Source organism: Brevundimonas sp., from assembly GCF_035999125.1.
Taxonomy (GTDB): domain Bacteria; phylum Pseudomonadota; class Alphaproteobacteria; order Caulobacterales; family Caulobacteraceae; genus Brevundimonas.
Window position 1 is genome coordinate 274,891 of the sequence record NZ_DASYGX010000006.1, and the last position, 46,916, is coordinate 321,806.

Genomic DNA, 46,916 nt, shown 5'->3' on the forward strand with positions numbered 1-46,916 from the left:
ACGCTCAGCTCGGCGCCCAGCACGAACCGGCCGGGATCGGTCTGGCTCTCCATCACGCCCCAGCACGCGGCGATTCGCTCTTGAGTCCGCAGCTTGATCTGCGTCTGGGCGGCTGCGTCGTCGCCGACCAGTCTCGAAGGCACGTCCCGGACCCAGTAGAGGGCGTAGATCTCCGCGGAAATGAACGCCATCCACCGCAGGAACCGTCCCCGCCGCGGATCGCCCGGCGGCGGGGCCAGCCCCGCTTCCGGATGGCGCTCCGTCAGCCACAGCAGGATGGCCGCGCTCTCGGTGATCGTCTCGCCCTCGGGCGTCACCAGCGCCGGCACCTGACGCATGGGATTGTGCGGGGCGATGCGCGCCCGCTCGGCTTCGGAGGCATAGGTGACGAACTCCTCCACGCGATACGGCGCGCCGATCAGGGTCAGCGCCGCCTCGACCGGGATGGAGCCCGAGCCGAGCGCGCCGTAGACGATGTAGGTCATGACGATCCTCCGGCGGTCAGACTAGTGCGGGCCGGAACCCCGTGTTCCCGAGTTCGTCGCCCGCCGCCATCAGCCGCCCTGATCCATCCCCGACGACGCCCACAGGAAGCTTGGAGCCGACACCACATCTAGCGGTCTGCGAAAATGTGATCGCAATATAGCCGCAATTCGGCTTGGCGCCGGAGCCTTTCACCCGCATGGTGAACGCACGCACTTCAACCCGGAATCGCCGAGTCCCCGCATGAACGCGCACGTCCCGTCCTCGTCGCTCAAGGTCCCCGGCCTGCTGACGCCTTCGGCCGCCTACAAGCCGTTCCGCTATCCGTGGGCCTTCGACATGTGGAAGAAGCAGCAGCAGGTCCACTGGATGCCCGAAGAGGTGCCGCTGGGCGAGGACTGCAAGGACTGGGCGGCCAATCTGAACGACGGCGAGCGCAACCTGCTGACGCAGATCTTCCGCTTCTTCACCCAGGCCGACATCGAGGTGCAGGACAACTACATGGAGCGCTACGGCCGGGTGTTCAAACCGACCGAGGTCAAGATGATGCTGGCGTCCTTCGCCAACATGGAGACCATCCACATCGCGGCCTACGCCCTGCTGCTGGAAACGATCGGCATGCCCGAGGCCGAGTTCGGCGCCTTCATGGAATACGAGGCCATGCGGGACAAGCACGACTACATGGGCCAGTTCGGGGTGGACTCAGAGGCCGACATCGCCCGCACGCTGGCCATGTTCGGCGGCTTCGCCGAGGGGCTTCAACTGTTCGCCAGCTTCGCCATGCTGATGAACTTCCCCCGACAGAACAAGATGAAGGGCATGGGCCAGATCGTCAGCTGGTCCGTCCGCGACGAAAGCCTGCACTGCGAGGGCATCATCAAGCTGTACCATGCCTTCAACAAGGAGACGGGCGCGGTGACGAAGGCCGTGGCCGAGGACATCGTGGAATGTTGCCGCACGGTCGTGAACATGGAGGACAAGTTCATCGACCTGGCCTTCGAACAGGGCCCGGTGAACGGCATGGTGCCCCAGGACATCAAGGACTACATCCGCTTCATCGCCGACTGGCGCCTCCGGCAGCTGCAACTGCCGGAGTTGTACGGCGGCTCGCGCGAGAACCCGCTGCCGTGGCTTCAGGCCCTGCTGAGCGGCGTCGAGCACGCCAACTTCTTCGAGGCCCGCGCGACGGAGTACTCCAAGGCGGCGACGCAAGGATCCTGGCACGGCGCCGAGGGCGTCTGGGACAGCTTCGACGCCCTGATGAAGAAGCGCGCGACGGAGGCGTCCGAACACGCCTGAGGCCGGTCCGCCGCGGGATCTGACCCGCGACGGACCGGCCTCTGACCGGCGCCTGCGCCTCAGCGGAAGGTGCGGCTCGTGGCGCGCGATCCGAGGAAGCCGGCGACCTGGGAGTGACTGATCCGCAGGACGTTGTTTCGGGCGGCGCCGTCGTCGTTGCAGCCGTTGCCGTCGATGGCGATGTCGGGGTCGTAGGCGATCTCGACCTCCACCTCGCCGCCGAACTCGAACGTGTCGAAGGCGTCGGCGATCATGGGTGTGGAGAACCGGCCCATACTGGCCCGCGGGGCTGCGGCCGTGGCCAGGGCTTCCGATTCGGCGAAGATGCGACCGGTGTTGCCGTTCGTGACCCGCACGGTGACCATCTGCTGACCCTCGCCCGACGCCCAGGCATGCCGGCCGCGGTTGGCGACCTCATAGGCGACTCTGACCGCGCCGCCGTCACCTTTGGTCAGGGTGACGCCGGTTATCGCCGGATCGACGGCGCAGACGGCGTCGCGGATCAGACCTCCCCGCGGCTGGAAACGATCGCCCAGGGCGGCGTGACCGACAGGGTCGATGCGGGCGGCGCCGGCGGGCAGGCGATGCATCTCCTGCGCCAGGGCCGGTGTGGACAGCGCCAGGGTGAACCCGGCGACCAAAAGATACGCTTTCATGACTGCACCCTCCTCCAAGGTTGCCGCCCCGTGGGCGGACCGGTCGTCGACCGGTGAGGTCAGCGATGCGCCCGCCGCCCTGAAGAACGCCGATATCCGCCGTTCATCTTCACGTCAGAAATGGGGCGACGGGGTGACCCGATGTGGGCGTCAGATGCCTGCGTACCACTCGTAGCCGCGGTCTTCCCAATAACCGCCCTTGCCCTTGCCGATGTGGGCGAAGCTTTCGACCGCCTCGATCCGCTTGATGTATTTGGCCATCTTGTAGCCCAGCTGGCGCTCGGCCCGCAGGCGCAGCGGGGCGCCGTGCTTGATGGGCAGAGGCCGGTCGTTCATCTCATAGGCCAGAAGCGTCTGGGCGTGGAAGGCGTCCACCAGGTCGATCGAGGTGTAATAGCGCTCGCCATCCTCGGTCTGATCGAGGGCGTCGAAGCAGTGGAACATGATGTACTTGGCGTTCGGTTTCAGCCCCGCCTCATTCAGGATGGCCGACAGGCGCGCGCCCTTCCATTTGCCGATCGAGGTCCAGCCCTCGACGCAGTCGTGCTTGGTGATCTGCGTGCGCGAGGGGCGGCGCTTGATGTCCTCCATCGACAGGCTCAGCGGCCGATTCACCAGGCCGTCGACGACCAGCCGATAGTCGCGGAAGCCGTTGGCCCGCAGGGTCCGGTACTCGCGATCCGCCGGATCTATGGAGCCGTTGGCGCGGAAATCCTTGGAGATGTCCTTTTCGGAATACTCCGGGGCCAGGGCCGTGCGCGGGATGACCGCACGCTGGGCGCCCAGCGTCAGCTTCTCGGCCTTCTTCACCGTGCACTGGACGGCCGGCACGCGGGTGAAGGCGTCGCACCCCGACAGGGTCGCGGCGCCTCCCAGGATCAGCAGGCGACGATCAGGACGCATCGGGCTTCTCCTCAGGCGTGGCGGGGGGCGTGGCGTCGGGCTTGATGACGAACCAGCCCGTGGTCATGGCGCGCAGGTTGTTCCAGGGCCCGGACAGGAAGACCAGCAGCACGTGGACGACGGCGAACAGGCCGATCCCGGCTGCGGCGATGAAATGCAGCGTCCGCGCCGACTGACGCCCGCCGAACAGATGCAGCAGGTCCGGCAGGACGGCGTTCATCCCCGGCGACATGGCCAGCCCGGTGCCCAGCATCAGTGGCAGCAGAACCAGCAGCACGACCAGATAGGTCAGCTTCTGGATGACGTTGTAGGTCCGCGCCTCTTCCCCTTCCGGAAAATGCAGTTTGGCGTGCTCCACAACGCTCTGCGGGATGTGCTTCAGCTCCTCGCGCGACGGCTCCATCAGGCGGCGGAAGCGTCCGGCGATCAGGGCATAGGCCAGGTAGATCAGGCCGTTGATCACGAACAACCAGGCAAAGAAGAAGTGCCAGTTGCGCGCGACGGCCAGGTTGCGCGTCGTCGGAATCGTCGCCCAGTCCGGGATGTTCGGAAAACTCAGCCACGGATCGGCGAAGGTCGAGGCCAGGCCCCAGTAGAGGTGCGGATGCGCCTTCAGGATGTTCAGCCCGGTCATCGCAAGGATCAGCACGCAGATCGCATTGACCCAATGGGTGACGCGAACGGGCAGGGGATGCCGCCAGATGGCGACGCGGCCGTCGGGCAACGGGCGGTCAGGTCGGCTCATGGTCCCCCCAAGGACGGCTCGGCGACGCGGCCAGCATGACATGAAGATACGTCGCCGCGAAGCTTGAGGTTACATGCCTTCGCGCGCATCGTCCGCGGCGTCGCAAACGAGGCCCGCCATGTCCGAAGAGATCATCTTCTACACCAACCCGATGTCGCGCGGCCGCATCGTCCGCTGGATGCTGGAGGAGGTGGGCGCCCCCTATCGGACGGAGGTCCTGGACTACGGCACGACCATGAAGGCGCCCGCCTATCTGGCGATCAATCCGATGGGCAAGGTTCCGGCGATCCTCCATCGCGGGCAGGCCGTCACCGAATGCGCCGCGATCTGCGCTTATCTGGCCGACGCCTTTCCCGATGCGGGCCTTGCGCCCGCGACCGACGCTCCGGAACGCGGGGCCTATCTGCGCGCCTTGTTCTTCGCCGCAGGGCCTCTGGAGGCGGCGGTCACAGCGCGCTCTGTCGGCGCCCTTCCGCCCGCCGACAAGGCGGGTCAGGTCGGCTACGGCAGCTATGAGGCCATGGTCGACGGTCTGGAGCACCTTGTGTCGCGCCACGACTTCGCGGCCGGCGACCGCTTCACCGCAGCGGACGTCTATCTGGGCAGCCAGGTCGGATGGGGACTGATGTTCAAGACCCTGCCGGACCGCGACGCCTTCAAGGCCTACTGGGCCCGCATCGCCGATCGTCCGGCCGCCGCGCGGGCGCGCGAACTGGACGACGCTCTGATCTCAAAAGGCTGATCAGAGCAGGCCGGCGATTGCGGAGCGCGCGGCCGCGCCAAGGTCGGGCCGTTTCAACGCGAGCGCCACGTTGGCGCGCAGCAGGCCGATCTTGTCGCCGCAGTCGTGCGTGACGCCGTCGTACTTGACGGCCGTGAACGTCTGGTCACGCATCAGCCTGGCCATTCCGTCCGTAAGCTGAATCTCGCCGCCGGCGCCGCGCTCCTGCGTGGCCAGGATGCGGAAGATTTCGGGCTGCAGGATGTAGCGGCCGGAGATCGACAGGGTCGACGGCGCTTCGCCCCGGGGCGGCTTCTCGACCATGCCCTTCATGCGGATCCGCGCGCCCGAGGCGTCGCCGTCCGGGTCGATGATGCCGTATTTGTGGGTCTCGGTCTCCGGCACCTGCTCCACGCCGATCACATTGCCGCCCACCTCGGCATAGACGTCGGCCAGCTGCTTCAGGGCGCCGGGCTGCGAGTCGACGATCACGTCGGGCAGGATGACGGCGAACGGCTCGTCGCCGACGATGTCGCGGGCGCACCAGACGGCATGACCCAGCCCCTTGGGCTGCATCTGGCGGGTGAAGCTCATCTCGCCGGCCTCGGCCAGTTCGGCGTTCATCATGGCCAGGACGTCGGTCTTGCCCTTGGCCTCCAGCTGGGCCTCCAGCTCGATCTGGTGGTCGAAATAATCCTCGATCGCCTGCTTGGCGCGGCCGGTCACGAAGACGATGTGCTCGATGCCTGCCTCGCGGGCCTCTTCGACGATGTAGGACAGGATCGGCCGATCGACGACGTTCAGCAGCTCCTTGGGCGTCGTCTTGGTGCCGGGCAGCACCCGCGTGCCCAGACCGGCGACGGGAAGCACGGCCTTGCGCAGGCGGCGGGGGGCGGTCGTCATGGCGAATCCCGAACGGTGAAGGTCGGCCACCCTAACGCCTCAGACCCGAAAGGCGATCACTCCACCGTGACGGACTTCGCCAGATTGCGCGGCTGGTCCACGTCGGTGCCCTTCTGGACCGCCGTGTAATAGGCCAGAAGCTGGATCGCCACGGCGTGGACGAGCGGCGCCACGAGTGGATGACACGCCGGAGCGTCCACGCGGCGGATTCCCGCCCCGTGGGGGTCCGGCGCCTCGGCCGGGGCGATCATGATCACCGGTCCGCCGCGCGCCGCGACCTCCTGCAGGTTCGAGGCCGTCTTCTCGAAGACGTCGTCCAGCGGAGCGAGGGCCACCGTCGGCGTGAATTCGTCGATCAGAGCGATCGGGCCATGCTTCAGCTCGCCGGCGGCATAGCCCTCGGCATGGATATAACTGATTTCCTTAAGCTTCAGCGCGCCCTCCATGGCCAGCGGGAACATGGCCCCACGGCCGAGGAACAGGACGTCCGTCGCCTTGGACAGCTCGTTCGCGACGTCGCGCAGGGCGTCGTCCATCCCCATGGCCTCAGCGATCAGACGCGGGGTCTCGAACAGGGCCTGGATCAGCTCGGCCTCTTCGGCGGCCTCGATCCGGCCGCGTTGCACGCCCGCCGCCACCGCCAGCGCCAGCAGGGCCGCGACCTGGGCGGTGAAGGCCTTGGTCGACGCCACGCCGATCTCCGGCCCTGCATGGGTCGGCCATAGAACGGCCGCTTCCCGCGCCATCGAAGAGGAATGCACGTTGACCAGGGCGGCGGTGTTCAGGCCCTGCGCCTTGCACCAGGTCAGCGACGCAAGGGTGTCGGCCGTCTCGCCCGACTGGCTGACGGCGACCGCCAGCGTTCCCTTCGTCACCGCCGGCCGTCGATAGCGGAACTCCGACGCGATCTCGACGTCGCACGGCAGGCCGGCCAGGCGCTCAAAGGCGTAGCGGCCGATCTGGGCGGCATAGAAGGCGGTGCCGCAGGCCACGACCTGAATGCGCTCCACGGCGCCGAAATCGACGGAGGTCGGCTTGGCCCTGCCGTTCACGAAGTCGAGGTATTCGGACAGGGTGCGCTGGACGCTGTCGGGCTGCTCGTGGATCTCCTTCAGCATGAAGTGGCGGTACTCGCCCTTTTCGACCATGGCCGACGATCCGGAGACCTGTACCACCGGCCGATCCACGGGGGCTCCCGACATGTCGAACATCCGCGCGCCGGACCGATCCAGCGCGACGTAGTCGCCCTCTTCAAGATAGCTGATCGATGTCGTGAATGGCCCGACCGCCAGCGCGTCGGAGCCCAGATACATCTCGCCGTCGCCCCAACCCACGACCAAGGGGCTGCCGCGACGGGCTCCGAGGATCAGTCCGTCCTCGCCGTCGATCAGCACCGCCAGCGCATAGGCGCCGGTCAGCCGGTCCAGAACGCGCTTGAAGGCGACCAGCGGGTCATTCGTGGTCGCCAGTTCGGCGTCCAGCAGATGGGCCACCACCTCCGTGTCGGTCTGGCTTTCGAAAGTCCGTCCGTGGGCGGCGAGTTCGGCCTTAAGGTCTGCGAAATTCTCGATGATCCCGTTGTGCACCAGCGTCACGCGACCGGCCTTGTGCGGATGGGCGTTCGCCTCCGTGGGCGCGCCGTGGGTGGCCCAGCGCGTATGGCCGATGCCGACGGTGGCGTTCAGCGGATCGGCCGCCAGCACGGCTTCCAGTTCGCGGATCTTGCCCTTGGCGCGGCGGCGTTCGATCCGGCCGTCGACCACGGCGGCGATCCCGGCGGAATCGTAGCCGCGGTACTCGAGCCGCTTCAGGCTGTCGATCAGTCGCGGAGCCACCGCTCCCGTCCCCGTCACGCCGATGATGCCGCACATTCCTGGTCGCCCTCGTTCGCGGCCCTTTGAAGGCCGCCCTTTGCACGCGGAATATGAAGGTTTATCAGCCCTTCACATGTCCGACGCGTCCCGCCGATACGGGATGGCGCGGCGCGTGACGACTGAAAAGTCATTACGCAAGGTTTCTTCGCCCTGGCGGCGATCGGGAGGGGCCCTTGGGCGACAGGCGATATTTCGGGACTGACGGCATCCGCGGCCGGGCCAACAGCCATCCGATGACCCCGGAAGTCGCCCTGCGGGTCGGCCTGGCCGCCGGGCGCCTGTTCATGTCGTCCGACGACCGCCGCCATCTGGTGGTGATCGGCAAGGACACCCGTCTGTCCGGCTACATGATTGAGCCGGCTCTGGTGGCGGGCTTCACCTCCGCCGGCATGGACGTCCGCCTGTTCGGCCCGCTGCCGACGCCGGGCGTCGCGATGATGACGCGGTCGATGCGCGCCGACATCGGGGTGATGATCTCCGCCAGCCACAACAGCTATGCCGACAATGGGATCAAGCTGTTCGGCCCGGACGGCTACAAGCTGTCGGATGCGGTGGAACTCAAGATCGAATCGATGATGGACCAGGCCCTGGGTGAGGGTCTGGCCCCGCCGGACAAGCTGGGCCGGGTCAAGCGCATCGACGACGCCCAGGCCCGCTACGTCGAGATCGCCAAGGCCAGCTTCCCCAAGAGCTTGAACCTCAGTGGACTGAGGATCGTCGTCGACTGCGCCAACGGGGCCGCCTACAACGTGGCGCCGACGGCGCTCTACGAGCTCGGCGCCGAGGTTTTTCCGATCGGAGTGGAACCCAACGGTCTGAACATCAACGCCGAATGCGGATCGACCCATCCTGAGCAGCTGGCCGAGACGGTGCGCCTACACCGCGCCGACATCGGCATCGCGCTTGATGGCGACGCCGACCGCGTCATCATCTGCGACGAGAAGGGCCAGGTCGTCGACGGCGACCAGCTCATGGCGCTTGTGGCGCTGGATTGGGCCAACCGGGGCCTTCTGGTCGGCGGCGGCGTGGTCGCCACCGTCATGTCCAACCTGGGTCTGGAGCGCGCCTTGGCCGCGGCCGGCCTGACGCTGGAGCGCACCAGGGTCGGCGACCGCTACGTCATGGAGCGGATGCGCGAGGGCGGCTTCAACGTCGGCGGAGAACAGTCCGGCCACATCATCCTGCACGACCACGCCACGACCGGCGACGGCCTGATGAGCGCGCTGCAGGTGCTGGCCGTTCTGGTCGCCTCGGGCCGCAAGATGAGCGACCTCGCGCGCCAGTTCGACCCGGTGCCGCAGAAGCTGGTCAACGTCCGCTACGCCGCCGGCAAGCCGCTGGAGGACGCGACCGTCAAGGCCGCCATGGCCGAAGCGGAGGCCACGCTGAAGGCCGCCGGCGGCCGGCTCCTGGTCCGTCCGTCGGGCACGGAAAAGCTGATCCGCGTCATGGCCGAGGGCGACGACGAAGGCTTGGTGACGAAGATGGTCGACGCCGTCGCGGTGGCTGTGAAGGCGGCGGGTTAGGTCAAAGCCGTCACGATCTCTTCGATCCGCTTGCGGATGTCGGGAACCGCGATGGTCTCCCAGAAGGCGCCGCGCGCCGGCGGACCCAGGACGAATAGCGCCTGATCCGGCACGCCGTCGCCCGAGAGGGCCCGTCCGGCGTCGTCCAGATCGAGACCCAATCCCAACGGATCAAGCCGCGCCCGGCCGGACGCCAGCAGCGGCGCCGTGAGCGGATCGCGCCGCGGGTCATGACCCGGGCCGGAGCAGTCGATGACGCGATCCACGATCAGGCCGCGCGGGACTTGCGCACGCGGCGGCAGGTGTTCCACGACGACCTTTTCGCGGGCAACGGGTCGGTTCGTTTCCGCATCGATCGTGCCGGGCCCGACGGTGCTCACGCCGGTCACGCGGGCGGCTGAGATGCTCAGCCGGCCCACGGCGATCATTGTGTCCAATGTCTTGGCCACCGCCGGCGCGATCCGGTGGCGGTGAACGTCCCACCATGGACGAAGGTGACGGACCCAGCGCGACCGCGTCTTCGCGTCGGCCTCGTGCCAAAGGTCGGCGGTGATGGGGCGCAACCCCTCCATGACGCCGCGCCAATCGTGCTGACGGGCTAGCCGCCGGGCGGCGTTCAGACGGCGCGAGGCGGGGCCGTTCAGCATGTCCGACGTCGGCGCGACGGGCGCGTCGGGCGTCGCAGCATGCGCGCGAGGCAAGAGGCCGCGCAGCGAGGAGGCGCGCATCTCTCCGGTCCATCCCAGCGCCTCCAGCGACAGGGCGACGTCCACCATGGTCAGGCCCGTGCCGATGACCGCGACCACGTCGGTCGGCTCGACGACGTCGAGGGCACCGGGGGCCCAAGGATCTCGGATCAGCCGGTCGGTGTGTTCGCCGGCCGTGTTGGGGGCGGGGTTGCCGGTAGCCAGGACGACGGCGTGACCCGTCAGGCGCCGGCCGTCTTCCAGCACCACACCCGATCCATCGACGGCCGAAGCGCGGGCGTGCAGCGCCGTGATCCGTCCCGGATGGGCCGCTTGAACCGAAGTCAGCCGGTCCTCGACATATTCCCCGTAAAGGCGGCGCGGCGCGAAGCCGTTCGGGTCCGCATGAGCGGGGGCGTTCGTCCGAAGCCACTCCACGAAATCGTCCGGCCGCCCTTCGGCCGCGCCCATCCGCGCCGAGCGCACGTTGAGCAGATGACCGTCGAAGTCGGTGGAATAGGCCACGCCGCGTCCGAACCGGCCCGTCGCGTCGATCAGAACGGAGGCCTGCCCGCACTCGGCCAGCCGCGCCGCCAGCATGGCGCCGGAGAATCCTCCGCCGACGATCAGGATGGGGGCTGCGGTCACCCGCACTCCATGAACGGCCAACGCTTGGCGGTCAAAGGGCTCAGACTTCCTGGTTGAAGGCGCCGACTTCCGGATGGCTCGCCAACCGGAGCTTCATGACCTCATGGAATAGGGCTCGCATGTCGTGTTCGGAGCGCAGGCTTTCGACCACGACGACCAGTTCCGGCTTGTTCGACGACGCGCGCACAAGCAGCCACGATCCGTCCTCCAGCTTTACCCGTGCGCCGTTGATGGTCACGACGTCGACGATGCGTCGGCCGAGGATCGTCCGGCCCGTCGTCCGATCGGCCTCGAACTCCGCCGTCAGGCGCGCCACCACGTCGTATTTGGTTTCGTCGGCGCAGTGCGGGCTCATGGTCAGGCTGGTCCACGCCGGGGCCAGGTCTTCGCGCAGAGCCGACAGCGTCCGCCCCGCGCGCGTCACCAGATCCATCACCAGTCCGGCCGTCGCCACGCCGTCGTCGTAGCCCCGCCCCAAGGGCGCGGCCGGGAAGAAATGGCCGGACTTCTCGAACCCCATCAGGGCGCCCTTTGTCGCCACGCGCCGCTTCATGTGGCTGTGCCCGGTCATCCACCAGTCGACGACGCAGCCGTTGGCCGCCAGCACCGGGTCGGCGTCGAACAGGCCCGTGGACTTCACGTCGACGACGAAGCGTGCGCCGGGGTGATCCGGCGCCAGACCGCGGGCGAGCAACAGGCCCATCTTGTCGGCGAAGATCGGGTCGCCCCGATCGTCCACCACCCCGCAGCGATCGCCGTCGCCGTCGAATCCCAGCCCGAGATCGGCCCCGGCGTCGATCACGCGGCGGCTGATCTCGGACAGCATCCCGCGATCCTCCGGGTTCGGATCATGGCGCGGGAAGGTCCAGTCCAGATCGCAATCCATCTCGACCACCTCCGCCCCCATGGCGCGCAGGGCGGTGGGCGCGAAGGCGCCGGCCGTGCCGTTGCCGCAGGCGCAGACGACCTTCAGCGGCCGGTCCAGCCGCACCCGCGACGCCAGGTCTGCGATCCAGGCTTGGGCCAGACCTTCGACGCGTTCGACCGATCCGCCCGGCGCCGACTCGGCGCCGCCGCCCAAGGCCAGGGTCTTCAACGCCGCCATGTCGTCCGGTCCGAAGGTGAGGGGCGGCTCCAGCCCCATCTTGACCCCGGTCCAGCCGTTCGGGTTGTGGCTGGCCGTGACCATCGCCACGCCCGGCGCCTCCAGCCAGGTTTGCGCGAAATAGGCCATGGGCGTCAGGCACAGGCCGACGTCCAGCACGGTCAGCCCGCCCTCGACCAGCCCCTCGATCAGGGCCGCCTTCACCGCTTCCGAATACGACCTCCAGTCGTGCCCCACCACGACGCGGGCGACGCCCCGCTCGCGGGCCAGGGCGGCGAAGGCGCGCCCGACGGCGCGCAAGCCGTCGGCGTCGACCTGATCCCCCCACAGCCAGCGGGCGTCGTATTCGCGGAAACCGGAGGGATGGAGCATGCGTCAGGCCTTATCAGGCGCGGCCGGCGAGACAAGCGGCCCGGTTGCGGCTAGCGTCGGCGATCATCGGGAGGTCCTCATGCGTCGCCTGTCCGCCGTGTTTGCGGCCCTGATCGCGCTTTGCGCGACGCCGGCCTGGGCCGTGCCGCCGTCCATTCCCGCGATCGTCCAGCGACTGGACGCGGTGCCCGGCGGCTTCTCCGGCATCGTCGGGGCGCGCCGGGGCGGGAATGCCGCCCACTATTCCTGGAGCAGCCGAGGCGGCGAGAACCCTTGGCTGCCCGTCCGCTGGGCGTCGGTGACCAAGGCGGTGACGGCGGTGCTGGTGCTGCAGGAGGTCGATGCCGGTCGGCTGTCGCTGGACGCGCCGGTGTCGAGCTATCTGCCCGACTGGACGGTGAATGGGGACGCCACCCTGCGCCAGCTGCTGATGCACACCTCCGGACTGGCCGACCTCAACGCCTCCCCCGACCTGGACGGCGACGGCATGCCGGACTTCTATCAGACGGGCGGCGACTGGCGCGCGGTCTGCGCCGCCTCGCCTCGGGCCGCCGTCGGCGCCGGCTTCACCTACAACAACTGCGACTACCTGCTGCTCGGCGCGGTGCTGGAAGCGGTCACCGGCCGAAGCTGGGCCGATCTGGTGCGCACGCGGATCAAGGAGCCGCTCGGCCTCGCCTCGCTGGAGCCGGCGGCGCCGGGCGCGCGGTCGGAGGCGTTCGACGGCGACATGGCCGAGCCGCCCGTCGACGTCTCGACCTATGGTCCCGCAGGTGACCTGTACGGCGGCGTCGGGGCCATGCTGGCCTTCGACCAGGCCCTCATGGACGGAGGCCTGATCTCCGACGCCGCGCGTGTGGAGATGTGGAAGGCCGGGCCGGAGACGGGCTACGGCGGACTGGCGGTCTGGGTCTATGAGGTCCAGCTGCCGGGCTGCGGGATCAAGACGCGCGTGGTGGAGCGTCAGGGCGCGATCGGCGGGGTGCAGGTGCGGAACTTCCTGATGCCCGACCTGAACGCCGCCCTGGTGATCTGGACCGACGACGGCGCCTTGGACCTCGGTCAGACGTGGTCGGGGCAGGGATTGAGCGTCGATCTGCTGGCGGCGGTGGCGTGCGATGAGGGGCGGGGCTCCAGCCCGGCCGCTTGACCCGGCCGGACCCGGGTCCTACCCCGGCGCGACTGAACGGAGACGCCCATGCCCCGCCTCGTCCTGTTGCGCCACGGCCAGAGCCGGTGGAACCTCGAGAACCGCTTCACCGGCTGGGTCGACGTCGACCTGACCGACAAGGGCGAGGCTGAAGGACGGCGCGCGGGCGAACTGCTGGCCGAGGCGGGCTTCACTCCGGCCGTGATGTTCACATCGGTGCTGACGCGGGCGAAGCGGACGGGCGCGCTGGCGCTGCAGGCCGCGGGACTGAAGGACGTGCCGGTCGTCGCCGACTGGCGGCTGAACGAGCGCCACTACGGCGGGCTGACGGGACTGAACAAGGCCGAGACGGCCGAGACGCACGGCGAGGATCAGGTCAAGGTCTGGCGCCGCAGCTATGACGTGCCGCCTCCGCCGCTGGAGCCGGGCGGCGAGTTCGATTTCGCCGCCGACGCCCGCTATGCCGGCCATGACATTCCGGCCACCGAAAGCCTGAAGACCACGCTGGAAAGGGTCGTGCCGTACTGGGACGCGGAGATCGCCCCCCGGCTCAAGGCCGGCGAGGACGTGCTGATCGCCGCCCACGGCAACAGCCTGCGCGCCATCGTCAAGCATCTGTTCGACGTGCCGAACGACCGGATCGTGGATGTCGAGATCCCCACCGGCAATCCGCTGGAGATGGATCTGGACGCCGACCTGAAGCCAGTCGCCGCCCGCTATCTGGACGCCGACCGCGCCACGCCGCTGCCGGAGGGCGCCGCGTGAGCGCCGCCGACGAACGCTGGATGGCCCGTGCCGTCGAGCTGGCCACGGCCCAGATGGGCCGCACGTGGCCGAACCCTGCGGTCGCCTGCGTCATCGTGAGGGACGACGTCGTGATCGCCGAGGCCGCGACGGCCGACGGCGGTCGGCCTCATGCGGAGGAGCAGGCCGTGCCGACGGCCGGAGATCTGGCGCGCGGCGCCACGGCCTACGTCACCATGGAGCCCTGCGGCGCCCGGTCCTCGGGCCGCACCTCCTGTTCGCAGTTCCTGCTCAACGCGGGCGTGGCGCGGGTCGTGGTGGCGGCCGTCGATCCGTCGCCGTTCGCGGCCGGCCGAGGCGTCGAGAAGCTGCGCAAGGCGGGGCTGGAGGTCGAGACCGGCGTCCTGGCCGACCGCGCGGCGGTGCTCTACGAGGGTTACCTTCACCGGGTGGAGACGGGGCGGCCCATGGTGCGGCTGTCGAACGGCGGCGAGGGCTTCGACGCCCGCCTCGCCGCCTCGCCCAAGGCGGACTTGGCCACCGAGCTGAAAAGGCTGGGAGAAGCCGGGTACACACGCGTTTGGGTTGAGCCCGGCGAGCTCGCGGACGCGTTGGCCGAGCAAGGCTTGTTGACCGCCTGAAGGCGCGGACTTCCAACGCTTTTTTAAGCCTGTTTCGCCACTGTGGCGACATGGGAGAAGTCGCCCCGGAGGTCATCAGGCGTCGTCTGACGCAGGAGGAGCTGGACGCCATCTGCGCCCGGCACGACCGCCTGTGGCAGGCCCGGCCCGGCGGCGCCCGGGCCGTCTTCGCCTGGATGGATTTGTCGGGGCTCAGTCTGAAGGGCCGAAACCTCGCCGACGCCGATTTCGCTGCGGCGGCCATGATCGGCTGCGATCTGACCGGGACACGGCTGGACAACGCGACCTTCTTCGGCACGGACCTGCAGGACGCGGTGCTCGTCGACGCCAGCCTGAGGCGCGCCGACCTGCGCGGCGCCTGCCTGCGCGGCGCCGACCTGTCCGGCGCCGACCTGTTCGAGGCCGACTTGCGGGAAGGCGCCATCGCCGCCGCCGACGCTCAGAAGGGCTATCGCATCGTCGAGGCGCGTCGGCGCGACGGCGACGAGGTTACCCAGGCGCACGGCGCCTGTCTGGTGGGGGCGAATCTGCAGCGGTCAAAGATGGGCGGCGTCATCGCCATTCAGGCCGACTTCACCGACGCGGTGATGAAGGACTGCAAGCTTGTCCGCGCAAACCTGAAACAGGCCAGCTTCCGCGGCGCCGATCTGGCCGGGGCCGATCTGTCCGGAGCCGATCTTTCCGGGGCCGACCTGCGCGACGCCGTGCTGATCGGCGTCACCGCCGCGATGTGGCGGACGGACGGCGCCAACATGGACGGGGCCCTGACCGACGACCGTTCATGTGCGGCTCCGGTCAGCAAGATGCCCGCCGCCGAAATGCTGCGTGAGCATGCGCAGTGGTGCGAGACCGGAGGCCGTGACGGTCGTCCGTCCGTGTTCGACGGCGTCGATCTTCGCGCGCTGAAATCCATCGGCGGGTTGAACCTGACCGCCCTGTCGGCCAAAGGCGCCGTCTTCTACGGCCTGGACATGGAGGGGGTGCAGCTGCAGGGCGCGCACCTCGAGAACGCCGACCTCAGGGCTTGCAACCTGCGCCGGGCAGACTTGCGCGGCGCCCGGCTGAAGGGCGCCCGGCTGAACGGAGCGGATCTGCGCGAGGCCCAGCTGGGCCCGCTCATGATCGCCGCCGACCGCCTGCTGGCCGCCGACCTCACCGACGCCTGCCTGCGCGGGGCCGATCTGTCGCGGGCCGACCTGCGCCGCGCGGTCCTGACCGGCGCCGACCTGAAGCGGGCGCGACTGGACGGCGCCCAGGGCCTCGTCTCACCTCTGGCTGGAGCTGCCGCATGACGTTTTCCCGTCGCGCCCTTGCCCAGGGCGACCTGGACATGCTGATGACCGCGCACGAGCGTCTGGTCGAGGGGCGGGCCGGCGGGCGGCGCATGGCGCTGAAGTTCATGGACCTGCGGGGGCTGGATCTGTCGGGACGGCGTCTGGACGACGCGGAGTTCAGCGGCTGCTCGTTCGAAGGCGCGCGACTCAAGGGCGCCCGACTGGCCCGTGCGGTCTTCTTCTGCTGCGACATGAAGGGCGCGGATTTCACCGGAGCCGACCTGACCCGAGCGGATCTGAGGGGGGCTTGCCTGCGTGGCGCGACCCTGAACCGCGCGGACCTGACCAAGGCGGATTTCCGCGAAGGCGTCATCGCCGTTCCCCATGCGACCAAGGGCCTGGCGCAGGCGACGCGAGAGACGCGGCGCGGCGTGGCGGACGGAGCCAGCTTTTCGGGCGCGCGCCTGGCCGGTGCGGAGATGAGCGGCCTGTCGGCCTTCAAGGTCGACTTCACCGACTGCGCCATGGCGGGGGCGCAGTTGACGGGCGCCAACCTCAAGGAAGCCGATCTTTCCGGCGCCTTGCTGGAAGGCGCGGCGGTGTCCGGCGCCAACCTGTCCGGAGCCAAGCTGGTCGGCGCGGTGCTGACCGACGTGGCCATCGAGGGCGCCACGACCGAGCGAGCGGACATGACCGGCGTCGTGCGGGCGCCCACAGCGGAGGCCGTCGCCAAGGCGAAGTCGCATCGTGAGGCCGCGCTGGACGGAAACGCGTGGACGGAAAGCGGGGGCGTCTTCGGATCGCCGCCCGACTTCGACGATGAGGATCTGCGCCCGGTCGGCGCGGGCTTCAAGGGGCTCAAGCTTGCGGCCTTGACGGCTCGCGGAGCCTGCATGGTGGGAATGGATCTGACGGGCGTCGGCTTGCAGGGGGCGAATCTCGAGGGCGCCGATCTGCGGGGCGTCGATCTTCGCGGGGCCGATCTGAGGGGCGCGCGACTGGGCGGCGCCCTGCTCAGTCAAGCCGATCTGCGCGGCGCGATCCTGGCGCCTCTGCCGCTGGGCGGTGGGCGGACCATGCCGGTCGATCTGAGCGGCGCCTCCCTGCGTTGGGCCAGGCTTCACGGTGCGGACTTCACGGGCGCGCGTCTGGACGACGCCGATTTCCGGGGCGCCGACGAACTGCCGCCCGAAGCGCTGCTCTCCGCCGCGGTGGCCTGACGGCAAGAAAAAGGGGCGACGTCGCCGCCGCCCCTCGATCGTCTTCTTCAGCCCTGTCAGGCCGCCTTGCCGGCCTTGCCTTCGATCAGCTTGCCGGCGCCGGCGCCGATCTCGATGCGGCGCGCCTTCAGCGCCTCGGGCAGCTCGCGCGCCAGGTCGACGGTCAGCAGGCCGTTGGCCAGATCGGCGGTCTTGACCACGACATAGTCGGCCAGCTGGAAGCGGCGCTCGAAGTCGCGCTCGGCCAGGCCGCGGTGCAGATAGGTCCGCTCGCCGTCGTCGTTGGCCGTCTTGCGGCCGGTGACGGTCAGCAGGTTCTCCTTGACCTCGACGGTCAGCTCGTCGGGGCCGAAGCCCGCCACGGCGACCTCGATGCGGTACTGGTTTTCGCCGGTCGACTGGATGTTGTAGGGCGGCCAGCCCTGCTCGCTGGTCCGCGCGGCGTTTTCCAGCATGGCGGCCAGGCGGTCGAAACCGACGGCGGAACGATAGAGAGGGGTGAAGTCGAAGGTACGCATGGTCAGCCTCCTGAAAGGTCAGCAAGGGTGAACCGCCCGGCGATTTGCCCGGACGGCGGGGGGTGCGTCCCGGTCGGTCCCGCAGGCCCCGTCCGGTCCGGAGGACCCGACGTCGGCGTCCTCATCACGGGATTTGGGAAGCGCCGTCGCTGCGTCAAGAGGCGCCTGTCCCTGGGCGCGCGGGCGCCCTAGAAGACGTGACGCCCTTTCACCGGAGACGACCTCGATGCGCCTGACCCCGCTCGCCCCGATCGCCGCCGCCCTCGCCCTGGCCGTTCCCGTCGCCGCCTCCGCCCAGGCTCAGGAAGACGCCGCCCTGCGCGCCGCCGTCGCCTCAGAGACGCGCCCGGCCGCCGACCGCGCCCGCGACGCCTTCCGCCGCCCTTACGAGAGCCTGACCTTCTGGGGCCTGGAGCCGGGGATGAATGTGGTCGAGATCGCTCCGGGCGCGGGCGGATGGTGGCGCCACATCCTGGAGCCTTATTCGGCGGCCACGGGCGGCGCTTACTTCCCAGTCGATCGGATACAGGGGGGGCTGGGCGTCCCGGACGGCAGTGCCGATTTCGTCCTGGTCGCGCGCTCCTTCCACAACTGGCACCGGGCGGGCCGGACCGATGATCTGATGGCCCTGTTCTTCACGGCGCTGAAACCCGGCGGCGTCCTGGCGGTGGAGCAACACAGGGCGCCTGAAGGGGCGGACCCGGACGCCACGGCCGCCACCGGGTACGTCTCCGAGGCCTATGTCATTGCGGCCGCGGAAAAGGCCGGCTTCGTTCTGGACGCGCGCAGCGAGCTGAACGCCAACGCCAAGGACGACCGTGATCATCCCTGCGGCGTCTGGACCCTGCCCCCTGTCAGGCGCGGGCCTGAGGACGGCTGCCAGATCACGCCGGAGCAGAGGACGGAGTTCGACGCGATCGGCGAAAGCGACCGCATGACCCTGCGTTTCCGAAAGCCGGAATGAGCGTCGCGATCCCACTTTGACCCACGCGGCGAAGCCCTCTAAGCCGGTCGCTTCGGCGCGCGGAGGCCTTGCGCGTCGAGGCTGGTGGGGATTGGGCCATGGCTGACCGGACCAGAGGCGAGCGAGCGGGGTCGGAGCGGAAAGCGCCCGCCGTCGATCGTCGTGCCCTGTTGTCCGGCGCGGCGGCGGTCGTCATGGCCGGACTCGCCGGCTGCGGCCGCCGCGAGGAAAAGGCCGAGCCTGAGGCCCCGAACGGACCGCCGCGCGGATCGCTGGAATGGGCGGTGACCGGCGCCTGGCGGGCCCAGGACCGCGCACGGGACGAATGGCGTCATCCGATGGAGACGCTGCGCTTCTTCGGGCTCCAGCCGCGGATGACGGTCGCCGACTTCTGGCCGGGCAGCGGCTGGTACAGCGAGATCCTGGCACCGTACCTGAAGGAAGGCGGCGGGCGCTACGTCGCCGTCGGGTTCCAGAGCGGCGCGGGCGCCGATCCGGCCCAGGCGGCGTTGAACGCGGCCTATCAGACGCGGTTCGGCTCGGATCGTCGCCTGTACGGCGAGGTGGTCTTCTCCGAGTTCGGCGCGACCAGCGGGCCCATCGCCGATCCCGGGTCCGTCGACATGGTGCTGTTCATGCGCACACTGCACGCCTGGATGGCCGCGGGCATCGCCGAAAAGGCCTTCGCCGACGCCTTCGCCGCGATGCGGCCGGGCGCGATTCTGGGCGTCGAGCAGCATCGTCTGGGCCCGGAGCAGGATCAGGACCCCGTGGCCGCCAGCGGCTATGTGCAGGAGGCCTTCGTCCGCCAGCTGGCCGCCGAGGCCGGCTTCGTCTTCGTCTCGGCGTCGGAGATCAACGCCAATCCGGAAGACGACAAGGACCATCCCTTCGGCGTCGACACCCTGGCCCCCATGCGTCTGACGGCGCCGGTGGGAGAGCCGCCGGACCCCGACTTCGATCGTGCCCCCTTCGACGCGATCGGCGAAAGCGACCGCATGACCTTGAAGTTCAGGAAGCCTGAGTGAACCGAGCCGCCGCCTATGCCGCCAATGCCCCCTTGATGGGCGTTCCCGGCGCCGCCGCCCCTGCGGGCGGTGAGGGCAGCTGGTACCGCGGCGCCGGCGGTCTGCGCCTGCGCGCGGCCTTTTGGCGGCCCTCGGCCCTGATGGGCGCCCGCCCCCGCGGCACCGTCGTGCTCAGCCCGGGCCGGACCGAGCCGATCGAGAAGTATTTCGAACTGATCGGCAACTTCCTGGCGCGCGGCTGGTGCGTTCTGGCGCACGACTGGCGCGGACAAGGCCTTTCGGCCCGCCTGCTGCCGGACCGCCTGAAGGGCCACGCCCGCGCGGTCGAGGAGTATCTGGACGACTTCGCCCGCCTTCTTGACGCTCACGAGGCGACGGCGCCGCGCCCCTGGGTGATGGTCGGGCATTCTATGGGCGCGGCGCTGAACCTGGCGACGCTTCAGGCGGGCGAGAGCCGTTTCGGCGGCGCCCTGCTCAGCGCGCCCATGCTGCGGATCAAGACCGGCAAGCGATCGATGTGGTCGGTCAAGCTGGCCGTCCGCTGGAACCTGCGGCACGGCAAGGCCGGCGACTATGTGCTGGACGATCCGGACGATCCGTTCGAGCACACCTTCGAAAAGGACGCCCTGACGTCAGACGAGGCTCGCTACGAGCTGTGGCGGCAACAGCTTTACGCCTGCCCGCACCTGGCGGTCGGCGGTCCGACCTGGGGCTGGCTGGCCTTCGCCATCGATCTGGGCGAGCGGACGCTGAAGCCCAAGGCGCTGAAGGCGGTGAAGATGCCCGTCTGCGTCGTCCAGCCGGCCGACGACGACCGCATCTGGAAACAGACCAACAAATGGGCCGCCAAGCGCATGGGTCGGGGCCGTTACGTCGAAGTGCCGGGATCGAAGCATGAGGTCATCATGGAGACCGATGACCTGCGTGCGGTCTTCCTGCAGGAGTTCGACGCTCTGGCGGCCTACGTCTCGCCGGTTGAGGATCTGTCGCCGATCCCCGAGCCCGTCGCGTCTGAGGTCTCTTCCGAAGTCGCCTGACGTCGCTCAGGCGTCGGGCCGGCAGCGGGCGCACAGGCCGTGCGCTTCCACCGTCGCGCGCTGGATCGAAAAGCCCAGGTCCGCGGCGCTGGCCGAAATCTGCGCGCCGGCCCCGACGCCGATCTCCGCCGTCGCCCCGCAGCAGTCGCAGATCAGAAACGCCGCCGCGTGCCCCGCGTCCCCGTGCGAACAGGCGACGTAGGCGCTGAGCGAGGCGATGCGGTGCGCCAGACCGCGCCGCTCCAGAAACTCCAGCGCGCGATAGACTGTGGGCGGCTTGGCGGCCTCGCCGTCACGGCCATAGGCGGCGATCAGGTCATAGGCCTTCACCGGCTCTCCGGCGGCCAGAAGAAGCTCCAGAACCCGCCGCCGCGGGGCCGTCATGCGCTCGCCGTCGGCCAGGCAGCCCGCCTCCGCGACCGCCAGGGCCGCGCGCACGGCCGCAGGCTTCAACCGCAGTTCGGCATGGTCGTGACCGCATCCGTCCATCGTCACTCAGCTAAGGCGTGTTCGCGCGCGGGGCAACTACGCTTGACGGAGCGTGATGTTATCTCATAACGTTTTTCGCATGATCCAGTCCCGCCTTCCCCTCGCCCTGACCGTCTCCGCGATCGCGCTGATCCCCGCCGCCGCTCTCGCCCAGGATCCGACAGGCCCCGTCACCCGCGTGGACGACGTCGTCGTCACCGCCGCCCCCTACGGCGTCGCGCGCCAGGCCACGAACATCGCCGTCGATGTGCTGGACGACGAGGACCTGACCACCGCACCCTCCACTTCTCTGGGCGACGTGCTGAACGGTCTTCCGGGCGTGCGGTCCACGGCTTTCGCGGCCGGGGCCGGCCGTCCCGTGATCCGCGGTCTGGCCGGCCCGCGCGTCCAGGTGCTGACCAACGGCCTGGGCCTGATCGACGCCAGCGCCCTGTCGCCCGATCATCAGGTCGCCGCCGACCCGGGTGAGGCGAACCGGATCGAGGTGCTGCGCGGACCCCAGACCCTGGCCTACGGCGGCTCGGCGATAGGCGGCGTGGTCAACGTCATCGACGGCCGCATCGCCGAGCAGCGTCCGGTCGGCGGCGCCGACGGCCGCGCCTGGGCTCAGACGTCCACCGTCGACGACGGCTTGAGCTTCGGCGCGCGCGGCGCCTTCGCCGCGGGGCCGCTGGTCTTCACTTTGGACGGCTTCCGGCGCGAAGCCGGCGACTACGACATTCCCGTGCCCGCCGAATCCCGTCGACAGCTGGAAGCCGAAGGTGAGACGTTCGAGGATACCGGCGGCACCACTCTGGAGAACAGCTTCGTCGATCTGTCGGCCTATGGAGCCGGCCTGTCCTGGATCGGCGACTGGGGCTTCGTCGGTGGGTCTGTGAAGCGCACCGAAACCGACTACGGCGTTCCCGGCCACGAGCACGAAGACGATCCTCTGGCCCCGCCGGCCGTCGAAGAGGAACTGGTCACCATCGGCCTGGAGCAGACGCGATACGACCTGCGCGGCGAGCTGCGAATGCCGTCCGGGCCCTTCGCCCGTCTGCGCGGTTCGGCGGCCTATGCCGACTATACCCACACCGAGTTCGAGGGCGATGAGGTCGGCACGGTCTTCACGTCCGAAGGCGTCGAGGGCCGGCTGGAGCTGGTTCAGGTCCGCCGCGGCGGCTGGGACGGGGCGTTCGGCGTCCAGGGCCTGAAGCGCGACTTCGACGCCCAGGGCGACGAGGCCTACGTGCCTCAGACGGACATTTCGGAGATCGGCGTCTACACGCTTCAGCGCCTCGACTACGGCGGCTGGGGTCTGGAGGGCGGCCTGCGGTTCGACTCGAAGGAGCTGGACAGTGCGGTCGGCGCCCGAGACTTTTCGACCGTCTCGGCGTCGCTGGGCGCCTACTTCAAGCCGACGGACGACCTGTTCCTGGGCCTGTCCCTGGCACGCAACGGCCGCGCGCCGACCGAGGCCGAGCTGTTCGCCGAGGGGCCGCACGTCGCCACCCGAGCCTTCGAGGTCGGCGACGCCGATCTGGAGGAAGAAGAGGTCACCTCGCTGGAGGGCACGCTGCACTGGGACCGCGGCCCGCTGACGGTCGATCTGCACGTGTTCAACGCCGACTACGACGGCTTCATCGATCTCGCGCCCACCGGGGTCGAGGACGTCGACAGCGAGCTGGGAATCTTCGAGTACGTCCAGACCGACGCGACCTTCCGCGGGCTGGAGGCCGAGCTGGGGTACCGGGCGTGGGAACGCGGGGCGGATGCTCTGACGCTGGAGCTGGGCTACGACGTCGTGCGCGGCGAGACCGATCTGGGCCCGCCCGCCCGCATCCCGTCGTGGTCTTTGCGAGCGGGCGCCGAGCTGGAGATGGGCCCATGGACCGTGCGCGGTCAGGTACGTCGCGTCGGAGAGCAAGACCGCGTCGCGGCCTTCGAACTGCCGACCGACGGCCACACCACCGCCGACCTCTATCTGGGCTGGGCGCCGCGTGAGGACGGACTGATCCTGTTCGCCGAGGCCAAGAACCTGACGGACGAGGAAGTCCGCGAGCACACCAGCTTCCTGAAGGATCTGGCGCCCTCGCCCGGACGAAACCTGCGGATCGGCGCGGCCTACCGCTTCTGAGGCCTTTTCCCGTGGCGGGCGGCGGCGTTTGCCGCCCGCGCGGCCTTGGGCTAGAAGGCCCGCCTTCCGTCCCTTTCCAGAGCGTTCCCCGCCTCCATGACCGACACCAACATGCAGACCGGCCAGATGTCCGGCCAACTCGCCGGCACCGTCCTGTTCTACGGCAAGCCCGAACCCCTTTCGGTGGAGAACCACGGCGGGTTGGGCATCGAACAGGCTGAAAAACCCTATGCCTTCGTGGCCAAGTCGCACATCGTGCCGGTGACCGTGACCGAGTTCGCGCCGGCGGCGCTGTCTTATCCCGTGATCTTCGTCGGGGACCAGCGCCAGCCGGTGGCGGTCATGGGCCTGCGTCCGGATCAGAACCTGTTCGTCGGCGACGACGGACTGTTCAAGGCCGAGGCCTACATTCCTGCGTACGTTCGCCGCTATCCGTTCGTCTTCGCCAACGACGAGACCCAGCAGCGGCTGATCCTCTGCATCGATCGCGACGCGCCGTTCGTGAAGGAGGGCGGCGCTCAGCCCCTGTTCACCGACGGTCAGCCCAGCGCCTTCACCCAACAGGCCATGGAGTTCTGCAACAGCTTCGAGCAGGAGCGTCTGCGCACCGAGTCCTTCGTCGGTCTGTTGAAGGAGCTGGATCTGTTGGAAATCCGCGAGGCGACCTTCACCCCCCGCGACGTCGCAGGTCAGCCCGCCGGCGAGGCTCAGAAGATCGCCGAATACTATGCGGTTTCCGAAGACAAGCTGCGCGCCCTGCCGGCCGAGAAGCTGGCGGAGCTGCGCGACAACGGCGCCCTCGGCCAGATTTATGCCCACCTGACTTCGCTGCTGGGCTGGGACCGACTGATCGCCATGACCTTCGCCCGCGCCGCGGCCATGCCTACGTCGGCGAACGCCTGATCCCGTCAGGAGCCTTTTTGGCTTCTTGAGTTGAAGAAACGGCGGCCGATCGGCCGCCGTTTCGCGTTTCGGCTCACCTTCGAGCAAACACCGCCCGCGTTAGGCACGAGAAGACCAGCCTCCCGCCCTCGTCCAGCAGATCGTGCTGGGCGATGACGATGCCCTTGTCGTCGCCGACGGGATCCTTGCCCATCACGGTCATTCGCCCGCGCAGCAGTTCACCCGTAGGCGGATTGCGCATAAAGCGCAGGCCATCGATCGCCAGCACCTTGGTCTGGGCCCACCCGCGCGCCTTCTCGCCGAAAAGCCGGCTCCACAGCGCATAGATCAGCGCGTCGGGCGCGCCGCCCTCCACGTCCCAGCCGGGCACGAACTTCTCGGCGAAGGCGGCGACCATGTCGCCGTCGGCGGCGCAGGCCCCAAGGGGGATGACCTCGCCGGTCGACAGATCCTCGTAGTGGACGTGCAGCGGTTCGGTCATCGGGCCCCGGGGTCTGTGGTCAGGGCTCTTCCGAGACCCGCACCAGCAGCTTGCCGTCGTGCGATCCGGTGAACAAGCGGTTCAGACTGTCGACCGCGCCTTCGAGGCCGTCGTCGACGTGCACCTTCCACTTGATGCGGCCGTCGGCCAGCATGGGCCCCATGCCCGCGACCATCTCCTTGGCGCGCGGCGCATAGTCCATGACCAGGAAGCCCTGCACGCGCAGGCGGTGGGTGATCAGGCGGCTGAAGTCCGGCGACGGCGGGCGCCGCGTGGCGTTGTAGGCCGAGATCAGACCGCACACCGCCATGCGCCCGTGGATCTTCAGGCGATTGAACACCGCCAGCATGATGTCGCCGCCGACGTTCTCGAAATTCATCTCCACGCCGTCCGGGGCCAGCCGGTCCAGAGTCTCCCCCACGTCCTCGCTCTTGTAGTCGATGGCGGCGTCGAACCCGAGCTCGTCGGTCAGCCAGCGGCACTTGTCCGGCCCGCCGGCGATGCCGATGACCCGCGCGCCGTGCGCCTTGGCCACCTGGCCGGCGATCGAGCCCACCGCCCCGGCGGCGGCGGAGATGACGACCGTCTCGCCGGCCTTTGGCTGGAGCACGTCCGTGACCCCGAACCAGGCGGTCATGCCGGTCATGCCCATGACCGACATGTTGGCCGTCAGCGGCAGTCCGGGGACACGATGGACACGTGAGGCGGCGCCGGCGTCGATCACTGCGTGATCGGCCCATCCGCCCGCCGCCGTGGTCACCAGGTCGCCGACGGCGAAGCGATCCGACCGGCTGTCCTCGACGACGCCCAGCGTCAGGCCCCGCATCACGTCGCCGAGACCGACCGGCGGCAGGTAGCCGGCCGTGTCGTTCATCCAGGTGCGGTTGGTGGGGTCCAGGGACAGATAGATGGTACGCACGCGGATCTGGCCGTCGCCGACCTCGGCGAGCGGAGCCTCGACCAGTTCAAGATCGCCCTGCTGGATCAGGCCCTGCGGGCGGGCGCGAAGAACCCATTGGCGGCTGACGGACGGCATGACGGCGCTCCTGCGTTGCTTTTCGCCACGGACCTTAGCCGCCCCCGCCCGCGAGGCAAGAAAAAGGGCGGGATCGTTTCCGATCCCGCCCGAGGTCGCATCATCGAGAATGAGGTGCGGAGGCGACAGACTGGATCTCTCCAGTCTCGTGTCGGGGGGGCGTCGCCGCCTCCGCAGTGTGAGAATGTCCGGCCCGAAACCCGGTTCCCCTCGCCGGCGAAATTATTTTCAGGCGGCCTCTTTCTGGCGGGCGGGGTGGAAGAACAGCGCCTGGCTGATCGCCGCCTTCACCGTTTCCGGCTGGAACGGTTTGGTGATCAGGAAGGTCGGTTCCGGGCGTTCGCCGGTCAGCAGGCGCTCGGGGAAGGCCGTGATGAAGATCACCGGCACGTCGAACCGCTTCAGGATGTCCTTGACCGCGTCGATCCCCGACGAGCCGTCGGCCAGCTGGATGTCCGCCAGCACCAGACCCGGACGGTGACGGGCGACGGCGTCGACCGCCTCGTCGTGCGTGGTCGCCGTGCCGGTGACCCGATGACCCAGTTCGCGGACCAGGCTTTCGATGTCGGCCGAGATGATGGCCTCGTCCTCGATGATCAGCACGTCGGTGGCCAGTTCGGCGTCGATGTCGGACTGGGCTTCGGCGATCAAGCCCTCGACGGCGTGGGCGTCGGCGCCCAGAATCTGTGCGGCCTCCGACGGCGTGAAGCCTTCCAGCGCCGTCAGCAGGAACGCTTGCCGCGAACGAGGCGAGATGCGCATCAGGCGGCGACCCGCGTCGGTCTCGTCCGTCTCGATCGGCTCCAGTTGTGCGCCGGTCGTCGACCAGATGGCGTGGAACACATGATACAGCGCGACCCGCGGCGTCATGTCGGGAGACAGCTGTCGCTCGCCCGCCGCCAAAGCCTCCAAAGCCACCCGCACATAGTTGTCGCCCGTCGCCTGGTCCCCGGTGAGCGCCCGCGCATAGCGTCGGACATAGGGCAGGTGCGGCGCGAGTCTGGCCAAAAGGCTCATGTTCTTGGATCCCCGACGATAGAAATCGCCTCGCCGTTGGATGTGAAGCGGCGTTGCAACCATTTTGAACGTGGCAGATGGGCGCGGGTTCCACGCGAAAGGAAGCGCGCGTCATTGAAATGTGCGTTTTTGGGAACCCGCGTCTTTCGGCGGCGTTGCGGAGGTTCAGAATCGGGGCGGCGACATGCCGAAAGACATGAGCGAAGAGCAGGACGCCCCGCGCGCGCGCGGCGGCAAGACGCGTAAGGAACCCAAGTTGGAAGAAGCTCGACTGCGCCAGCAGGCGATCGGCGTGCGCCTGCGCCATATGTTCGAGGAAGTGGTGAACGAGCCCGTGCCGGACGACTTCCTGGAAATCCTGCGCCGCGCGGACGGCCGCGAAGGCTCGGGGGGCGATCGCTCGTGAGGGGTTCGACGGCTCCCAAGCCTCCGTCCAGCGACGATGAAGGATTCAAGGCCCAACTGGTGACGCTGATCCCGCACCTGCGCGCCTTCGCGCGCACGCTGACGGGCGACGCCACCTCCGCCGATGACCTGGCCCAGGACGCCCTGATGAAGGCCTGGGACGCACGCGCCAGCTATCAGATGGGCACCAACATGAAGGCCTGGACCTTCATGATCCTGCGCAACCAGTTCTATTCGGAGAAACGCCGGTCCTGGCGGCAGTCGCAGCTGGACCAAGAGGCGGCCGAGCGCACTCTGGTCGCCGTCGACGACCCGGAGGCCCCGGTGGCGCTGGACGAACTGCGTCAGGCTTTGGATTCCTTGCCCGCCGAGCAGCGCGAGGCACTGATCCTGGTCGGCGCCGGGGGCTTCGCTTACGAGGAGGCTGCGGAGATTTGCCAGTGCGCCGTCGGCACCGTGAAGAGCCGCGTCAGCCGTGCGCGTCGGTCGCTGCTCGGCATCCTGGAAACCGGCGGGTACGCGCGCGACGGCCGGGCGGCGGGCGACGCCATGCGCTCCATCCTCGCCGATGCGGATCGGTTGAGCGGCCCGTTGCGGACCTGACCGCGTGACCCCGCGCGGTCGATTGTTCCGGGGCAGGCTGCGGCCCCGCTTTCAGGGCATCCGCTTTCGTTTGGGTGCGGCGCTGGGTCTGGCTCTGCTGCCGTTCCTCGCCCTCAGCGCCTTCCAGGCCCAGGCGGACTTTCGCCAACAGTCAGACGAGCGCCGCGAGGTTCTGCGTCTCGCCGCGGAGCGCAGCGTCGCCGACCAGATGGGGCGGGTGCAGTCCACGGCTGCCCTGCTCGAAGTGTTGGCGCTCGAAGGCGTGGGGCAGGGCTGTCCGGCGCGGCTGGACGCGGTCGACGTGCGGCTGGCCAACTACGACGGTTTGGCCCGCTATGGATCCGATGGGGCGCTGCTCTGCGGCTCCGCGGCGGCGCCCGCGTCGGGGCCCTGGATCGACGACCTGCGGCAAGGACGACGCGTGGTCGCCGCACCGGTGGGGTCGGGTCGCTCCGGTCTCGTCGTCGCCCTTCGGCTCGAGCGGCCGCTCGGCGCCTTCGACGGCGCGACGGCGGTGGTCGTGCCGCTGACCCAGCTCCTGCCGAGACGCGATCTTCGCAATCTGCCGGAGGGAACACAGGCGGCGCTGGTCACCCCTGACGGCCGGGTTCTGGCCGCCACCGACCCCACGACCTTCCGGGACGTGCCGGCCCGCACGCCGCCGCCCGCCGACACCGGGCAGGCCATGGTCGTCGAGCGCGACGGGAAGGTGTTCGTGCGCGCCTCGCTGATTGATCAGGAGTTGCACGTTCTCTACGCCGCCCCGGCGCCGAGTATGTGGTCCTGGGCCTTGTTGAATCCGCTCGGCGCCTTTCTTCTGCCGATCGGCGTCTGGCTGGCCGCGTTCGTGGCGGTCATGGCGCTGTCCGAGAGGTTCGTGATCCGCTGGCTGGACTATCTTCAGCGCGTGGCGGCGATCCATGCCCGCGGCCGGTTGTCCGTGCGACCGATCCAGGCCGCGGCGGCGCCGACCGAGATACGCTCCCTGGCGCGGACGCTGGACGACCTGGCCGACGGCGTCACCATGCGCGACAGGTCGCTGACCCAGGCCCTGGAGGAAAAGGACGCGCTGATGCGCGAGATCCACCATCGGGTGAAGAACAATCTGCAGATCATCTCGTCCCTGCTGAGCATGCAGCAGCGCACGGTGAGCGACCCCGCGGCCAAGACCGCCTTGGGCGACACGCGTCAGCGCATCTCCGCCCTCGCCCTGATCTACCGAACCCTCTACCAGGCCGAGGATCTGGGCCGGGCCGACATGCGAGACTTCCTGAACGCCCTCGTCGGCCAGATGGTGGCGGACCAGGCGGGGCGCGGACAGATCGTCGACAGTTCCGTCGAAGCCGACTCCCTGATCGTCGATCCCGACAAGCTGGCGCCCATGGCCCTGTGGCTGGTCGAGGCGGTGTCCAACGCCCAGAAGCACGCCTTCGCCGCCGGCGGCGGGCGCAGTTTGGCCGTGCGCTTCCGCGTCGACGGCGAAACCAGCGTGCTGGAAGTCGAGGACGACGGGCCCGGTCTGAACACGGCGTCGGCCACCGGCGTCGGGCGCACCTTGATGGCCGCCTTCGCCAAACAGCTGCGGGGCGAGACGGAGGTTCTGGGTTCGCCGGTGGGGGGCGCGTTGGTGCGCATGACCTTCGCGACGCCGGGCGAGCGCGCCTCGGGAACCGCCGGCTGAAACCGGCGTTTCCTTTGCGACATCCCTCCCAGGAGCCCTAAGATGCGCAAGCTGTTCGTCATTCTGAGCGCCGCAGCCGCCCTGACCACGGCCGCGTGCAACACCGTCGCCGGCGTGGGTCGCGACGCCTCGGCCGCCGGCGACGCCGTCACCGACGCCGCGGAAGACGCCGCCGACTGACTTCCGAGTGGCCACATGGGCGCTGGCCCGCCCGTGTGAAGACGAGGCCCCGCCGGCCCCAACGGCGGGGCCTTCGCAATTCCGCTTTTCCCTGAACCGCGCCGCTCCTAGGGTTGGCGCGATCGGCCCGCAAAGAGGCCGTCAGAGGAATATCCGGGGGCCGAATGACTGACCATGTCGCAGACCCGTCGATCGACGATCCGCGCAAGATCCGCACCGTGGTGGCCGCGTCCGCCGCCGGCACGGCGTTCGAGTGGTACGACTTCTTCATCTTCGGCTCGCTGACGGCCGTCATCGCCCGCCATTTCTACGCCGACGTGGGCGAGGCGGCGTCCTACATTCTGGCTCTGCTGACCTTTGGTGTGGGCTTTGTCGTCCGCCCGCTCGGCGCCCTGGTCTTCGGATGGTTCGGGGACAGGACGGGGCGCAAGAAGACCTTTCTCGTCACCATCACCCTGATGGGCGTGGCCACCGTCGCGATCGGCCTGCTGCCCGACTATGAGCAGATCGGCCTCGCAGCTCCCATCCTGCTGATCGTCATGCGCATCCTCCAGGGCTTCGCGCTGGGCGGCGAATACGGCGGGGCCGCCATCTACGTGGCCGAGCACGCGCCGCCGAGGAAGCGTGGCTTGCTGACCGGCTGGATCCAGACCACCGCTGCCCTGGGTCTGATCGGCGCCCTGTCGGTCATCCTGATCACGCGCGCGATCGTGGGCACGGAAGCCTTCGACGAGTGGGGCTGGCGCATCCCCTTCCTGCTCTCCGCGCTCTTGCTGGCGGTGTCGCTGTGGATCCGCCTGCAGCTGAACGAAAGCCCGGCCTATGAGCGGATGAAGGCCGAGGCGGGGGAGAAGCGCGCGCCCTACGTCGAGAGCTTCCTGCGCTGGAACAATGGCCGTTTCGTCCTGATCGCCCTGTTCGGCATCATGATCGCCCAAGGCGCCGTCTGGTATTGCGGATATTTCTACGCCCGCTTCTTCATGGAGCGGGTGCTGAAGGTCGAGGTGAACACGGTCGATCAGCTGATGCTGGCGGTCACCGCCCTGTCGGCCTTCTTCTACGTCTTCTTCGCCTGGCTGTCGGACAAGGTGGGGCGCAAGCCCGTCATGCTGTTCGGCATGATCCTGGCGCTTGCGGCCTTTTTCCCCGGCTTTCAGGCGCTGACCCGCGCGGCCAATCCGGCGTTGGCGGAGGCCCAGTCCACGTTCCCCGTGACCGTCGTCGCGGATCCGGCCACCTGCGCCGTCCAATTCGATCCCGTCGGCAAGACGGCCTTCGCCTCATCCTGCGACATCGCCAAGAGCGTCCTGTCCAACGCGGGGGTCAGTTACGCCAATGAGGCGGCCGCACCGGAAACCTTGGCCGTCGTGCGCGTCGGCGACGTCGTGGTGTCTTCCGTCGAAGGAGAGGCCTTGGACCCCGCGGCGCTCAAGGCGGCCAGGTCGGACGTGGAAGGGCGCATCAAAGCCGCACTGGTGGCCGCCGGCTACCCCGAACGGGCCGATCCGGCGCGGATCAACCTCCCGGCCGTGTTCGGCATCCTGATGGTCTTCATCGTGGCGGCCACGGCGCTGTACGGACCGCAGGCGGCGGCGCTGGTCGAGCTGTTCCCCACCCGGGTCCGTTATACGGCGATGAGCCTCCCCTACCACGTCGGCACGGGCTGGGTCGGCGGCCTGCTGCCCGCCGCCAGCTTCGCCCTCGTGGCCTGGTCGGGGAACATCTATTTCGGCCTGTGGTACGCCGTGGCCTTCACGGCGCTTGCCGTGGTGGTCGCGTTGATCTGGCTGCCCGAGACCAAGGGGCGCGATCTGGACACCATCGGCCGGTGAGGCGTTATGGCGTCTCTGACGCAGGAGACGCCCATGACCTCGCCCCGTGACGCCGGACTGAAGCTGCTTCGCGAGCACGCCCTGATCGCCGGAAACCCGGTGACGGGCGCAAGTCGCATCGCGGTCGACGACCCGGCGACGGGGGACGTCATCGGTCATGTGCCCGATCTCGGCGCGGCGGAGACGGAGCGGGCGATCACGGCCGCCGCCGACGCCTTCCCCGACTGGTCGCGATCCGACCCGCATGCCCGGGCGCAGATCCTGCGCGACTGGGCCGCCCTGGTGGATGAGAACACCGACGGCCTCGCCGCCCTGATGGCGCTGGAAAACGGCAAGCCTTTTGCCGAGGCCAAGGGCGAAGTCGCCTACGCCAATGGCTTCCTGAAATGGTTCGCCGGTGAGGCCGAGCGCCTGCTGGGCGAGACGCAGGACAGCCCGCTGGGGCATCTGATCCTGACCTTCCGCCAGGCGGTCGGCCCCTGCGCCCTGATCACGCCGTGGAACTTCCCCGCCGCCATGCTGACGCGCAAGCTGGGCCCGGCGTTCGCCGCAGGATGCACCGCCGTGGTCAAGCCGGCCAGCCAGACCCCCTTCACCGCCATCGCCCTGGCCGAACTGGCCGATCGCGCCGGCCTGCCGAAAGGCGTGTTGAACGTCGTCACCGGCGACGCGGCGACCATCGGCGGCGTGCTGACGGCCTCGCCGCTGATCCGCAAACTGTCGTTCACCGGCTCCACCCCCGTCGGCCGCAAGCTGGCCGAGCAGTGCGCGCCGACGCTGAAGCGGGTGTCGATGGAGTTGGGCGGGGCCGCGCCCCTGATCGTCTTCACCGACGCGGACCTGGAGCACGCCGCCGAGGAGACGGTGAAGGGCAAGTTCCGCAACGCCGGCCAGACCTGCGTCTGCCCCAACCGCGTCTACGTCGAGGCCTTGGTGGCGGCGGAGTACGCGCGAGTCTTGGCGGAAAAGGTCGCGGCGCTGACGGTCGGCGGCGCCTTCGAGGACGGAGTGAAGGTCGGCCCCCTGATCGAGGACAAGGCGCTGGACAAGGTCGAGGCGCATCTGGCCGCCCTGAAGAAAGACGGCGCCAAAGTCCTGACCGGAGGCGGGCGACACGAGCGCGGCGGCCGCTTTTTCCAGCCGACGGTGACGCTGGGCGGCGACGACGCCCTGTTCCGCGAGGAGGAGACGTTCGGCCCCCTGGTCCCCGTCTTCCCGTTCGAGAGTGAGGACGAGGTGGTGGCCAAGGCCAACGACAGCCCGTTCGGTCTGGCCTCCTATCTGTTCACCCGCGACCTGGATCGCGCGATGCGGATCGGTCGTCGCATCGAGGCCGGCATGTGCGGCGTCAACACCGGCCTGATCTCCACCCCCGTCGCCCCCTTCGGCGGCGTGAAGCAGTCCGGCTACGGCCGCGAAGGCTCCGTCCACGGCATCGACGAGTACGTGGACGTCAAGGCGGTGACGCTGGCGCTGAAGTAAGGGGTCAGACCTTCTTCAGGTCGGCGATGAAGGTCTGGACCTGTTTGTTCGTCAGGTCGTTTCCGCGCCACCAGAACTCCGTCAGGGCCTGATGATTCAGCTCGACCCAGCGGATGACGAGGGGCGCGAGGCGGCGAAGATCGCGGTCGTCGAACTCCTCCGACTTGGCGACCACTCGAGGATCGGCCCCGATCGTCACCGAAAAGCTGGGCTGGCTGCGGCCGGGCTTGAGGAAGCATTTCACTCGAGGTCCGTGCTTGCCCATGATCGTCGAGATCATGACCACGGCGGGCACGCCCGTCTCGTCGGGGTCGAGGTTGGCCATCTCGAGAACGTCCTCATCATCCACGGCGGCCAACTCCTCGTCGAGGGTCGGTTCGCGGTCGATCCAGACGACGATGTTCTCACGGACTTCCATGCCGCAACGCGGTTAGCACAGATCGTCTCAAACCGGCAGCGCCCCGCGCTTCACCACCGTGCGCATCGCCACGCTGGAGCTGACCCGCGTCACGCCCGGTATGCGCGTCAACTCGCGCGCGTGGATGCGCTCCAGGTCGTCCACGTCGCGGCAGACCATGCGCAGCAGATAGTCGGATGATCCCGTCATCAGGTGGCACTCCACCACCTCCGGCACGGTGGCGATGGCGGTTTCGAAGGCGGTCAGGGCGCTTTCGGCCTGACTGGACAGAGTCACCGTCACGAACACCGAGATCGGCAGGCCGACCGCGCGTTCGTTGATGATGGCGGCATAGCGGCTGATGACGCCCTCGGTCTCCAGCGCCCGCAGGCGGCGCAGGCAGGCGCTTTCGGACAGGTTCACCGTACGCGCCAGGTCGGCGTTGGTCATGCGCCCGTCGGCCTGCAGGGCGCGGATCATGCGCCGGTCGGTCTCGTCCAGAGCGACGGCGGAAACGGTCTTCATCAGCGGCCTCCTTCGCAGGGTCTGCGACTTTACGGCGTTCACTCAGCGAAAAGAACAGGAACCTGTCGCGGAACCGCCGCTAGATTGCGCCCCGACGCGAGCCGTCCGTCGAAGACGGCCGCCCCCTTCAGACGAGGAAATCCCAGATGCGCGTCGGCGTCCCCAAGGAGATCAAGAAGAACGAGCACCGCATCGGCCTGACGCCGACCGCCGTGCGCGAATACGTCGCCCACGGCCACGACGTCACTGTGCAGGCCGGCGCGGGTCTGGGCGCGGGCTTCACCGACGCCGACTACAAGAAGGCGGGCGCCAAGCTGGCCACCTCGGCCGCCGAGATCTTCGCGAACGCCGACATGATCGTGAAGGTCAAGGAGCCGCAGAAGGTCGAGTGGGAGATGCTGAAGAAGGACCAGATCCTCTTCACCTATCTGCACCTCGCGCCTGATCCGGAGCAGACGAAGGGGCTGATGGCGTCCGGCTGCGCCGCCGTGGCCTATGAGACCGTCACCGACGCCAAAGGCGGCCTACCGCTGCTGGCGCCGATGTCCGAGGTCGCCGGACGGATCGCCGTCTTCTCGGCCGCCGAAACCCTGCTGAAGCACAACGGCGGCATGGGCCTGCTGTTCTGCGGCGTGCCGGGCGTGGCGCCGGCGCGGGTGCTGGTTCTGGGCGGCGGCGTCGTCGGCCTGAACGCGGCGCGCATGGCGCTGGGCCTCGGCGCCGAGGTCGTGGTGCTGGAACGCTCCATCCCGCGCATGGCCTACATCGACGAGGTGACCCAGGGCCGCGTCATCACCCGCTACTCCTCGATCGGCGCGGTCGAGGAGGAGCTGGTGAAGGCCGACGTCATCATCGGCGCCGTGCTGGTCCCGGGCGCCGAGGCGCCCAAGCTGATCAAGCGCGAGCATCTGAAGCAGATGAAGCCAGGCAGCGTTCTGGTCGACGTCGCCATCGACCAGGGCGGCTGTTTCGAGACCTCCAAGCCGACCACCCACGAGGACCCGACCTACGTCGTCGACGGCGTGGTGCACTATTGCGTCGCCAACATGCCGGGCGCCGCCCCGCGCACCTCGTCGGAAGCCCTGAACAACGCCACCCTGCCGTTCGGTCTGGCGCTGGCCGACCACGGGCTGGAGGCGCTGAAGATGAACCCCCACCTGGCCCGCGGCCTGAACGTGTTGAACGGCGAACTCACCTACCCCGCCGTCGGCGAGGCGCTGGGCCTGAAGTGGAGCGACCCTTACGGCGTGTGGGGGTGAGGCGAGGGAAGAGGGATGAGGGATGAGCGTTCGCCGCCGTCGTCCTCATCCCTAGTCCCTAGTCCCTCCCTACGGCATAAGCCGCCGATGAAGTTCCTCGACCAGGCCAAGATCTACATCCGCTCCGGCGACGGCGGCGGCGGCTCCGTGTCGTTCCGGCGCGAGAAATTCATTCCGCACGGCGGGCCGGACGGCGGCGACGGCGGCAAGGGCGGCGACGTCTGGATCACGGCCGTCGACGGCCTGAACACCCTGATCGACTTCCGCTACCAGCAGCATTTCAAGGCCGACACCGGCAATCACGGTCAGGGCCGCAACATGCACGGGGCCAAGGGCGAGGACGTGATCCTGCGCGTGCCCGTCGGCACCCAGGTGCTGGACGAGGACAAGGAGACGGTGCTGCTGGACATGGACCATGCCGGCAAGACCGAGATGCTGCTGCGCGGCGGCAACGGCGGCTGGGGCAACGCCCGCTTTAAGGGCCCGGTCAACCAGGCGCCGACCCACGCCAATCCGGGTCAGGAGGGGCAGGAGCGCGCCATCTGGCTGCGGCTGAAGCTGATCGCCGACGTCGGTCTGGCGGGGTTGCCCAACGCCGGCAAGTCCACTTTCCTGGCCGCCGTCTCGGCCGCGCGGCCCAAGATCGCCGACTATCCCTTCACCACCCTGGCCCCCAATCTGGGCACCGTGGACCTGAGCCCCAACGAGCGGTTCGTCATCGCCGACATCCCCGGCCTGATCGAGGGCGCCAGCGAGGGCGCGGGGCTGGGCACCCGCTTCCTCGGTCACGTAGAGCGCTCCGGCTGCCTGATCCATCTGGTCGACGCGACGCAGGACGACGTCGCCGGCGCTTGGCGAACCATCCGGCACGAGCTGGAGGCCTATGGGCAGGGCCTGGGCGACAAGACCGAGATCCTGGCCCTCAACAAGATCGACGCCCTGACCGACGAGGCGCGCACCGAGAAGGCGGCGGAGCTGAAGGCCGCCGCCGGCGTCGACCCCCTGCTGGTTTCCGGCGTGTCGGGAGAGGGCGTGGAGGCGCTGCTGCGCGCCGCGTGGACCGTCGTGCGCCGCACCCGCGGCGAGATCGCCTTGCCGGACGACGAGGACGACCTCGGCCCCGTCGAGGAGACGCCGGGCGGCTGGCGGCCCTGAGCCGTCAGGCCTTCGTCCAGTCCATGATCCAGTTCCATTCCCAGGTCGTCCCGCCGTCGCGCGAAATGCCCTGTCGCCAGCGATGGGAACTGCCGGTGATGCGGTCCCACAGGCCGCGCACGATGATGGGGCCTTGATCGTCCCGATCTTCGGAATCGAACACGCCGTCGCCGCCGACGAACCGACCCGACACGCCCTCGCCGCCCAGCTTTCCGATCCGGGCGTTCATCCAGTAATCGATCCAGACCCCGGCCTCCGCGTCCAGCGTCCTCAGCCCCATCCCTGAAAAGTCCCTGACCGGAATGCGCAGTTCCTCGACGTGGGCGCGGCCTTCCAGGATGGACCAGCAGGTCGCCTCGCCCTCGAAGACGTCCCAATCCTCGGGCGCCTTCAGCCGTCGGTGGGCGATGCGCCACTCGCCGCTCAGCCAGTCGAACTGTCCCGGCGCGGCCGGCGTCGAATCGGTCCGAACATGTCTGCCGTCGAGAACCGGCAGGACGGCCATCGCGGCCAGGAGGTCTCTACGGTCGGTCATGATCATCGTCGCGCTCCGTTCACGGCGAAGCTGGCGCCGAGCTGCTGACGGCGGTGCGGCAGCAGCCGTCAGCGGGCGCGGCGTCTTCGGCGGGGACAGGATCGTTCGGCCGTGTTAGGGCCACGCTGAGCATAAGCCCGGACGCGCCCCTCCCTTGAGCTTCTTCCACGCCGGACCCGCGCCCCGTGCCTTCGGCCCCCGTCCCGGGGCGCTGCGTGACGGACTGCATCTGACGTCGGGGATGCGGGTCGGCCTGTTCGGCGGCAGCTTCAATCCGGCCCACGACGGCCATGCCCATGTGGCGGAGACGGCGCTGAGCCGGCTCGGTCTCGACCGCGTGGTGTGGCTGGTGTCGCCCCAGAATCCTTTGAAGGACGCCCGCGAGACGGCGTCCTTGGAGGACCGGATGACTTCGGCGTGCGCCCAGGCGCGGGGGCCGGCCATGGTCGTGTCGGACGCGGAGACCCGGATGGGCACGCGCTGGACCGTCGACACCCTTCGGGCGCTCCGGGAGCGCCACCCGGGCGTACGGTTCGTCTGGCTGATGGGGTCGGACAATCTGGAAGGATTCGACCGCTGGCGGGGCTGGACCGACATCATGCGCGCCGTTCCGGTGGCCGTGGTGGCGCGCCCCGGCAGTCTTCTGGAAAGCCGGGCGGCGCCCGCGGCGCGGCGCTTCGCCTTCGCCCGCGTCTCCTCGCGCAAGGCGTCTCTGCTGCCCGGCATGCAGGCTCCGGCGTGGACCTATCTGCGCGCGCCGCTGAACGCGAAGTCCTCCACCGCAATTCGGCGTCAGTCCGGCGCCTGAAGCACGGCCGTTGTCGCGGCGCGCGACGGACCCCATGTGCGGGGCGCCGCCTTCGGAGAACCTCCCATGCCCATCGCCGCCCGTGCCTTCGCCGCCACTTCGGCGGACGCCGCCCTCGGTCGCTACGATTTCGACCGACGCGATCCGGGCCCCAACGACGTGGCGATCGAGATCAAATACGCCGGCGTCTGTCACTCCGACCTCCACGTGGTGAGGAACGACCTGGGCAACACGCGCTATCCCATCGTGCCGGGACACGAGATCGCCGGCGTGGTGACGGCCGTGGGGTCCGGCGTCGGAAGGTTCAAGGTCGGCGATCGCGTCGGCGTCGGCTGCATGGTCGACAGCTGCCGACAGTGCGGGCCCTGCCGCGAGGGCGAGGAGCAGTACTGCGTTCCCGGCATGACCCAGACCTACGGCTCTCCCGACCCCAAGGGGGCCGACGTGGGTCAGAAGATCACCCAGGGCGGCTATTCCACGGCCATCGTCGTCGATCAGGACTTCGTCGTCCGCATCCCCGACTCCCTGCCGCTGGACGCCGCGGCCCCTCTTCTGTGCGCCGGGATCACCACCTATTCGCCGCTGCGGACCTGGGGTGTCGGGCCGGGGTCCAGGGTGGCCGTCGTCGGCCTGGGCGGACTGGGTCACATGGCGGTCAAACAGGCCGCGGCCATGGGCGCCGAGGTCACCGTCGTCTCCACCTCCGACCGCAAGAAGGCCGACGCCGAGCGCATGGGGGCCCGGCACTTCCTGATCAACTCCGACAAGGCGGCCATCGCGGCGGCGGCCGAGAGCTTCGACCTGATCATCAACACCGTCTCGGCCACGCACGAGATCGCCGGTCACCTGAACCTTCTGGCCAAGGACGGGACCATGGTCATGCTGGGCCTGACGACGGAGGGCCTGCCGGTCTACGCTCTTCCGCTGCTGTGGCGCCGGCGCCGGGTGGCCGGTTCCCTGATCGGCGGCATCCGCGAGACGCAGGAGATGCTGGATTTCTGCGCCGCGCACGGCATCGCCTGCGACGTCGAGGTGATCGCGCCCGACCGCATAAACGAGGCCTATGAGCGGATGGAGAAGTCCGACGTGCGCTACCGCTTCGTGCTGGACATGAGCAGGATCGAAGAGGCGCCGTGACCGAATGACGGCGCTTTGCGCGCAACGTCCGCCAAGCTAAAGCGTATTCCAGAAGGCAGGGGCCCGCTCCAGAGGCTCCGCCGACAGGGACAGGAATCGCACATGGCACGCGTCGCACTCGTGACGGGCGGAACCCGCGGCATCGGCAAGGCGATCGTGGAGCGGCTCAAGGCCGACGGCATGGAGGTCGCCGCCGGCTACTCCGGCAACGTCGAGGCGGCCGAGGCGACCGCGCGCGACCTGGGCGTGATGGTGGTCAAGGGAAACGTCGGCTCGTTCGAGGACTGCGAACGCGCGGTCAGGGAGGTCGAGGCGGCGTTGGGCCGGATCGACGTGCTGGTGAACAACGCCGGCATCACCCGGGACGGCTTCTTCCACAAGATGACCCACGACCAATGGTCCGACGTGATCCGCGTCAACATGGACTCGGTCTTCAACATGACGCGCCAGGTCATCAACGGCATGCGCGACCGCGGCTGGGGTCGGATCGTCAACATCTCTTCCATCAACGGTCAGAAGGGCCAGATCGGGCAGGCCAATTATTCGGCCGCCAAGGCCGGGATGATCGGCTTCACCAAGGCGCTGGCGCTGGAGAACGCACGCAAGGGCGTGACGGTGAACTGCATCGCCCCCGGCTACATCGACACCGAGATGGTGGGCGCGATGGACGAGAAGGTGCTGGCCGGCATCATCGCCCAGATCCCGGTCGGACGACTTGGGAAAGGCGAGGAGATCGCCGACATGGTGTCCTGGCTGGCGGGTGAGCGTGCCGGATATGTCACAGGCTGCACCCTGTCGCTGAACGGCGGTCAGTATCTCGTCGGCTGACGGAATCCGGCCCAAAATCCGCCGGGGTGAGCCATTCAAGTCGGGTTCATGATGCTTGGGATGCGGACCCGAAAGGCGACCTTGCGCCTGCTGGCCGCGACGGCGGTCGCCGTCGTGGCCGCTTCCGCCGTGGCCGATGTGGCGGCGGCCCAGTCCGGCACCATTCTGCGCGGAGACGCGCCCAGCCGCAGCCGCAGCGGCTTGCCCGACACGGGCCGCTACGTCTCCGAGGCCGGGCAAAGCTTCGTTCTTGACCGATCCGGCCCCCGCACCTTGATGCGGTTCGAGCGCTCCAACGAGGTCTGGGTCCTGCGTCCTCAACCGGCGCCGCGCGGCGACGTCATCCTGCGCAACGACGCCGGCGATCAGGTGCTGCGGGTCACGCCCGACGGCAACATGACCCTCTACACCGCCTCCGCGCCGCAGGGCGTTCCGGTGTCGGCCCAGGGCTCGGCGGCGCGGCTTCTGCCGCCGACGCTGACGGCGGTGCAACTCGCCAACTTCATCATCCACCAAAGCGGACGCGCGTCCAGCGCCGTGGGTCGCCTCGTCATCATCGACGTCGAGATCGGGGAGGGGGGCGAGGCCGTGGCCGCCGACGCCGTGGCCACGGCCGTCGAGGCCGTGGTCCGCATGGCCCGGTCGGCGGGTCTGCGTCAGGACGCCGGACGCGTCCGGCGCATCGTCGTGACCGACCAAGGTCGGCCCCGGATCACCTTCGCGCGCGGCGTGCTGACGATCGGCATCGACCCCACGGCGGGCTATGCGGGCCGCCCGTCTTCGGCGCGGATCGCCCGGGTCGTCTCGGGCGTCGAATAGGCGTCAGCCGCAGAACACGTCCTTGGCCGCCCGACGCGCGGCGAAGGTCTCGGCGTCTCCGGCGGTCAGGAAGGGATTGAACCGCCTCTCGATCCCGACGGTCGTGGGCACGGTCGGAAGGCCGTTCGTCCGCCACGCCATCAGGCCGTCGACGTGCGCCGCCAACGCCGGGCTGTGGTCCACGGTCACGGCGAAACGGGCATTGCCTTCGGCGTACTCATGCGCGGCCCAGAGCACGGTGTCGTCCGGCCAAAGCGCGATGCGCGACAGGCTGGCCCACATCTGCACCGGCGTCCCCTCGAACAGCCGTCCGCACCCCAACGGAAAGATCACGTCGCCGACGAAGGCGGTGCGCGCCGCCTCGGCCAGATAGACGATGTGACCCAAGGTATGGCCAGGCGCTTCAAGCACGTCGAAGCGGGTCGCGCCGAGATCGACGCCGTCGCCCTCGACGACCGCGCGGTCCAGCGGCGCGACGCGACGCACCTCCTCCGGACCCACGACGACGCAGCCGGTGGCGGCCTTCAGCGCTTCCGCCCCCTGGGTGTGGTCTGGGTGCCAGTGCGTGGTCAGCAGCAGGTCCAGGCGTCCCCAGCCGCTGGCCTCGAGGTCCGCGAGGACGGCGGCGGCGTCCGGCGCGTCCACTGCGGCCACCGCCCCCGTCGCGCCGTCACGGGCCAGGAAGCCGTAATTGTCGGTCAGGCAGGGGAAGAGGCGCACGTCCAGGGTCATGAGGGGCATCCTAGCGGCGACCGCGTGAGCGGCCTATCCTGCGGTCATGCGTCGTGGCGTCGAAGAGCTCAGGGCCTTCTATGGCGAAGCGGCCGGCCAGGTCGTGAGGCGTCTGGTCGCGCGGCGCCTCGACGACGCCTGGGGCGAGGCGACGGGCTGCGACGTCCTGGGCCTGGGCTACGCCGTGCCCTGGTTGGACGCTTTCGTGGGGGCGCGGCGCCAGATCGCCGCCATGCCCGGGGGGCAAGGCGCCGAGTCCTGGCCTCCGGTCGGCCGCAATCGAACGGCCCTGGTGGATGAGCGCACCCTGCCGTTCGCGGCCGGCGCCTTCGACCGGGTGCTGCTGATCCATGCCTTGGAAGAGGCCGACGCTCCCGCCCAGGTGCTGGCCGAGGCCGTGCGCGTGCTGGCTCCGACCGGGCGCATCATCCTGGCGACGGCGGCGCGGGGCGGCCTTTGGGCGCGCGCGGAATCGACCCCCTTCGGTCACGGCCGGCCCTTCACTCGCCGTCAGCTGGAAGGCTTGGTCCGCCAGGTCGGGCTGGAACCGTCGGCCTGGTCGCAGACGCTCTACGTCCCGCCCTGGCGGCCCCTGCTGGGCATGGCCGATGGATTCGAAGAGGCGGGCCGTCGCGTGGCCCCCGGGTTCGCCGGTCTGATCCTGCTGGAAGCGACGCGCCAGGCCTATGCCCGCGTCCGCCCCCGGGGCGCGGCGGCGACCGTCCCGTCGGCCCCGATCCTGCAGCCGGCGCCCGCCACGCGCGGCGGTGCGCTGGCCCCGCACGACGAACCTCTCTAGATCGGGCCCATGAACCGGCTGATCCTGATGCGGCATGCCAAGGCCGAGCGAGAGGCGCCTTCCGGGCGTGACGTCGATCGTCCGTTGAGCGCCCGAGGCGTCAACGACGCGGGCCTTGTGGCACGTGCCCTCGCTCAGCGTGGCGTGCGGCCGGACATGGCGCTGGTGTCCGGCGCGGAGCGCACGCGCCGGACCTGGGACGCCGTCCACGACGCCTTCGGGGACGTGGAAGTCCTGATCGAGCCCGGCCTCTACGACGCCTCGGCCTCCACCCTGCGTCGCGCGGTGGAAGCGCAGGAGGACCGCGCCGGCTGCCTGATCCTGATCGCGCACAATCCGGGCGTTCATCAGCTGGCGGTCGAGCTGCTGATCGAGGGCGCGGCGTCGCCTGCGGCCATCGAGCGTTTCGCCGCCGGCTTCCCGACGGGCGCGGCCGCCGTCTTCGCCCTGGACGCCAACGGCCGCGCTTCGCTGGAACTGTTCCTCAAGCCGCGCGACGTCGGCGGCGGGGCCGACGTGTGACCACGGCCTTCAAGATCGTCGACGCCCAGGAGTGGGCGAGTGCCCGTCGGATCGGCGCCTATGCGGGCTCAGCGGTCGATTTGGCCGACGGCTACGTCCATCTGTCGGCCGCAGGCCAGCTCGCAGAGACGGCGCGCCGCCACTATTCTGGGCGGGACGGGCTGCGTCTGCTCGAAGTCGATCTGGAGCGACTGGACGCCGTGAAATGGGAACCGTCGCGCGGAGGCGATCTGTTTCCCCATCAGTACGGGCCTCTGCCCGTCGCGGCGGTGCTGTCCGACCGACCGATGTCGGTGTCCGCCGAAGGCGTCATGACGGTCGGCGATCCATGCTGAGCGCGGTCGCGGCCCCGCTGCTTCGCCGGATGGATCCGGAGACGGCGCACCGGATGGCGGTCCGGGGTCTCGCCCTCATGCCGCCGCCGCGCCCCACGGCGCCGGACCCGGTTCTGACGACGCGTCTTGCCGGCCTGACTTTGCCCAATCCGGTCGGCCTCGCGGCGGGCCTGGACAAGAACGCGGAGGCGCTGGGCGGTCTGGCGGGGCTGGGCTTCGGCTTCGTCGAGACGGGCTCGGTGACGCCCAGGCCCCAGGACGGCAATCCCCGCCCGCGTCTGTTCCGCCTGAACGAGGACGCCGCCGTCATCAACCGCATGGGTTTCAACAATGCGGGGCTGGACGCCTTCGCCGAGCGCCTCGACCGTCGGCCGCCGGGGGTATTGGTCGGCGCCAATCTGGGGGCCAACAAGGATTCGGAGGACCGGGCGGCGGACTACGTGACCGGCCTGCGTCGCCTCGCCGGCAAGGCGGACTGGTTCACCGTCAACGTCTCCTCGCCCAACACGCCGGGCCTGCGCGCGCTGCAGGGGCGCGACGCGCTGGACGATCTGCTTGGACGGGTCGCGGAGGCGCGCCCGGCCGACGGCGCGCCGGTCTTTCTCAAGATCGCGCCCGATCTGGAGGCCTCGGAGATCGCGCAGATCGTTCAGGCGGCGCGGGCCTGGAAGCTGGACGGACTGATCGTCTCCAACACCACGATCGCACGTCCGGCCGACCTGCGGTCGCGGCACGCCGTCGAGGCGGGCGGACTTTCCGGCGCGCCGCTGAAGCCGTTGGCGCGGCGGGCCCTGTCGCTCGCGGCCGAAGCGTCCGAGGGGAGGCTGGCTCTGATCGCGGCGGGCGGCGTCGATTCCGGCGAGGAGGCCCTGCTGCGCCTCCGCATGGGCGCCGGCGCCGTCCAGCTCTATTCCGCCCTGGTCCACCATGGCCCCGGCCTGGTCCGCCGCATCGTGGCCGATCTGCGCGCCCGACTTCTGGCCGAAGGATTCACCACGATTTCCGAGGCCGTCGGCACGGCGCGTTGACGAGGCGTTAGGGGCGGTTGAGGCAGGATTTCCGACCGGGAGCCTCCATCTCCCGTCGTCGGGGAGACCGCATGACGACCGCGAGCGACGCCAGCCCCTGGGCCACGGCCGTGCGTCAGCGCCGCAAGGCGCTGTTGCAGCGCCTCGGCATGGGCGCGGCCGCCGCCTTCGTGTTCAGCCCCATCCTGACGTGGAATTTCGCGGCCCTGTGGGTCGGCGGCTACTTCCTGGTCCAACTTCTGGACCTGATGATCTTCGGGCCGGTCAATGCGGGCAAGGTCGACCGCATGGGGCCGCTTCGCATGGTCGCGGCGAACGCCATGCTGGTGTTCAACGCCGCCTATTTCGGCAGTCTGTCCATCGCCCTGTGGATCGCCGGCGGACCCATGGGCGGGATCAGCGCGGCCATTCTGCTGTCGTCGGGCGCGATCTACGGCGTCGTCAACGCGCCGCGGTCGAGACTGGTTCTCGCCCTCACCATCGCCCCGCATTTCGCCTACCTCACGGCGACGCCGTTTCTGATGCTCGCCTGGGGGGCGCCCCCCGCCTATTGCGTGGCCGGGGCCACGGGCATCGCGGTCTTCATGGCCTATTGCCTGTCGACCTGGCGGCAGATGGAGCGCGCCCGGACGTCCGAAGCGGCCGCCCGGCTGGAGGCGGACCGCAAGCGGCGCGAGGCGGAAGACGCCATGAACGGCCGATCCGCCTTCCTGGCCGCCGTCGGCCATGACCTGCGCACGCCGATCGGCGCCATCATGAGCGGCGCGATGGAGATCGAACGCACGGCGGGCGACTCCGCGTCGCGGGCCCAGGCCAAGCTGATCGCCGACGCCGGCCTGATGATGAAGGCGCTGCTGGACGACCTGCTTGATCACGCCAAGCTGGACGCGGGCCGCATGACGGTGGACAGCGTCGACTTCGACCTGCGCGTCCTGACCGCCCAGACCCTGATGCTGTGGCAGCGCCCGGTGCGCGCCAAGGGCCTGCGTCTGCGGGTGGAGGGCGCCTCGACCCTGCCGCGCGGGGTTCAGGGCGATCCGATGCGGCTGCGTCAGGTCTTGAACAATCTGATCTCGAACGCGGTCAAGTTCACGAAGGAGGGGTCCGTCACCCTGCGCCTGTCGTCTTGGACCGACGAGCACGGCGCGCATGCGGTGGTCATGGAGGTCGTCGACACCGGCCCCGGCATGACGGCCGACCAGGTGGCGCGGCTGTTCACGCCGTTCGACCAGACCGCCGAAGGCGTCGGCGCCCGGCACGGCGGCACCGGTCTGGGTCTGGCGATCAGCCGCGAGCTGGTCGGACTGATGGGCGGGCGGCTGACGGTGCGCAGCCGGCCGGGAGAGGGCGCGGCCTTCGCCGTGGCCCTGACCTTCGCGCCCTCCGCCGGAGAGGCCCTGCGCGCCGACGCGCCCGACGACACCGGCCGCCTGGTCCTGGCCCAGGCCCTGACCGGCGCCGCGCGCCCTGCCGTCGCGCCGCCGGCGCCCCTCGTGCCGGAGGCGCCGACCCCCGAGCCGGTCGCGGTCGCCGCTTCGGACGAGGCGGCCGATGCGGACGAGGGCCGGCCGATGAAGGTCCTGGTCGTCGACGACCACGACATCAACCGCCGCGCGGTCCAGCTGATCCTCATGCCGCTGGGCTGCGAGGTGACGACGGCCGAGGACGGCATGGCGGCGCTGCGGGCCTGCGACCAGAATCAGTTCGACCTGATCTTCATGGACGTGCGGATGCCCGAGCTGGACGGGCGGGAGACGACGCGTCGCCTGCGCGCCTCGGGCGGGGTCAACGCGAGGGCGCCCGTGATCGCCGTGACGGCCGACACCAGCCCGGAGGACATCCAGGCCTGTCTGGACGCGGGCATGACCTATTTCGTGCCCAAGCCGATCACGCCGCCGGCCCTGCTGGGCGCGGTCCAGCATGTGCTGTCGGCGCAGGACCAGGACGATCGGGCGGCGGCGCCCGCGGAAGTCGCCGCCGCCTGATCCGGGATCAGAGCTGGGTCAACAGGTGCTCGGCCGAGCTGACGCGGAACTCGCCCGGCTGTTCGACGTGCAGCTGATCGACCACGCCGTCCTTCACGACCATGGCGTAGCGCTGCGACCGCTCGCCCAGGCCGCCGCGGCTGGCGTCCATGGTCAGGCCCAGCGCGCGGGTCAGCTCGCCGTTGCCGTCGCCCAGCATGGCGATCTCGTCCTCGCCCACGCCCTGGCTGTCGCCCCAGGCGCGCATGACCCAGCCGTCGTTCACCGACAGGCAGGCGACCTGGTCGATCCCCTTGGCCTTGATGTCGTCCAGGCTGGTCTTGAAGCCGGGCAGGTGGTTGGCCGAGCAGGTCGGGGTGAAGGCGCCCGGCACGGCGAACAGGGCGACGGTGCGGCCCTGGAAGAAGTCGTCGGTGCTCACCGGCCTGGGCCCTTCGGAGGTCGCCAGGCTGAGCGTGGCCGAGGGGATGCGGTCGCCGATCTGGATGGTCACGGGCAGGCTCCGATGCGCGAGGGACGATGAGGGTCCGCAGATAGGCGGTCGCGGCCGATCCGCCAAGCGCCGGCCCTTGCGCCGGGCCCGATCCGTCCCGATGATGAGGACATGGACGGCTCCTCCTCCCTCACAGGCCGCCTTCTGGTCGCCATGCCCGGCATCGGCGATCCGCGGTTCGAACACGCGGTGATTCTGGTCTGCTCGCACGGCGACGATCACGCCATGGGCGTGCGTCTGGATCATCCCGCGCCGGGCGTCGACGTGGCGACGGTGCTGGACCGGCTGGATCTTCCGCCGGCGGACGGCGCGCCCGATCGTCCCGTCCTGGTCGGCGGCCCCGTGGAGCGGGAACGCGGCTTCGTGGTGCATTCCGACGACTGGCTGTCGCACGGTTCCAGTCGGCCGTTCGGCGAGGGGCTGGCCCTGACCGGCACGCGCGACGCCCTGGTGGCCATGGGCGACCCGGTCGCCGGACCGCGCCGCGCGCTTCTGGCCCTGGGCTACGCCGGCTGGGACGAGGGCCAGCTGGAAGCCGAGCTGGCCGAAAACGTCTGGCTGATCGCCGACGCCGACGCCGACCTCGTCTTCGATCTGGACCATGCCTCGAAATGGTCGCGCGCCCTGCGTCAGGTCGGCGTCTTCGAAGCCGGCGCTCTGTCGGGCCAGAGTGGGCGGGCCTGACGCAGCATCGGAGAATTGCCGTCTCGCTCCGTCGTTTTTCACGCGGAGTTGGGAAGGGCGGGCGGAGCGCCGGGCGCGGAGCCCGGATGAGGATTGAGTTTACCGTTTCGGCTTCGCGACGACGCTCCGCGCGGCTCGTCTGATCAGGAGCTG

The 46,916-nt window shown here is 69.4% G+C and carries 49 protein-coding genes (1 of these 49 running past the window's edge); 31 read left to right on the plus strand and 18 right to left on the minus strand.

Going from position 1 to position 46,916, the window contains the following annotated elements:
• Positions 1 to 485 carry the 5' portion of a glutathione S-transferase family protein gene (locus tag VGN45_RS05275; RefSeq protein WP_414643388.1) on the minus strand. It extends 166 nt beyond the left edge of the window, so 485 of the gene's 651 nt are visible here — the first part of the coding sequence; its start codon is at positions 483 to 485; the stop codon falls past the left edge of the window.
• A gap of 241 nt (positions 486 to 726) precedes the next feature.
• On the opposite strand from VGN45_RS05275, the gene VGN45_RS05280 reads away from it, so the two are divergent.
• Positions 727 to 1,782 carry a ribonucleotide-diphosphate reductase subunit beta gene (locus tag VGN45_RS05280; protein WP_327460094.1) on the plus strand — a complete coding sequence of 352 codons (1,056 nt, stop codon included), beginning with the start codon at positions 727 to 729 and terminating at the stop codon, positions 1,780 to 1,782.
• A gap of 59 nt (positions 1,783 to 1,841) precedes the next feature.
• On the opposite strand, the gene VGN45_RS05285 is transcribed toward VGN45_RS05280, so the two are convergent.
• The 3 genes from VGN45_RS05285 to VGN45_RS05295 all read right to left on the minus strand — a co-directional run bounded on the left by VGN45_RS05285 (position 1,842) and on the right by VGN45_RS05295 (position 4,086).
• The gene (locus VGN45_RS05285; RefSeq protein ID WP_327460096.1) at positions 1,842 to 2,438 is read right to left on the minus strand and encodes a hypothetical protein; all 597 of its coding nucleotides are present in this window, start codon (positions 2,436 to 2,438) and stop codon (positions 1,842 to 1,844) included.
• Positions 2,439 to 2,588: 150 nt separating this feature from the next.
• Entirely contained in the window at positions 2,589 to 3,341 is a 753-nt protein-coding gene (locus tag VGN45_RS05290) for a molybdopterin-dependent oxidoreductase (RefSeq protein ID WP_327460098.1), read from the minus strand.
• On the minus strand, positions 3,331 to 4,086 hold the full coding sequence (locus tag VGN45_RS05295; RefSeq protein ID WP_327460100.1) for a cytochrome b/b6 domain-containing protein: 756 nt from the start codon (positions 4,084 to 4,086) through the stop codon (positions 3,331 to 3,333). The genes VGN45_RS05290 and VGN45_RS05295 overlap by 11 nt, the downstream gene beginning before the upstream one ends.
• 118 nt (positions 4,087 to 4,204) lie before the next feature.
• Between VGN45_RS05295 and VGN45_RS05300 the strand changes: the two genes are divergently transcribed.
• Positions 4,205 to 4,828, plus strand: coding sequence for a glutathione S-transferase family protein (locus tag VGN45_RS05300; RefSeq protein WP_327460102.1), 624 nt, complete (start codon positions 4,205 to 4,207; stop codon positions 4,826 to 4,828).
• Here the strand turns inward: VGN45_RS05300 and galU are convergent, their stop codons facing one another.
• Together galU and glmS are read right to left on the minus strand one after the other, a co-directional pair.
• Complete coding sequence (gene galU, locus VGN45_RS05305) at positions 4,829 to 5,710, minus strand: UTP--glucose-1-phosphate uridylyltransferase GalU (RefSeq protein ID WP_327460104.1); 882 nt, start codon at positions 5,708 to 5,710, stop codon at positions 4,829 to 4,831. It abuts the gene before it with no gap.
• 56 nt (positions 5,711 to 5,766) lie between these two features.
• A complete protein-coding gene (glmS, locus tag VGN45_RS05310; RefSeq protein ID WP_327460106.1) occupies positions 5,767 to 7,581 on the minus strand; it encodes a glutamine--fructose-6-phosphate transaminase (isomerizing) in 1,815 nt (604 codons plus the stop codon).
• A gap of 176 nt (positions 7,582 to 7,757) precedes the next feature.
• On the opposite strand from glmS, the gene glmM reads away from it, so the two are divergent.
• A complete protein-coding gene (gene glmM, locus VGN45_RS05315) occupies positions 7,758 to 9,110 on the plus strand; it encodes a phosphoglucosamine mutase (RefSeq protein WP_327460108.1) in 1,353 nt (450 codons plus the stop codon).
• Here glmM and VGN45_RS05320 read toward each other — a convergent pair.
• Both VGN45_RS05320 and VGN45_RS05325 read right to left on the minus strand, forming a co-directional pair.
• The gene (locus VGN45_RS05320) at positions 9,107 to 10,444 is read right to left on the minus strand and encodes an FAD/NAD(P)-binding protein (protein ID WP_327460110.1); all 1,338 of its coding nucleotides are present in this window, start codon (positions 10,442 to 10,444) and stop codon (positions 9,107 to 9,109) included. The two genes, glmM and VGN45_RS05320, sit on opposite strands and share 4 nt — an antisense overlap.
• Positions 10,445 to 10,484: 40 nt before the next feature.
• A complete protein-coding gene (locus VGN45_RS05325) occupies positions 10,485 to 11,921 on the minus strand; it encodes a phosphomannomutase/phosphoglucomutase (protein ID WP_327460112.1) in 1,437 nt (478 codons plus the stop codon).
• Positions 11,922 to 12,000: 79 nt separating this feature from the next.
• Here VGN45_RS05325 and VGN45_RS05330 point away from each other — a divergent pair, with 79 nt between their 5' ends.
• The 5 genes from VGN45_RS05330 to VGN45_RS05350 are packed head-to-tail and all read left to right on the plus strand — an operon-like array spanning position 12,001 to position 16,950.
• Positions 12,001 to 13,071, plus strand: coding sequence for a serine hydrolase domain-containing protein (locus tag VGN45_RS05330; RefSeq protein ID WP_327460114.1), 1,071 nt, complete (start codon positions 12,001 to 12,003; stop codon positions 13,069 to 13,071).
• 48 nt (positions 13,072 to 13,119) lie between these two features.
• On the plus strand, positions 13,120 to 13,836 hold the full coding sequence (gene gpmA, locus VGN45_RS05335) for a 2,3-diphosphoglycerate-dependent phosphoglycerate mutase (RefSeq protein ID WP_327460116.1): 717 nt from the start codon (positions 13,120 to 13,122) through the stop codon (positions 13,834 to 13,836).
• Complete coding sequence (locus VGN45_RS05340) at positions 13,833 to 14,456, plus strand: bifunctional diaminohydroxyphosphoribosylaminopyrimidine deaminase/5-amino-6-(5-phosphoribosylamino)uracil reductase RibD (RefSeq protein ID WP_327460118.1); 624 nt, start codon at positions 13,833 to 13,835, stop codon at positions 14,454 to 14,456. The genes gpmA and VGN45_RS05340 overlap by 4 nt, the downstream gene beginning before the upstream one ends.
• 50 nt (positions 14,457 to 14,506) lie before the next feature.
• Positions 14,507 to 15,748 (plus strand): pentapeptide repeat-containing protein, encoded by a 1,242-nt coding sequence (locus VGN45_RS05345; protein ID WP_327460120.1) that lies wholly within the window; start codon positions 14,507 to 14,509, stop codon positions 15,746 to 15,748.
• A complete protein-coding gene (locus tag VGN45_RS05350; protein ID WP_327460122.1) occupies positions 15,745 to 16,950 on the plus strand; it encodes a pentapeptide repeat-containing protein in 1,206 nt (401 codons plus the stop codon). Before VGN45_RS05345 ends, VGN45_RS05350 begins: the two co-directional genes overlap by 4 nt.
• Before the next feature lie 56 nt (positions 16,951 to 17,006).
• Here VGN45_RS05350 and VGN45_RS05355 read toward each other — a convergent pair whose 3' ends face one another.
• Complete coding sequence (locus VGN45_RS05355) at positions 17,007 to 17,468, minus strand: Hsp20 family protein (RefSeq protein ID WP_327460124.1); 462 nt, start codon at positions 17,466 to 17,468, stop codon at positions 17,007 to 17,009.
• A gap of 226 nt (positions 17,469 to 17,694) precedes the next feature.
• Here VGN45_RS05355 and VGN45_RS05360 point away from each other — a divergent pair, with 226 nt between their 5' ends.
• The 3 genes from VGN45_RS05360 (at position 17,695) to VGN45_RS05370 (ending at position 20,497) form a co-directional block, all read left to right on the plus strand.
• Entirely contained in the window at positions 17,695 to 18,432 is a 738-nt protein-coding gene (locus VGN45_RS05360) for a methyltransferase (protein WP_327460126.1), read from the plus strand.
• Between the two features lie 98 nt (positions 18,433 to 18,530).
• On the plus strand, positions 18,531 to 19,460 hold the full coding sequence (locus tag VGN45_RS05365) for a methyltransferase (RefSeq protein ID WP_327460128.1): 930 nt from the start codon (positions 18,531 to 18,533) through the stop codon (positions 19,458 to 19,460).
• Positions 19,457 to 20,497, plus strand: coding sequence for an alpha/beta hydrolase (locus tag VGN45_RS05370; RefSeq protein ID WP_327460130.1), 1,041 nt, complete (start codon positions 19,457 to 19,459; stop codon positions 20,495 to 20,497). The genes VGN45_RS05365 and VGN45_RS05370 overlap by 4 nt, the downstream gene beginning before the upstream one ends.
• Positions 20,498 to 20,503: 6 nt before the next feature.
• On the opposite strand, the gene VGN45_RS05375 is transcribed toward VGN45_RS05370, so the two are convergent.
• Entirely contained in the window at positions 20,504 to 20,986 is a 483-nt protein-coding gene (locus VGN45_RS05375; RefSeq protein ID WP_327460132.1) for a Fur family transcriptional regulator, read from the minus strand.
• 79 nt (positions 20,987 to 21,065) lie between these two features.
• Between VGN45_RS05375 and VGN45_RS05380 the strand changes: the two genes are divergently transcribed.
• Complete coding sequence (locus VGN45_RS05380) at positions 21,066 to 23,102, plus strand: TonB-dependent receptor domain-containing protein (RefSeq protein ID WP_327460134.1); 2,037 nt, start codon at positions 21,066 to 21,068, stop codon at positions 23,100 to 23,102.
• Positions 23,103 to 23,198: 96 nt separating this feature from the next.
• Positions 23,199 to 24,005, plus strand: a complete 807-nt coding sequence (locus tag VGN45_RS05385; protein WP_327460135.1) for a SapC family protein — start codon at positions 23,199 to 23,201, stop codon at positions 24,003 to 24,005.
• Positions 24,006 to 24,078: 73 nt separating this feature from the next.
• Here VGN45_RS05385 and VGN45_RS05390 read toward each other — a convergent pair whose 3' ends face one another.
• From VGN45_RS05390 to VGN45_RS05400, 3 genes are all read right to left on the minus strand, one after another.
• The gene (locus VGN45_RS05390) at positions 24,079 to 24,486 is read right to left on the minus strand and encodes an acyl dehydratase (RefSeq protein ID WP_327460138.1); all 408 of its coding nucleotides are present in this window, start codon (positions 24,484 to 24,486) and stop codon (positions 24,079 to 24,081) included.
• A gap of 19 nt (positions 24,487 to 24,505) precedes the next feature.
• The gene (locus VGN45_RS05395) at positions 24,506 to 25,522 is read right to left on the minus strand and encodes an NADP-dependent oxidoreductase (RefSeq protein WP_327460140.1); all 1,017 of its coding nucleotides are present in this window, start codon (positions 25,520 to 25,522) and stop codon (positions 24,506 to 24,508) included.
• A 228-nt stretch (positions 25,523 to 25,750) separates the two neighbouring features.
• Complete coding sequence (locus VGN45_RS05400; protein WP_327460142.1) at positions 25,751 to 26,539, minus strand: response regulator; 789 nt, start codon at positions 26,537 to 26,539, stop codon at positions 25,751 to 25,753.
• Positions 26,540 to 26,735: 196 nt separating this feature from the next.
• Here VGN45_RS05400 and VGN45_RS05405 point away from each other — a divergent pair, with 196 nt between their 5' ends.
• The 6 genes from VGN45_RS05405 (at position 26,736) to VGN45_RS05430 (ending at position 32,722) form a co-directional block, all read left to right on the plus strand.
• Complete coding sequence (locus VGN45_RS05405; RefSeq protein ID WP_327460144.1) at positions 26,736 to 26,945, plus strand: NepR family anti-sigma factor; 210 nt, start codon at positions 26,736 to 26,738, stop codon at positions 26,943 to 26,945.
• Positions 26,942 to 27,547 carry a sigma-70 family RNA polymerase sigma factor gene (locus VGN45_RS05410; RefSeq protein WP_327460145.1) on the plus strand — a complete coding sequence of 202 codons (606 nt, stop codon included), beginning with the start codon at positions 26,942 to 26,944 and terminating at the stop codon, positions 27,545 to 27,547. Before VGN45_RS05405 ends, VGN45_RS05410 begins: the two co-directional genes overlap by 4 nt.
• Before the next feature lie 4 nt (positions 27,548 to 27,551).
• On the plus strand, positions 27,552 to 29,228 hold the full coding sequence (locus VGN45_RS05415) for a sensor histidine kinase (protein WP_327460146.1): 1,677 nt from the start codon (positions 27,552 to 27,554) through the stop codon (positions 29,226 to 29,228).
• Positions 29,229 to 29,270: 42 nt separating this feature from the next.
• Entirely contained in the window at positions 29,271 to 29,408 is a 138-nt protein-coding gene (locus VGN45_RS05420; RefSeq protein WP_327460147.1) for an entericidin A/B family lipoprotein, read from the plus strand.
• Positions 29,409 to 29,572: 164 nt separating this feature from the next.
• Positions 29,573 to 31,240, plus strand: coding sequence for an MFS transporter (locus VGN45_RS05425; protein ID WP_327460148.1), 1,668 nt, complete (start codon positions 29,573 to 29,575; stop codon positions 31,238 to 31,240).
• Between the two features lie 33 nt (positions 31,241 to 31,273).
• Positions 31,274 to 32,722, plus strand: a complete 1,449-nt coding sequence (locus tag VGN45_RS05430) for an NAD-dependent succinate-semialdehyde dehydrogenase (RefSeq protein ID WP_327460149.1) — start codon at positions 31,274 to 31,276, stop codon at positions 32,720 to 32,722.
• Positions 32,723 to 32,726: 4 nt separating this feature from the next.
• Here the strand turns inward: VGN45_RS05430 and VGN45_RS05435 are convergent, their stop codons facing one another.
• Positions 32,727 to 33,140 (minus strand): hypothetical protein, encoded by a 414-nt coding sequence (locus tag VGN45_RS05435; protein ID WP_327460150.1) that lies wholly within the window; start codon positions 33,138 to 33,140, stop codon positions 32,727 to 32,729.
• A gap of 27 nt (positions 33,141 to 33,167) precedes the next feature.
• A complete protein-coding gene (locus VGN45_RS05440; RefSeq protein ID WP_327460151.1) occupies positions 33,168 to 33,644 on the minus strand; it encodes an Lrp/AsnC family transcriptional regulator in 477 nt (158 codons plus the stop codon).
• 146 nt (positions 33,645 to 33,790) lie between these two features.
• Between VGN45_RS05440 and ald the strand changes: the two genes are divergently transcribed.
• Both ald and obgE read left to right on the plus strand, forming a co-directional pair.
• Positions 33,791 to 34,903, plus strand: a complete 1,113-nt coding sequence (gene ald / locus VGN45_RS05445) for an alanine dehydrogenase (RefSeq protein ID WP_327460152.1) — start codon at positions 33,791 to 33,793, stop codon at positions 34,901 to 34,903.
• A gap of 87 nt (positions 34,904 to 34,990) precedes the next feature.
• Positions 34,991 to 36,058, plus strand: a complete 1,068-nt coding sequence (gene obgE, locus VGN45_RS05450) for a GTPase ObgE (protein ID WP_327460153.1) — start codon at positions 34,991 to 34,993, stop codon at positions 36,056 to 36,058.
• A 4-nt stretch (positions 36,059 to 36,062) separates the two neighbouring features.
• Here the strand turns inward: obgE and VGN45_RS05455 are convergent, their stop codons facing one another.
• On the minus strand, positions 36,063 to 36,593 hold the full coding sequence (locus VGN45_RS05455; protein ID WP_327460154.1) for a hypothetical protein: 531 nt from the start codon (positions 36,591 to 36,593) through the stop codon (positions 36,063 to 36,065).
• A gap of 154 nt (positions 36,594 to 36,747) precedes the next feature.
• Here VGN45_RS05455 and VGN45_RS05460 point away from each other — a divergent pair, with 154 nt between their 5' ends.
• The 4 genes from VGN45_RS05460 to VGN45_RS05475 all read left to right on the plus strand — a co-directional run bounded on the left by VGN45_RS05460 (position 36,748) and on the right by VGN45_RS05475 (position 40,185).
• Complete coding sequence (locus VGN45_RS05460) at positions 36,748 to 37,401, plus strand: nicotinate-nucleotide adenylyltransferase (RefSeq protein WP_327460155.1); 654 nt, start codon at positions 36,748 to 36,750, stop codon at positions 37,399 to 37,401.
• Positions 37,402 to 37,467: 66 nt separating this feature from the next.
• Positions 37,468 to 38,538 (plus strand): NAD(P)-dependent alcohol dehydrogenase, encoded by a 1,071-nt coding sequence (locus VGN45_RS05465; RefSeq protein ID WP_327460156.1) that lies wholly within the window; start codon positions 37,468 to 37,470, stop codon positions 38,536 to 38,538.
• Between the two features lie 102 nt (positions 38,539 to 38,640).
• Complete coding sequence (phbB, locus tag VGN45_RS05470; RefSeq protein WP_327460157.1) at positions 38,641 to 39,366, plus strand: acetoacetyl-CoA reductase; 726 nt, start codon at positions 38,641 to 38,643, stop codon at positions 39,364 to 39,366.
• Positions 39,367 to 39,426: 60 nt separating this feature from the next.
• Positions 39,427 to 40,185 (plus strand): DUF4908 domain-containing protein, encoded by a 759-nt coding sequence (locus VGN45_RS05475; RefSeq protein ID WP_327460158.1) that lies wholly within the window; start codon positions 39,427 to 39,429, stop codon positions 40,183 to 40,185.
• A 3-nt stretch (positions 40,186 to 40,188) separates the two neighbouring features.
• Here VGN45_RS05475 and gloB read toward each other — a convergent pair whose 3' ends face one another.
• Positions 40,189 to 40,917 (minus strand): hydroxyacylglutathione hydrolase, encoded by a 729-nt coding sequence (gene gloB, locus VGN45_RS05480; protein WP_327460159.1) that lies wholly within the window; start codon positions 40,915 to 40,917, stop codon positions 40,189 to 40,191.
• A 46-nt stretch (positions 40,918 to 40,963) separates the two neighbouring features.
• Here gloB and VGN45_RS05485 point away from each other — a divergent pair, with 46 nt between their 5' ends.
• From VGN45_RS05485 to VGN45_RS05505, 5 genes are all read left to right on the plus strand, one after another.
• Positions 40,964 to 41,716 carry a methyltransferase domain-containing protein gene (locus VGN45_RS05485; protein ID WP_327460160.1) on the plus strand — a complete coding sequence of 251 codons (753 nt, stop codon included), beginning with the start codon at positions 40,964 to 40,966 and terminating at the stop codon, positions 41,714 to 41,716.
• Between the two features lie 9 nt (positions 41,717 to 41,725).
• On the plus strand, positions 41,726 to 42,238 hold the full coding sequence (locus tag VGN45_RS05490) for a SixA phosphatase family protein (RefSeq protein ID WP_327460162.1): 513 nt from the start codon (positions 41,726 to 41,728) through the stop codon (positions 42,236 to 42,238).
• Positions 42,235 to 42,573, plus strand: coding sequence for a DUF952 domain-containing protein (locus VGN45_RS05495; protein ID WP_327460164.1), 339 nt, complete (start codon positions 42,235 to 42,237; stop codon positions 42,571 to 42,573). The genes VGN45_RS05490 and VGN45_RS05495 overlap by 4 nt, the downstream gene beginning before the upstream one ends.
• Positions 42,567 to 43,601 carry a quinone-dependent dihydroorotate dehydrogenase gene (locus VGN45_RS05500; protein WP_327460166.1) on the plus strand — a complete coding sequence of 345 codons (1,035 nt, stop codon included), beginning with the start codon at positions 42,567 to 42,569 and terminating at the stop codon, positions 43,599 to 43,601. The genes VGN45_RS05495 and VGN45_RS05500 overlap by 7 nt, the downstream gene beginning before the upstream one ends.
• A 71-nt stretch (positions 43,602 to 43,672) precedes the next feature.
• On the plus strand, positions 43,673 to 45,586 hold the full coding sequence (locus VGN45_RS05505; protein WP_327460168.1) for an ATP-binding protein: 1,914 nt from the start codon (positions 43,673 to 43,675) through the stop codon (positions 45,584 to 45,586).
• A 7-nt stretch (positions 45,587 to 45,593) separates the two neighbouring features.
• Here the strand turns inward: VGN45_RS05505 and VGN45_RS05510 are convergent, their stop codons facing one another.
• Entirely contained in the window at positions 45,594 to 46,079 is a 486-nt protein-coding gene (locus tag VGN45_RS05510; RefSeq protein WP_327460170.1) for a peroxiredoxin, read from the minus strand.
• Between the two features lie 111 nt (positions 46,080 to 46,190).
• Between VGN45_RS05510 and VGN45_RS05515 the strand changes: the two genes are divergently transcribed.
• Entirely contained in the window at positions 46,191 to 46,763 is a 573-nt protein-coding gene (locus tag VGN45_RS05515) for a YqgE/AlgH family protein (protein WP_327460172.1), read from the plus strand.
• Positions 46,764 to 46,916: the final 153 nt, after the last annotated feature.

What these genes read in the sequence shown, in the direction of transcription:
- VGN45_RS05300 (WP_327460102.1), top strand. Translation starts at nt 4,205, where the DNA reads ATGTCCGAAGAGATCATCTTCTACACCAACCCGATGTCGCGCGGCCGC.
- VGN45_RS05500 (WP_327460166.1), top strand. Translation starts at nt 42,567, where the DNA reads ATGCTGAGCGCGGTCGCGGCCCCGCTGCTTCGCCGGATGGATCCGGAG.
- VGN45_RS05400 (WP_327460142.1), bottom strand. Translation starts at nt 26,539, where the DNA reads ATGAGCCTTTTGGCCAGACTCGCGCCGCACCTGCCCTATGTCCGACGC.
- VGN45_RS05350 (WP_327460122.1), top strand. Translation starts at nt 15,745, where the DNA reads ATGACGTTTTCCCGTCGCGCCCTTGCCCAGGGCGACCTGGACATGCTG.
- phbB (WP_327460157.1), top strand. Translation starts at nt 38,641, where the DNA reads ATGGCACGCGTCGCACTCGTGACGGGCGGAACCCGCGGCATCGGCAAG.
- galU (WP_327460104.1), bottom strand. Translation starts at nt 5,710, where the DNA reads ATGACGACCGCCCCCCGCCGCCTGCGCAAGGCCGTGCTTCCCGTCGCC.
- VGN45_RS05330 (WP_327460114.1), top strand. Translation starts at nt 12,001, where the DNA reads ATGCGTCGCCTGTCCGCCGTGTTTGCGGCCCTGATCGCGCTTTGCGCG.
- gloB (WP_327460159.1), bottom strand. Translation starts at nt 40,917, where the DNA reads ATGACCCTGGACGTGCGCCTCTTCCCCTGCCTGACCGACAATTACGGC.
- VGN45_RS05385 (WP_327460135.1), top strand. Translation starts at nt 23,199, where the DNA reads ATGACCGACACCAACATGCAGACCGGCCAGATGTCCGGCCAACTCGCC.
- VGN45_RS05360 (WP_327460126.1), top strand. Translation starts at nt 17,695, where the DNA reads ATGCGCCTGACCCCGCTCGCCCCGATCGCCGCCGCCCTCGCCCTGGCC.
- VGN45_RS05390 (WP_327460138.1), bottom strand. Translation starts at nt 24,486, where the DNA reads ATGACCGAACCGCTGCACGTCCACTACGAGGATCTGTCGACCGGCGAG.
- VGN45_RS05440 (WP_327460151.1), bottom strand. Translation starts at nt 33,644, where the DNA reads ATGAAGACCGTTTCCGCCGTCGCTCTGGACGAGACCGACCGGCGCATG.
- VGN45_RS05405 (WP_327460144.1), top strand. Translation starts at nt 26,736, where the DNA reads ATGAGCGAAGAGCAGGACGCCCCGCGCGCGCGCGGCGGCAAGACGCGT.
- VGN45_RS05355 (WP_327460124.1), bottom strand. Translation starts at nt 17,468, where the DNA reads ATGCGTACCTTCGACTTCACCCCTCTCTATCGTTCCGCCGTCGGTTTC.
- VGN45_RS05515 (WP_327460172.1), top strand. Translation starts at nt 46,191, where the DNA reads ATGGACGGCTCCTCCTCCCTCACAGGCCGCCTTCTGGTCGCCATGCCC.
- VGN45_RS05290 (WP_327460098.1), bottom strand. Translation starts at nt 3,341, where the DNA reads ATGCGTCCTGATCGTCGCCTGCTGATCCTGGGAGGCGCCGCGACCCTG.
- VGN45_RS05375 (WP_327460132.1), bottom strand. Translation starts at nt 20,986, where the DNA reads ATGGACGGATGCGGTCACGACCATGCCGAACTGCGGTTGAAGCCTGCG.
- VGN45_RS05505 (WP_327460168.1), top strand. Translation starts at nt 43,673, where the DNA reads ATGACGACCGCGAGCGACGCCAGCCCCTGGGCCACGGCCGTGCGTCAG.
- VGN45_RS05465 (WP_327460156.1), top strand. Translation starts at nt 37,468, where the DNA reads ATGCCCATCGCCGCCCGTGCCTTCGCCGCCACTTCGGCGGACGCCGCC.
- VGN45_RS05455 (WP_327460154.1), bottom strand. Translation starts at nt 36,593, where the DNA reads ATGACCGACCGTAGAGACCTCCTGGCCGCGATGGCCGTCCTGCCGGTT.
- ald (WP_327460152.1), top strand. Translation starts at nt 33,791, where the DNA reads ATGCGCGTCGGCGTCCCCAAGGAGATCAAGAAGAACGAGCACCGCATC.
- VGN45_RS05425 (WP_327460148.1), top strand. Translation starts at nt 29,573, where the DNA reads ATGACTGACCATGTCGCAGACCCGTCGATCGACGATCCGCGCAAGATC.
- VGN45_RS05475 (WP_327460158.1), top strand. Translation starts at nt 39,427, where the DNA reads ATGCGGACCCGAAAGGCGACCTTGCGCCTGCTGGCCGCGACGGCGGTC.
- VGN45_RS05280 (WP_327460094.1), top strand. Translation starts at nt 727, where the DNA reads ATGAACGCGCACGTCCCGTCCTCGTCGCTCAAGGTCCCCGGCCTGCTG.
- VGN45_RS05295 (WP_327460100.1), bottom strand. Translation starts at nt 4,086, where the DNA reads ATGAGCCGACCTGACCGCCCGTTGCCCGACGGCCGCGTCGCCATCTGG.
- VGN45_RS05420 (WP_327460147.1), top strand. Translation starts at nt 29,271, where the DNA reads ATGCGCAAGCTGTTCGTCATTCTGAGCGCCGCAGCCGCCCTGACCACG.
- VGN45_RS05325 (WP_327460112.1), bottom strand. Translation starts at nt 11,921, where the DNA reads ATGCTCCATCCCTCCGGTTTCCGCGAATACGACGCCCGCTGGCTGTGG.
- VGN45_RS05490 (WP_327460162.1), top strand. Translation starts at nt 41,726, where the DNA reads ATGAACCGGCTGATCCTGATGCGGCATGCCAAGGCCGAGCGAGAGGCG.
- VGN45_RS05430 (WP_327460149.1), top strand. Translation starts at nt 31,274, where the DNA reads ATGACCTCGCCCCGTGACGCCGGACTGAAGCTGCTTCGCGAGCACGCC.
- glmS (WP_327460106.1), bottom strand. Translation starts at nt 7,581, where the DNA reads ATGTGCGGCATCATCGGCGTGACGGGGACGGGAGCGGTGGCTCCGCGA.
- VGN45_RS05285 (WP_327460096.1), bottom strand. Translation starts at nt 2,438, where the DNA reads ATGAAAGCGTATCTTTTGGTCGCCGGGTTCACCCTGGCGCTGTCCACA.
- VGN45_RS05435 (WP_327460150.1), bottom strand. Translation starts at nt 33,140, where the DNA reads ATGGAAGTCCGTGAGAACATCGTCGTCTGGATCGACCGCGAACCGACC.
- gpmA (WP_327460116.1), top strand. Translation starts at nt 13,120, where the DNA reads ATGCCCCGCCTCGTCCTGTTGCGCCACGGCCAGAGCCGGTGGAACCTC.
- VGN45_RS05395 (WP_327460140.1), bottom strand. Translation starts at nt 25,522, where the DNA reads ATGCCGTCCGTCAGCCGCCAATGGGTTCTTCGCGCCCGCCCGCAGGGC.
- VGN45_RS05345 (WP_327460120.1), top strand. Translation starts at nt 14,507, where the DNA reads ATGGGAGAAGTCGCCCCGGAGGTCATCAGGCGTCGTCTGACGCAGGAG.
- VGN45_RS05485 (WP_327460160.1), top strand. Translation starts at nt 40,964, where the DNA reads ATGCGTCGTGGCGTCGAAGAGCTCAGGGCCTTCTATGGCGAAGCGGCC.
- VGN45_RS05365 (WP_327460128.1), top strand. Translation starts at nt 18,531, where the DNA reads ATGGCTGACCGGACCAGAGGCGAGCGAGCGGGGTCGGAGCGGAAAGCG.
- VGN45_RS05380 (WP_327460134.1), top strand. Translation starts at nt 21,066, where the DNA reads ATGATCCAGTCCCGCCTTCCCCTCGCCCTGACCGTCTCCGCGATCGCG.
- obgE (WP_327460153.1), top strand. Translation starts at nt 34,991, where the DNA reads ATGAAGTTCCTCGACCAGGCCAAGATCTACATCCGCTCCGGCGACGGC.